This window comes from Microbulbifer maximicatervae (SeqCode) (assembly GCF_052467815.1).
Window position 1 is genome coordinate 2,898,603 of the sequence record NZ_CP174326.1, and the last position, 57,671, is coordinate 2,956,273.

Annotated in this window: 51 protein-coding genes and 1 pseudogene (2 of these 52 cut by a window edge); 30 read left to right on the plus strand and 22 right to left on the minus strand. The window is 47.0% G+C overall.

The window, feature by feature from the left end; translation table 11 throughout:
- Positions 1–1,402, plus strand: partial view of an aminopeptidase N gene (pepN, locus tag ACJJIW_RS12610; protein ID WP_444937364.1) — the 3' portion only. The gene continues 1,229 nt to the left of window position 1, outside the view; the window shows 1,402 of its 2,631 coding nt (coding positions 1,230–2,631); its start codon lies beyond the left edge, outside the window; the stop codon is at positions 1,400–1,402.
- A 42-nt stretch (positions 1,403–1,444) separates the two neighbouring features.
- On the opposite strand, the gene ACJJIW_RS12615 is transcribed toward pepN, so the two are convergent.
- On the minus strand, positions 1,445–1,993 hold the full coding sequence (locus tag ACJJIW_RS12615) for a histidine phosphatase family protein (RefSeq protein WP_444935351.1): 549 nt from the start codon (positions 1,991–1,993) through the stop codon (positions 1,445–1,447).
- 21 nt (positions 1,994–2,014) lie between these two features.
- On the minus strand, positions 2,015–3,574 hold the full coding sequence (locus tag ACJJIW_RS12620; protein WP_444935352.1) for a carboxylesterase/lipase family protein: 1,560 nt from the start codon (positions 3,572–3,574) through the stop codon (positions 2,015–2,017).
- Positions 3,575–3,847: 273 nt separating this feature from the next.
- Between ACJJIW_RS12620 and ACJJIW_RS22360 the strand changes: the two are divergent.
- Positions 3,848–4,111: pseudogene (locus tag ACJJIW_RS22360) on the plus strand (BapA/Bap/LapF family prefix-like domain-containing protein); the annotation flags it as partial.
- 96 nt (positions 4,112–4,207) lie between these two features.
- On the opposite strand, the gene ACJJIW_RS22365 reads toward ACJJIW_RS22360, so the two are convergent.
- Positions 4,208–6,121 (minus strand): DUF2715 domain-containing protein, encoded by a 1,914-nt coding sequence (locus ACJJIW_RS22365; protein ID WP_507021876.1) that lies wholly within the window; start codon positions 6,119–6,121, stop codon positions 4,208–4,210.
- A 1,288-nt stretch (positions 6,122–7,409) separates the two neighbouring features.
- Here ACJJIW_RS22365 and ACJJIW_RS12630 point away from each other — a divergent pair.
- Genes ACJJIW_RS12630 through ACJJIW_RS12645 form a run of 4 tightly spaced genes read left to right on the plus strand, consistent with a single transcriptional unit; the run spans position 7,410 to position 13,239 of the window.
- A complete protein-coding gene (locus ACJJIW_RS12630) occupies positions 7,410–8,840 on the plus strand; it encodes a TolC family outer membrane protein (protein WP_444935354.1) in 1,431 nt (476 codons plus the stop codon).
- Positions 8,837–11,035 (plus strand): type I secretion system permease/ATPase, encoded by a 2,199-nt coding sequence (locus tag ACJJIW_RS12635; RefSeq protein ID WP_444894551.1) that lies wholly within the window; start codon positions 8,837–8,839, stop codon positions 11,033–11,035. The genes ACJJIW_RS12630 and ACJJIW_RS12635 overlap by 4 nt, the downstream gene beginning before the upstream one ends.
- A gap of 22 nt (positions 11,036–11,057) precedes the next feature.
- Positions 11,058–12,314 carry a beta-barrel domain-containing protein gene (locus tag ACJJIW_RS12640; RefSeq protein WP_444935355.1) on the plus strand — a complete coding sequence of 419 codons (1,257 nt, stop codon included), beginning with the start codon at positions 11,058–11,060 and terminating at the stop codon, positions 12,312–12,314.
- Between the two features lie 13 nt (positions 12,315–12,327).
- Positions 12,328–13,239, plus strand: a complete 912-nt coding sequence (locus ACJJIW_RS12645; protein WP_282931825.1) for a transglutaminase-like domain-containing protein — start codon at positions 12,328–12,330, stop codon at positions 13,237–13,239.
- A 127-nt stretch (positions 13,240–13,366) separates the two neighbouring features.
- On the opposite strand, the gene ACJJIW_RS12650 is transcribed toward ACJJIW_RS12645, so the two are convergent.
- Positions 13,367–18,136: a CapA family protein gene (locus ACJJIW_RS12650; RefSeq protein WP_444935356.1), complete on the minus strand. Its 4,770-nt coding sequence runs from the start codon at positions 18,134–18,136 to the stop codon at positions 13,367–13,369.
- Between the two features lie 637 nt (positions 18,137–18,773).
- Between ACJJIW_RS12650 and ACJJIW_RS12655 the strand changes: the two genes are divergently transcribed.
- Positions 18,774–20,039 (plus strand): MFS transporter, encoded by a 1,266-nt coding sequence (locus ACJJIW_RS12655; protein ID WP_444935357.1) that lies wholly within the window; start codon positions 18,774–18,776, stop codon positions 20,037–20,039.
- A gap of 84 nt (positions 20,040–20,123) precedes the next feature.
- On the opposite strand, the gene ACJJIW_RS12660 is transcribed toward ACJJIW_RS12655, so the two are convergent.
- Together ACJJIW_RS12660 and ACJJIW_RS12665 are read right to left on the minus strand one after the other, a co-directional pair.
- Entirely contained in the window at positions 20,124–22,160 is a 2,037-nt protein-coding gene (locus ACJJIW_RS12660; RefSeq protein WP_444935358.1) for an oxidoreductase, read from the minus strand.
- Positions 22,161–22,385: 225 nt separating this feature from the next.
- Positions 22,386–23,279 carry a LysR family transcriptional regulator gene (locus ACJJIW_RS12665; RefSeq protein WP_444915918.1) on the minus strand — a complete coding sequence of 298 codons (894 nt, stop codon included), beginning with the start codon at positions 23,277–23,279 and terminating at the stop codon, positions 22,386–22,388.
- 108 nt (positions 23,280–23,387) lie between these two features.
- On the opposite strand from ACJJIW_RS12665, the gene ACJJIW_RS12670 reads away from it, so the two are divergent.
- From ACJJIW_RS12670 to ACJJIW_RS12695, 6 genes are read left to right on the plus strand one after another with little or no spacing between them, the layout of a single operon-like run.
- Positions 23,388–24,062, plus strand: coding sequence for a histidine phosphatase family protein (locus tag ACJJIW_RS12670; RefSeq protein WP_444935359.1), 675 nt, complete (start codon positions 23,388–23,390; stop codon positions 24,060–24,062).
- Positions 24,063–24,076: 14 nt separating this feature from the next.
- Positions 24,077–25,309 carry an acyl-CoA dehydrogenase family protein gene (locus tag ACJJIW_RS12675; RefSeq protein ID WP_444935360.1) on the plus strand — a complete coding sequence of 411 codons (1,233 nt, stop codon included), beginning with the start codon at positions 24,077–24,079 and terminating at the stop codon, positions 25,307–25,309.
- Positions 25,302–26,354 carry a phosphotransferase gene (locus ACJJIW_RS12680; RefSeq protein WP_444935361.1) on the plus strand — a complete coding sequence of 351 codons (1,053 nt, stop codon included), beginning with the start codon at positions 25,302–25,304 and terminating at the stop codon, positions 26,352–26,354. The genes ACJJIW_RS12675 and ACJJIW_RS12680 overlap by 8 nt, the downstream gene beginning before the upstream one ends.
- Positions 26,355–26,378: 24 nt before the next feature.
- Positions 26,379–27,155, plus strand: a complete 777-nt coding sequence (locus ACJJIW_RS12685; RefSeq protein ID WP_444935362.1) for an SDR family oxidoreductase — start codon at positions 26,379–26,381, stop codon at positions 27,153–27,155.
- A 2-nt stretch (positions 27,156–27,157) separates the two neighbouring features.
- Positions 27,158–27,934 (plus strand): SDR family NAD(P)-dependent oxidoreductase, encoded by a 777-nt coding sequence (locus tag ACJJIW_RS12690; RefSeq protein WP_444935363.1) that lies wholly within the window; start codon positions 27,158–27,160, stop codon positions 27,932–27,934.
- A 49-nt stretch (positions 27,935–27,983) separates the two neighbouring features.
- Positions 27,984–28,442, plus strand: coding sequence for a MaoC family dehydratase (locus tag ACJJIW_RS12695; protein ID WP_444935364.1), 459 nt, complete (start codon positions 27,984–27,986; stop codon positions 28,440–28,442).
- Between the two features lie 87 nt (positions 28,443–28,529).
- Here the strand turns inward: ACJJIW_RS12695 and ACJJIW_RS12700 are convergent, their stop codons facing one another.
- From ACJJIW_RS12700 to dinB, 4 genes are all read right to left on the minus strand, one after another.
- Positions 28,530–29,054 carry a hypothetical protein gene (locus ACJJIW_RS12700; protein ID WP_444935365.1) on the minus strand — a complete coding sequence of 175 codons (525 nt, stop codon included), beginning with the start codon at positions 29,052–29,054 and terminating at the stop codon, positions 28,530–28,532.
- A 78-nt stretch (positions 29,055–29,132) separates the two neighbouring features.
- Positions 29,133–29,597 carry a hypothetical protein gene (locus tag ACJJIW_RS12705; protein ID WP_444898121.1) on the minus strand — a complete coding sequence of 155 codons (465 nt, stop codon included), beginning with the start codon at positions 29,595–29,597 and terminating at the stop codon, positions 29,133–29,135.
- A 13-nt stretch (positions 29,598–29,610) separates the two neighbouring features.
- Positions 29,611–30,138: an RNA polymerase sigma factor gene (locus ACJJIW_RS12710; RefSeq protein WP_444912463.1), complete on the minus strand. Its 528-nt coding sequence runs from the start codon at positions 30,136–30,138 to the stop codon at positions 29,611–29,613.
- Positions 30,139–30,411: 273 nt separating this feature from the next.
- Positions 30,412–31,488, minus strand: a complete 1,077-nt coding sequence (dinB, locus tag ACJJIW_RS12715) for a DNA polymerase IV (RefSeq protein ID WP_444912464.1) — start codon at positions 31,486–31,488, stop codon at positions 30,412–30,414.
- 82 nt (positions 31,489–31,570) lie between these two features.
- Here dinB and ACJJIW_RS12720 point away from each other — a divergent pair, with 82 nt between their 5' ends.
- Complete coding sequence (locus tag ACJJIW_RS12720; protein ID WP_413664916.1) at positions 31,571–32,113, plus strand: carboxymuconolactone decarboxylase family protein; 543 nt, start codon at positions 31,571–31,573, stop codon at positions 32,111–32,113.
- Positions 32,114–32,138: 25 nt separating this feature from the next.
- Here ACJJIW_RS12720 and ACJJIW_RS12725 read toward each other — a convergent pair whose 3' ends face one another.
- The 4 genes from ACJJIW_RS12725 to mutS form a co-directional block, all read right to left on the minus strand.
- Complete coding sequence (locus ACJJIW_RS12725; protein ID WP_282931841.1) at positions 32,139–32,297, minus strand: DUF1328 domain-containing protein; 159 nt, start codon at positions 32,295–32,297, stop codon at positions 32,139–32,141.
- A gap of 45 nt (positions 32,298–32,342) precedes the next feature.
- The gene (locus ACJJIW_RS12730; protein WP_282931842.1) at positions 32,343–33,038 is read right to left on the minus strand and encodes a polysaccharide deacetylase family protein; all 696 of its coding nucleotides are present in this window, start codon (positions 33,036–33,038) and stop codon (positions 32,343–32,345) included.
- Between the two features lie 62 nt (positions 33,039–33,100).
- The gene (gene fdxA / locus ACJJIW_RS12735) at positions 33,101–33,424 is read right to left on the minus strand and encodes a ferredoxin FdxA (RefSeq protein WP_108732342.1); all 324 of its coding nucleotides are present in this window, start codon (positions 33,422–33,424) and stop codon (positions 33,101–33,103) included.
- A gap of 139 nt (positions 33,425–33,563) precedes the next feature.
- Positions 33,564–36,215 (minus strand): DNA mismatch repair protein MutS, encoded by a 2,652-nt coding sequence (gene mutS / locus ACJJIW_RS12740; protein ID WP_444935366.1) that lies wholly within the window; start codon positions 36,213–36,215, stop codon positions 33,564–33,566.
- 813 nt (positions 36,216–37,028) lie between these two features.
- On the opposite strand from mutS, the gene ACJJIW_RS12745 reads away from it, so the two are divergent.
- From ACJJIW_RS12745 to ltrA (ACJJIW_RS12780), 8 genes are all read left to right on the plus strand, one after another.
- On the plus strand, positions 37,029–37,400 hold the full coding sequence (locus ACJJIW_RS12745; protein WP_444935367.1) for a hypothetical protein: 372 nt from the start codon (positions 37,029–37,031) through the stop codon (positions 37,398–37,400).
- 105 nt (positions 37,401–37,505) lie between these two features.
- Positions 37,506–37,850, plus strand: coding sequence for a hypothetical protein (locus ACJJIW_RS12750; RefSeq protein WP_444935368.1), 345 nt, complete (start codon positions 37,506–37,508; stop codon positions 37,848–37,850).
- Positions 37,851–37,981: 131 nt separating this feature from the next.
- Positions 37,982–38,470: a GNAT family N-acetyltransferase gene (locus ACJJIW_RS12755; protein ID WP_444935369.1), complete on the plus strand. Its 489-nt coding sequence runs from the start codon at positions 37,982–37,984 to the stop codon at positions 38,468–38,470.
- A gap of 136 nt (positions 38,471–38,606) precedes the next feature.
- Positions 38,607–38,996 (plus strand): DUF6678 family protein, encoded by a 390-nt coding sequence (locus ACJJIW_RS12760; protein ID WP_413662489.1) that lies wholly within the window; start codon positions 38,607–38,609, stop codon positions 38,994–38,996.
- A gap of 78 nt (positions 38,997–39,074) precedes the next feature.
- On the plus strand, positions 39,075–39,395 hold the full coding sequence (locus ACJJIW_RS12765; RefSeq protein ID WP_444935370.1) for a hypothetical protein: 321 nt from the start codon (positions 39,075–39,077) through the stop codon (positions 39,393–39,395).
- An 82-nt stretch (positions 39,396–39,477) separates the two neighbouring features.
- Positions 39,478–39,888, plus strand: a complete 411-nt coding sequence (locus ACJJIW_RS12770) for a DUF6896 domain-containing protein (protein ID WP_444935371.1) — start codon at positions 39,478–39,480, stop codon at positions 39,886–39,888.
- A 591-nt stretch (positions 39,889–40,479) separates the two neighbouring features.
- On the plus strand, positions 40,480–41,772 hold the full coding sequence (ltrA, locus tag ACJJIW_RS12775) for a group II intron reverse transcriptase/maturase (RefSeq protein ID WP_444935372.1): 1,293 nt from the start codon (positions 40,480–40,482) through the stop codon (positions 41,770–41,772).
- A 548-nt stretch (positions 41,773–42,320) separates the two neighbouring features.
- Positions 42,321–43,613, plus strand: a complete 1,293-nt coding sequence (ltrA, locus tag ACJJIW_RS12780; RefSeq protein WP_444935373.1) for a group II intron reverse transcriptase/maturase — start codon at positions 42,321–42,323, stop codon at positions 43,611–43,613.
- 432 nt (positions 43,614–44,045) lie between these two features.
- Here the strand turns inward: ltrA (ACJJIW_RS12780) and ACJJIW_RS12785 are convergent, their stop codons facing one another.
- The 3 genes from ACJJIW_RS12785 to ACJJIW_RS12795 are packed head-to-tail and all read right to left on the minus strand — an operon-like array spanning position 44,046 to position 45,243.
- Entirely contained in the window at positions 44,046–44,624 is a 579-nt protein-coding gene (locus ACJJIW_RS12785; protein WP_444935374.1) for a group II intron maturase-specific domain-containing protein, read from the minus strand.
- Complete coding sequence (locus ACJJIW_RS12790; protein WP_444937365.1) at positions 44,605–45,030, minus strand: reverse transcriptase domain-containing protein; 426 nt, start codon at positions 45,028–45,030, stop codon at positions 44,605–44,607. The genes ACJJIW_RS12785 and ACJJIW_RS12790 overlap by 20 nt, the downstream gene beginning before the upstream one ends.
- Before the next feature lie 3 nt (positions 45,031–45,033).
- Positions 45,034–45,243 (minus strand): hypothetical protein, encoded by a 210-nt coding sequence (locus ACJJIW_RS12795; protein WP_444935375.1) that lies wholly within the window; start codon positions 45,241–45,243, stop codon positions 45,034–45,036.
- 688 nt (positions 45,244–45,931) lie between these two features.
- Between ACJJIW_RS12795 and ACJJIW_RS12800 the strand changes: the two genes are divergently transcribed.
- Positions 45,932–46,351, plus strand: a complete 420-nt coding sequence (locus ACJJIW_RS12800; protein WP_282931852.1) for a hypothetical protein — start codon at positions 45,932–45,934, stop codon at positions 46,349–46,351.
- A gap of 28 nt (positions 46,352–46,379) precedes the next feature.
- Here the strand turns inward: ACJJIW_RS12800 and ACJJIW_RS12805 are convergent, their stop codons facing one another.
- Positions 46,380–47,321: an IS110 family RNA-guided transposase gene (locus ACJJIW_RS12805; RefSeq protein ID WP_282931853.1), complete on the minus strand. Its 942-nt coding sequence runs from the start codon at positions 47,319–47,321 to the stop codon at positions 46,380–46,382.
- Positions 47,322–47,637: 316 nt separating this feature from the next.
- On the opposite strand from ACJJIW_RS12805, the gene ACJJIW_RS12810 reads away from it, so the two are divergent.
- The 5 genes from ACJJIW_RS12810 to ACJJIW_RS12830 all read left to right on the plus strand — a co-directional run bounded on the left by ACJJIW_RS12810 (position 47,638) and on the right by ACJJIW_RS12830 (position 51,085).
- Positions 47,638–48,141: a hypothetical protein gene (locus ACJJIW_RS12810; RefSeq protein ID WP_444935376.1), complete on the plus strand. Its 504-nt coding sequence runs from the start codon at positions 47,638–47,640 to the stop codon at positions 48,139–48,141.
- A 102-nt stretch (positions 48,142–48,243) separates the two neighbouring features.
- Positions 48,244–48,456 carry a hypothetical protein gene (locus ACJJIW_RS12815; RefSeq protein ID WP_282931855.1) on the plus strand — a complete coding sequence of 71 codons (213 nt, stop codon included), beginning with the start codon at positions 48,244–48,246 and terminating at the stop codon, positions 48,454–48,456.
- Between the two features lie 96 nt (positions 48,457–48,552).
- Positions 48,553–48,738 (plus strand): hypothetical protein, encoded by a 186-nt coding sequence (locus tag ACJJIW_RS12820; protein WP_444935377.1) that lies wholly within the window; start codon positions 48,553–48,555, stop codon positions 48,736–48,738.
- 428 nt (positions 48,739–49,166) lie between these two features.
- The gene (locus ACJJIW_RS12825; RefSeq protein WP_444935378.1) at positions 49,167–49,889 is read left to right on the plus strand and encodes a protease inhibitor BamI-like protein; all 723 of its coding nucleotides are present in this window, start codon (positions 49,167–49,169) and stop codon (positions 49,887–49,889) included.
- Positions 49,890–49,912: 23 nt separating this feature from the next.
- Positions 49,913–51,085: a M12 family metallo-peptidase gene (locus ACJJIW_RS12830; protein WP_444935379.1), complete on the plus strand. Its 1,173-nt coding sequence runs from the start codon at positions 49,913–49,915 to the stop codon at positions 51,083–51,085.
- 510 nt (positions 51,086–51,595) lie between these two features.
- On the opposite strand, the gene ACJJIW_RS12835 is transcribed toward ACJJIW_RS12830, so the two are convergent.
- Both ACJJIW_RS12835 and ACJJIW_RS12840 read right to left on the minus strand, forming a co-directional pair.
- A complete protein-coding gene (locus ACJJIW_RS12835; RefSeq protein ID WP_444935380.1) occupies positions 51,596–52,531 on the minus strand; it encodes a TauD/TfdA family dioxygenase in 936 nt (311 codons plus the stop codon).
- A complete protein-coding gene (locus ACJJIW_RS12840; RefSeq protein ID WP_444935381.1) occupies positions 52,524–53,294 on the minus strand; it encodes a class I SAM-dependent methyltransferase in 771 nt (256 codons plus the stop codon). The genes ACJJIW_RS12835 and ACJJIW_RS12840 overlap by 8 nt, the downstream gene beginning before the upstream one ends.
- A 671-nt stretch (positions 53,295–53,965) precedes the next feature.
- Between ACJJIW_RS12840 and pcaB the strand changes: the two genes are divergently transcribed.
- The gene (pcaB, locus tag ACJJIW_RS12845; protein WP_444935382.1) at positions 53,966–55,315 is read left to right on the plus strand and encodes a 3-carboxy-cis,cis-muconate cycloisomerase; all 1,350 of its coding nucleotides are present in this window, start codon (positions 53,966–53,968) and stop codon (positions 55,313–55,315) included.
- Between the two features lie 320 nt (positions 55,316–55,635).
- Positions 55,636–56,376 carry a carbon-nitrogen hydrolase family protein gene (locus ACJJIW_RS12850; protein WP_444935383.1) on the plus strand — a complete coding sequence of 247 codons (741 nt, stop codon included), beginning with the start codon at positions 55,636–55,638 and terminating at the stop codon, positions 56,374–56,376.
- A 39-nt stretch (positions 56,377–56,415) separates the two neighbouring features.
- Here ACJJIW_RS12850 and ACJJIW_RS12855 read toward each other — a convergent pair whose 3' ends face one another.
- A complete protein-coding gene (locus tag ACJJIW_RS12855) occupies positions 56,416–57,468 on the minus strand; it encodes an NAD(P)H-dependent flavin oxidoreductase (RefSeq protein ID WP_444935384.1) in 1,053 nt (350 codons plus the stop codon).
- Between the two features lie 130 nt (positions 57,469–57,598).
- On the minus strand, positions 57,599–57,671 hold the final stretch of the coding sequence (locus ACJJIW_RS12860) for a TIGR04219 family outer membrane beta-barrel protein (protein ID WP_444905933.1). Its footprint extends 665 nt past the window's final position; the window shows 73 of its 738 coding nt (coding positions 666–738); its start codon lies off the right edge, out of view — the gene reads right to left on this strand; its stop codon occupies positions 57,599–57,601.

Sequence of the window (57,671 nt, forward strand, 5' to 3'; positions counted from 1 at the left end):
CTTGTACTTTCAGAGGCATGATGGCTGCGCGGTAACCTGTGAAGATTTCGTCAAGGCGATGGAAGATGCAAACAAGGTTGAACTGAAGCAATTCCGTTACTGGTACAGCCAAGCAGGCACGCCGATACTTGATGTGACAGATAGCTTTAATGAAACTGATGGTGCTTATAGGCTAACTATTCGCCAGACTTGCCCTTCATCGCCAGGTCAGGAAGAGAAGTTACCTTTCCACTTACCAATAAGAATTGGATTGCTGGGGGCTGATGGTGCAGAGCTTGTACTCAACGAGCAGGGTGATACTGAAACTGTTTTACAGTTAAAAGAAGATGAGCAGTTTTTTGAGTTTTCCGGGCTTGCGGAGAAGCCTTTACCCTCATTGTTGCGGGGCTTCTCTGCTCCAGTAAAAATAAGGTATAACTATAGTAATGAGCAGCTTCAATTTTTAATGAGGAAGGATAAGGACACGTTTAACCGCTGGGATGCAAGTCAGCGCCTAGCATTAAATGCTTTGTGTGAGCTTCAGGTGGCTTTTCGTAAAGGTGAGGAACTACAGGTACAACCAAGTTTAATCAGTGCTTATAAAGAGGTTTTGCAGGATGTTGATCTCGATCTAGCGCTGGTTGCAGAGATCTTGCAGTTGCCTAGTGAGCAGTTTATCGCTGAAGAGTCATCATCTATTGATGCGGAAGCAATAATTGTTGCGAGGGAATTTGTAAGGAAGGTAATTGCAGGTGAATTATTTGATGAATTTCGCACGCGCTATCTAGAATTGAATACGACTAAGCCCTATAGCCCGAATGCGTTAGATATTGCGCAAAGACGACTTAAAAATACCTGTTTATCCTATATGTGCATAACAGAAACTGAGGAGGCGTTAAATATAGCCCAGGTTCAGTTTGAGAGCGCTAGTAATATGACAGATAGTGCGGCGGCTCTCGCTGTTATTATTAATCATGCACCGGAAGACCGAGCCAGGGGGTTGATTGAGCAATTTTATGAGCGCTGGAAAACCGATACTCAAGTCGTAGAACTATGGCTGAGTCAGCAGAGTTGTAGTCCGAAGCGCGGCACATTGGAAAATATTCGTGCACTTATGGATCACCCTGCTTTTGAAATGAAAAACCCCAATAAAGTAAGGTCTGTAATAGGTGGTTTTGCTAATCGTAATTTTAAGCAATTCCATAAGAGCGATGGTAGCGGATTTGAGTTTGTTGCCGATCAGGTTCTGGCCTTGGACAAGCTAAATCCACAAATTTCAGCAAGGCTGGTTATACCGATCACACGTTGGAAAAAATACTCTGGTAGCCTGGGTGAGAAGATGAAAGTAGCCCTGCAAAGGGTTGCTGATTCGGGAGACCTATCTAAGGATTTGTTTGAGGTAGTCAGCAAAAGCTTGATTTAAAATAAATACCCGCTTGGGGTATGCTGGACATACCCCATTTTCTTATAGAATTTTGTTATCTTTTTCTTCGCCTAGCTGGACTAAATGTAGCTTGTTTCCATCATTTTTTAGCTCAGTGATTGAAGTGTAATCGGGCCTAAACTGTTGTACTTTTTGGTGGTTTCGGATATGTGCAACAACGGAATTGATGACCATAAAATGGCAGAAGATATAGGTGTCCTCTGAAAGACTTTCCAAATACCTGATTATCCCATCGCGCCAATATTTTTGTTCTCTGTCGCATGGGTCCCACTCTCCAGTAAGTAATGTTCGTAACCAGGTTAGGCGTTGAGATTTGGGTATTTCTTCTGGTGTAGGTATTTCCGTCACTGCATTTTCAATTACAACCTCTATATCCCAAACTTCGGCCAAGGGCTTTGCTGTTTGCTGTGCACGGAGTTTGGGGCTGCTTATTAATTGAACTTTCTCGAGAGAGGAAAGTTTTAGGGCTAGCTCTTCTGCCTGCTTGTAACCTTCGTCTGTGAGTATTGGATCGGGGATGTGCTCCCCTTTCGCTGCTTCTCCATGCCTGATTAAAAAAATTCTTGCCATCTATGCCAACCTAAAGATAACCTAAAGATAACCATTCAAACTATCGTCGGGTATATGTTGCCATAAACTGAGAAGTTCTGGTGAGTTAAACGCCCTGGCTGAGGGATGATTGCCAAATCGCTTACTGTGTTTTCCTGAAAACTCTGGCCAATCATTGCCGGGTTTTCCTGTTTCAGCAAAATTCAGCCAAGCTTGTTGCATTGAGGCACTTAATAAATGGGGGTTTTCTTCAGCACCATATAGTGTTTTCAAGGACTGATCGCTATGGGTTCCAAATACATAGCCAAGCTCAACGGCGTGACAGGCCCCTAGTAAAGGCTGTGCAGCGAGAGGTTGTGCAAAGTGATAGTGATAGTTTTCCCCCTGATGACTTTGTAGGTGTCTCAGCCCAGGCAAGGTGAATACCATATCAGTGAGCAAAAGGTTCCAGGCTCGACTCCACTCTGGCCAGGGATTGTCTGTCATTTTTTTTGCTAGTTGATAGTAATGTCTGAGTAGGGGCTTTAACTCGGACTCTGGGATAAGCCATTCGAGATGAGTGCATATTTGCCGGTAGTCCATGTTAAAGCTTTCAGGGTTTATCGCGCTGAAGAGATTCCATTCCTCCAAATTGTTCCCTAACAAAAGGGATGTTTGGTGTGTCGGGGAGAGTTTTTTTCCAGGGGAAAAAAGGTCTCTGTCTGCGACAGGTTTAAATGGCAGTTGCCCCCATTTTGCTGTCATAGACGTGTCAGAGAGTATTGCTTTTTGGGTTTGCAGCAGAAGTTTGGTTGGACAATTTTTTAGTGAGATGCCACCAGAGATTTTCTCAAATTTATGAATGAAAGTCTTACCAACATGGTTAGCGCTTTGCTGGGAGTGAGAGGCTCTTGGGTGCCCACTTTGGACAATAGCACGCCGTATAAGACCTTTACATTGTGGAGTTTCAAGTAAGGAGGCAATACTCATTGCCCCGGCTGATTCGCCAAAAAGAGTGATATTTTTTGGATCTCCGCCAAATGCTGAGATATTTTTCCGAACCCATTGTAGGGCGGCTATTTGATCTAAAAGCCCTTCATTGCCGGTTGATGGTATATCACTAATATCCTTTAGACGCAGAAATCCCAGTGCGCCTAATCGGTAGTTTATAGTGACAACAATTGTCCGACCGCTAGCTGCCAAGTATTTACCATTGTAAATTTCTTGGCATCCTGATCCCATGTAAAAAGAGCCGCCATGAACCCAAAACATCACTGGCAGCTTTTTTCCTTGCGACATTGCGGGAGAGAATACATTCAAATAGAGGCATTCCTCTCTTTCAGGAAGATTCCCATTTTGATCTCGAACTTCCATTAAGGTGGATGAGTTTTGCGCAGCTGGTGATCCAAAACTATGTGCTTGGAAAGGGTTTTTCCAGCGGTCCAACTCTTGCGGCGGTAACCAACGTAAATTTCCCACAGGAGGGAGGGCGTAGGGGATACCCAAGAATTTATATACGCCAGTTTCCTCATCTGTAGTTCCGATGATTGGCCCGGCAGGCGTATCAACAACAGGTGTAGGTTTTTTGTTTAAGTGCCTGCCAATTTCCGGGTCTGTAGTCATTTGTAACTTCCTAATCTTGCTGAAGTTAGCACGAAAACCGTTTTTCTCCTGCCGCTGCCTAACTCCTCCTTGAAAAGGCTTTGAATTACGTCCATACAAAAGTAGTGCGCGTAAAAACGTACTGGCGTAATTGTTTTTATGGAGGGAAATTAGCAAGGCGATGTATTAGTGAATCTAGTCACGGATGGGCTCAAAGTGGGGTATTTTCCGTCTTTAAGCTCAGGCCATGAACTGTGTATTTAGGAAGTTGCACCGTTTGAAGTTGGTGAGAGCATGATTGCGAAAATCTTTGACAAATCCACGGGCTCTATCGATGAGCGATCACTGGAGGGGCTATCATTGTCCTCTCCTGGTCTAGTCGAAATGCCCGCAGATCCAGAGGATATTGCGTCTTTTGAAAAAGACGGAGTAGACCTTGTAATTGTTTTAAAGTCTGGTCAGGTCATTATCATTTCAGGGTTCTACCTGTTGGATGAAGATGGCGACCATAGTGAGCTGGTGCTAACCGGGGCAGAAGAGCCCCTTATGTTAGCTTCTAATGGAGATTTAATTTCTGCCTTTGCGGCGGCTGGTGGTGCATCGTATCCTGCACCAGCTCCAGCTAACCCTGGTTTCTCTTGGTGGATTCCTGCATTAATTGCCCTTGGAGTTGTTGTTATTGCTATTGCGGCTAATGATGACGATGACAATGATGGCGATCGCTTCTTTATCCCCGATTCTGATGCAGATGCCGACTCTGACAGCGACTCGGACAGCGACTCGGACAGCGACTCGGACAGCGACTCGGACAGCGACTCGGACAGCGACTCGGATTCTGACTCTGACAGTGACTCGGATTCTGACTCTGACAGTGACTCGGATTCTGACTCTGACAGTGACTCGGATTCTGACTCTGACAGCGATTCGGATTCTGACTCTGACAGTGATTCGGATTCTGACTCCGACAGTGACTCGGATTCCGACTCTGACAGTGATTCGGATTCTGACTCCGACTCTGACAGCGATTCGGATTCTGACTCTGACAGTGACTCGGATTCTGACTCCGACTCTGACAGTGATTCGGATTCTGACTCCGACTCTGACAGTGATTCGGATTCTGACTCTGACAGTGACTCGGATTCCGACTCTGACAGTGACTCGGATTCTGACTCTGACAGTGATTCGGATTCTGACTCCGACAGTGACTCGGATTCCGACTCTGACAGTGATTCGGATTCTGACTCCGACTCTGACAGCGATTCGGATTCTGACTCTGACAGTGACTCGGATTCTGACTCCGACTCTGACAGTGATTCGGATTCTGACTCCGACTCTGACAGCGATTCGGATTCTGACTCTGACAGTGACTCGGATTCTGACTCCGACTCTGACAGTGATTCGGATTCTGACTCCGACTCTGACAGTGACTCGGATTCCGACTCCGACTCTGACAGTGATTCGGACTCTGACTCCGACTCTGACAGTGATTCGGATTCTGACTCCGACTCCGACTCTGACAGTGACTCGGATTCCGACTCCGACTCTGACAGCGACTCGGATTCCGACTCTGACAGTGATTCGGATTCTGACTCCGACTCCGACTCCGACTCCGACTCTGACAGTGACTCGGATTCTGACTCCGACTCTGACAGCGATTCGGATTCTGACTCTGACAGTGACTCGGATTCTGACTCCGACTCTGACAGCGACTCGGATTCCGACTCTGACAGTGATTCGGATTCTGACTCCGACTCCGACTCCGACTCCGACTCCGACTCTGACAGTGACTCGGATTCTGACTCCGACTCTGACAGTGATTCGGATTCTGACTCCGACTCTGACAGTGATTCGGATTCTGACTCCGACTCTGACAGTGATTCGGATTCTGACTCCGACTCTGACAGTGATTCGGATTCTGACTCCGACTCTGACAGTGACTCGGATTCTGACTCCGACTCTGACAGCGATTCGGATTCTGACTCCGACTCCGACTCCGACTCTGACAGTGACTCGGATTCTGACTCCGACTCTGACAGCGATTCTGACTCTGACAGTGACTCGGATTCTGACTCCGACTCTGACAGTGATTCGGATTCTGACTCTGACAGTGACTCGGATTCTGACTCCGACTCTGACAGCGACTCGGATTCCGACTCTGACAGTGATTCGGATTCTGACTCCGACTCCGACTCTGACAGTGACTCGGATTCTGACTCCGACTCTGACAGTGATTCGGATTCTGACTCCGACTCTGACAGTGATTCGGATTCTGACTCCGACTCTGACAGTGACTCGGATTCTGACTCCGACTCTGACAGTGACTCGGATTCTGACTCCGACTCTGACAGCGATTCGGATTCTGACTCTGACAGTGACTCGGATTCTGACTCCGACTCTGACAGTGATTCGGATTCTGACTCCGACTCTGACAGCGATTCGGATTCTGACTCTGACAGTGACTCGGATTCTGACTCCGACTCCGACAGTGATTCGGATTCTGACTCCGACTCTGACAGTGATTCGGATTCTGACTCTGACAGTGACTCGGATTCTGACTCTGACAGTGATTCAGATTCTGACTCTGACAGTGACTCGGATTCTGACTCCGACTCTGACAGCGATTCGGATTCTGACTCTGACAGCGACTCCGATGCAGATGTTGATATTGACATAAATATCGATATTGACATCGATATTGATATCGACATCGGTACCATCATCATCAATATTGGAACTGGTTCCAATGACGCTGATGCTCTGGATTACGGGCTCTCTTCTACGCCAGAGACTGGAGTAGAAATGGTGGATGATGATTCTGGTACGGAGATGGATTCGCTATCTATCCCAGATTCTGACTCTGACAGTGATTCGGATTCTGACAGTGATTCGGATTCTGACAGTGACTCGGATTCTGACAGTGATTCCGATTCTGACAGTGACTCGGATTCCGACTCCGACTCTGATAGTGATTCGGACTCTGACAGCGATTCGGATTCTGACAGTGACTCGGATTCTGACTCCGACTCTGACAGTGATTCGGACTCTGACAGTGACTCGGATTCCGACTCCGACAGTGATTCGGACTCCGATGCAGATGTTGATATTGATATAAATATCGATATTGATATCGACATCGATATCAACATTGACACCATCATCATCAACATTGGAGCGGATTCTAATGAATCTGATGCTCTGGATTATGGGCCGACCTCTGCGCCTGAGACTGGAGCAGATATGTTGGGCGATGATTCGGACGCTGATGCTGATTCGGACGCTGATGCTGATGCTGATGCTGATTCGGACGCTGACGCTGACGCTGATTCGGACTCTGATGCCGATGCTGACTCCAGCATTGACATAGATATCAATATCGACATTGACATCTCAATTGATATCGATATTGACACTATCATCATCAATATTGGAACAGATGGTGGCGTCGGATACGAAGGTATCCTGGATATTGGTGCCGCTGCAGAGACGGATATCGATATGCTGGATAGCGGTTCCGACTTGAGTCTTGATGACCTATTAGAATCTGCGAGCAGTGATGCTCAAATATTCGATCCTGTTGGAGATGAGGTCGGCATAGATGCCAGCCAAATTCCTAGTGAGGCAATAGGTGATATTGAGGCGCTGGCGGCAACTGATAATGCAGTAGCGTTTGATGATCCTGTCGGAGATATGTGGCAACAAAATGGCTTGAGTGACACTTAGATCTGAAAGCTAAACATTAACTTAATTACCGGGCCGTAAGGCCCGGTTTTTTTTGGCTAGACTTTTGTAGCCACTCTTCAAACCGAGTCGTTAAAAGAGTGTTTTACCTCCCAGTAATTACTGATAAGTGAATATAGTGGAAGTGTTTAAACAACTATGGAAAATACCATTTGCAGTTTTTTTGGTATTTTGGGCGCTCGTTGTGGACGCCGATATTTTTAGTTCATCTCCCTCTGCTGAAGTAATTAGCCCAAGTAATATGGACATAGAGGCTAATAGCTCATTAAAGAAAATGTCTTTTCGGGAGTATGAGGAAGGAATTAAGCGAATGGAACTCAACATGCTTGAGGTGGTACATCAAGCGGTTGGGTGGCACCCATTGATCGCAGAAGCCATTGGTAATCTCTACCAACAGAGGCAGGGTGTTCGAGCTGCACGGTCTGGCTACTTTCCCCAACTGAGTGCTGGTATTGTAGCGGGGCAGGATTCCGAATATAAAAATGAGGGGGATGGGCATGCGTTCCAAGTGAATATCTCTCAAATGGTTTACGATTTTGGCAAAGTGTCTAGTAATGTTGATTTTGCCAAGGCTGGAGTACAACGATCTCAAGCAGAAGTTCTTCAGTCCATTGATGAGGTTGCAAGGAGGACTGCACGAGCAGCCATTGAAGTGCAGCGTTATCAGTCATTGCTAATAACATCTGATGCGCAAGTGCAAGGCGTATCTGCTATTGCCCAGCTTGTACAAATTCGAAAAGAACGCGGGGTTAGTTCCCGTTCCGATGTTTTACAGGCCCAGTCTAGAGTCGATGCTGCACAAGCATCAAAACAACAAGTAGAGGCTTTGCTGCGTCGATGGCGTAGCACATTGCAAAATCTAACCGGCTTCGAATCTCCATTTCGGGTTGCTATGTATGTTCCTGAGGATGTGGCTCAAGCTTGTGATGTTGTGTCGTTTGATTTGTCGTCAGTGCCTGATGTACTTATTGCTGAGGCATCTCGGGCTGAGGCTGAGGCACAGTTAAAGTCAGCAAAGGCCAATACATGGCCCACACTTACACTCGATGGCAATGTAAATCAGTATTTAGATCAAAACTATGTCGATGCCAATGCGCTTGATGATAATGAAAAAGCTATTTTCTTTAATGTTTCGATGCCTTTATACCAGGGAGGAAAGATATCTGCAGGAAGAGAGGGAGCCAGTTATGCCCTTTCATCGGCCGATGCTGCCAGAGACTCGGCACAGTTATCAGTAACCCAAAAGTATCGTGAAGCACAGGAAGAAGCAGAGGGTTTAATGCGCAGCTTGAGTGCCCTCAGTGCCAGGGAAAGCGCAATAGCTGAAACGAGGGACTTATACAAACAGCAATATGCCACTCTCGGAACACGCACCCTAATTGACTTGTTAAATTCCGAACAAGAGCTTCACCTTGCTCGCCAGGAAAAAAATAATACAATCTTTGATTTGCATCTTCTTAAAATAGATTGTCTTCACAGCCGTGGCGGTTTGCGGGAAGCTTTCAAGCTTGATGGAACTGAAATTCAGGGTGTGGAGGTGTTGCCTTGAGTGAGAGTCAGATAGAAAATTCTGATGGTGGCAAAAGTTCATCTGTTAATTCAGAAAACACTTCTGCTGACTTCGCTCCCTGGTGTGAAGCAATCATTTCCATTGCAAGGCATTATCGAATTGATTGTTCTTCTGAGAGAGTGCGAATAGCTGGAAACTGGGGAGGCTGTACTTCTACTGAAAGTGTTGTTCGGCAGATGGCTCGGCAGGCTGGGCTTAGCGTAAAATTTTGCCCCTTCAGTGAATCTGTAATCAATTCCTGGCGCATGCCGCTGGTCGCTCAGATGGTGGACGGTCAGTTAGTTGTTATAGACTCCGTCGCTAAAGAAAATCAGTTAAGTGTTATCTACTGTGGAGATCAAGGATTAAAGAGCACGGTCCCTCTGGATGAGTTAAGAAATAGTATTCTAAGCTTGGCAGTATTTCGCCCCAGACGGACGGCAACTGACTCTCGTGTAGATGACTATGTCAAGGCTGGAGATCAGCACTGGTTTCGTAGAATTGTCCTTCGGGATTTAAAGCCTTATTTCCATGTAATGATCGCTACAACAATTGCTAATTCTTTAGCTTTGGCTGGAATTGTTTTCTCGAAACAAGTTTATGACAGGGTGATACCTGCCGAGTCTTTTCCAACTCTTTATGTGCTTTTTAGCGGTGTTGTTGTTGCGATAATTTTTGATTTCATTATGCGAACTATGCGGGTTAGGGTAACAGACTTACTGGGAAAGCGGGCTGATATTCGCATGTCGGACTTGGTCTTTGGCCATGCTATTCGAGTTAAAGATCAAGCAAGACCAAAGTCAACCGGTACATTTATATCGCAAATTCGTGATCTTGAACGAATAAGAGAGCTATTTACGTCTTCCACAGTTTTAGCTCTCGCAGATTTACCCTTCTTTATTCTTTTTCTATTTGTTATGTGGTGGGTTGCTGGGAGTTTGGCACTGATACCACTGGTTGCGGTATTTATGTTGATTATTCCGGGACTACTTCTTCAGCCTAAACTCGCGAAGCTATCAAAGGAATCAATTAAAGAAGGGGCGTTGCGTAATGCGATGTTGATTGAGACAGTTCAAGGGCTGGAAGATATAAAAGCCATGCAGGCAGAACAGCGCTTTCAGGGACAGTGGAACCATTTCAATGCTATTACCGCAGAGTCGAGTCTAAAACTTCGTTATATTGTTGGAGTATTGCTGAGCTGGACTCACAATGTGCAGTCGTCAGTTTTTGCTGTAGTTGTATTGTTCGGGGCGCCAATGGTAATGGCCGGTGATATGACAACAGGAGCACTGGTTGCAGCTTCTATTCTTGGGTCACGGATGATGTCGCCAATGGCAAATATCACTCAGGTATTAAGCCGTTGGCAGCAAGCTCGGTTTGCAATGAAGGGAATTGATCAAATTATGCAGCTACCGGTAGATAACCCGGAAGATGAAAAGAAAGTACAGAAGTCTGCTATTCAGGGAAACTACCATTTTAAGCAGGCGGTCTATTACTATGGTGATGAATCATCTGAGCCTGCTTTAGTTATTCCCGAGTTGAAGATTCAACAAGGGGAAAGAGTTGCCATTTTAGGCCGAAATGGCTCAGGCAAGTCAACTTTATTACATGCCTTGTCAGGGTATATTGAGCCAACCCGTGGTCAATTGCGGTTGGATGATGTAAGTCTGACACATATTGATCCTGCAGACGTTAGGCGAGATGTTTCCCTTCTCAGCCAAAAGACAGGCTTATTTCACGGTACTATCTATGAGAACCTGGTCTTAGGTGCTCCTTATGCCAGTGATGAAGAAATTATTTTTGCATTAGAGATGAGCGGTGCTAAGTCCTTTGTCAGTAAGCTTTCGAAAGGTTTAGGCTGTATGATTCAAGAGGGTGGTTATGGACTGTCTGGAGGGCAAAAACAATCCCTGTTGCTTGCTAGGATTCTACTGCGCCAACCGAATGTACTTTTACTAGATGAACCTACCTCTGCATTGGATGAAGCTACTGAGAAGCAATTTATCCAAGCATTATCAGAGTGGAGTGCCGAGAGGACAGTCGTAATTGCAACTCATAGAACCAGCATTCTCAGCTTTGCAGAGCGAATAATTGTATTGGATAGTGGGCGAGTTGCACTTGATGAGCCAAAAGAAAAAGCACTGTCTATTTTGTCCAGACCAAAAGGTGCAAAAAAGGGTGAAAAAGTTTCCTAGATAATAGATTGGAGTAGGTACGATGTCATTTCCTGACGATTCTGATTTGATATCAAATCAGCGGCGAGAGCCAAAACGTGTTGCTCTCCTTGATATTGATTCTCAGAATGATGAAAAACAGTATGGGGATGATGTTGATGATGCGTCATTAGTACGCTCTGGAAGAATAGTTTGGATGTTTTTTCTTTTACTTGCCGCATTAGGTACCTGGTCATATCTTGCCAAGGTTGATGAAGTCTCCTCTGGTAGTGGTAAGGTAGTTCCCACCTCGCGTTCTCAGGTTATTCAGTCTCTGGAAGGCGGAATACTTGCAGAGCTAAAAGTTTCTGAGGGCGATATCGTAGAGCAAGGCGAAGTATTGGCCCAGCTAGATCCTACAAAGTTACGTTCAAATGTAGAAGAAATATCGGCTCGTTATAGGGCTGCATTGGCTAGTGTTGCACGCCTGAGTGCAGAGGTGAATAAGACACATTTAAAATTTCCAGAAGAGCTTGCCCAGCATGGTGAGTTAATTGCAAAAGAGAAAAAATTATTCGACACGCGGCAAAGTGGATTGGCTGAATCTTTGAAGGGGTCAAAAGAAACCTTAAAACTGGTCAACAAAGAGTTGTCAATAACGAGTTCATTAGTTGATTCTGGTGCCGCCAGCAGCGTTGATCTTTTACGTTTGCAGAGACAAAAATCAGAACTGGAAACAAAGATCCATGAAATTCAGTCTATGTATATGGTGAAAGCTCGCGAGGAGTTAGCTAACTTTAGTGCTGAAGTTGAGGCGCTCTCTTCCGTAATGGAGGGCCGATCCGATTCACTAACTAGGCTTACCCATAAATCTCCAGTAAGGGGAATCGTTAAAGCAATTGAAGTGACCACAATTGGTGGTGTTATACCTCCGAACGGTAAGATTATGGAGATAGTACCACTTGATGACCAGCTTCTAATTGAAGCTAAAATTTCTCCAAGGGATGTCGCATTTATTCGACCGGGTCAGGCAGCAAAAGTAAAAATAACTGCTTATGATTATGCCATCTATGGAGGTTTGGATGGTGAAGTGACAACTATATCTCCTGATACAATTCAGGATGAACTTGTACCGGGGGAGTATTACTACAAGGTCTTTATTCTTACCAAATCTGACTCTCTGGTTAATAAAATCGGCACTAAATTTTCAATCGTTCCAGGTATGATTGCAACAGTGGATATTAAAACTGGATCAAAAACTATTTTTGACTATTTGATGAAACCAATTAATAAGGCAAATGAAGCTCTTCGGGAGAGATAGTGGTATATTTCTAATGCTTAAAACAAGAATATTTGCTTCTGTGCTTTCTTTTTTTATTGGATTGTTCGGCTGTTCTTCCTTAGTGCAGGCTAATTCACGTCCGGTTACCCTCTCTGCTCAAATAACAATACAGAATACTTCAGGACAGGATGCTATAGGATATATTCAAAGATTGTCTATCCCTGTGGAGCATGGTTTGCAGCAGTCCTTAAAGGAGGTCAGGTATGATTACTCTGAGGGGCTTACTTATAGAAAGCATAAGAAGGGTGACTCCAAATACTTGGAATTTACGCTGGATATCCCTGCTGGTGCAACAGTTACCAGAAGAATTGATTTTGATTTAATACTATCGTCTTATAATTATGCTCAGATACCTCGGGGACGTGAGCCCTTTCCCGATAAAAGGTATCTACAGTCGTCGAAGTATATTGAATCTGACTCTTTGCCAATTAAGAAGTTATCTTTAGAGATACAGAATACTTTTATGGATGAAGAGGGCCGTTTGCGAGCAGCTTTCTTGATGCCGCAAGCAATGATTGAATATAAAATTCAACCAACAAAGGGAGCTTTGGCTGGGCTTGAATCGCGCGAGGGGGATTGTACTGAGTATGCTTCACTTTTTGTTGCGCTTGCACGATCAATGGGGTATCCGGCACGGACAACTTCTGAATTTCTATTTACAAAAAGAAAAATTTTTAAACAGCCTAACCATCATGCAGCTGAAGTTTATACTAACGGTCGCTGGATCCCAGTTGATCCTAATTTGGCGCAGGAAGGCCGTTTTGGCTATGGTTTTGGTAAGGGAAAAATCAGTAAAATTACCCTAACTAGAGATTTTACCTGGGTCTGGTCAAATTTATGGCCAAAGAGCTTTAAAGGCAATATAGACAAAACCAAGGTATCTATAGAATGGAGCATAAGGTAGTTTCTTGCGAGGGTGCCTCTTTATAGTCCTGAATGTTTTTTAAGCATGATGTCGAGACATTTCAAAATTATTTAGAGTCTCCTTAAAGCTTTAAAGGGGGCTGGCAGCCTTGGTATAAGTTCTGTTCTCACTCTATTTCAATTGCTTCCCCCATTTTCTGTAGCTTATCCAGCAAGGAGGGAATATTGCCAAAATCAGAATCTCTTCTGGACCCTTTTAAGAGAACAAGGTCAGAATTTTGTAAAAACTCAGCCAGGTAAGTAACCAGAGGTGGAGCTTCAGAGAAGTGAGGGCCGAGTATTTCAGCTGGCAGAACTGCCCGGAGATAATTCATTTCATCCCCATGGGTGACTACCCAGTTAACTTTACTGTCCAGAAGTGGACCAGCCAAGCTTTCATGTAGTTCCTTTGCTTTTTCACCCAGGTGGACGATGCGACCTAAAACGGCTATTTTACGTCCACCTTTATGGGGGGCCGCCTCAGCAAATACTGAGAATGCGTTGAGCATTGAGCTGACGGTTGCATTCCAGCTATCATCTATCAAGCTGATAGATTTATCGTGTATTTTGATATCAGCGCGTTGCAGGCGCCCCTCGTCTAGGCTAATTTCCTGAAGTCGCATCGCTGCTTCATCAAGGTCCCTGTCCAATGCATAAATTGCACAGATTGAAACGATAGCATTGTGTAACATCCCTATACTTGGGGCTGGTACCCGGAGCTCAAGTTCTCGTTTTGGAAACTTCAATTGTACCCAGCTACCACTTTCTTCATTTCGTACTCGAAGAACTTGTACCTCTGCATTTGAACTTTCGCCAAAGATAATGACTCTTTTCGCATGTTTTTTAGCTTTTTCCAGAATGTACTCAAAGCACTTGAGGTGTTCCCCAATAATTGCAATAGATGCCCCTGTTAAACCATCAAAAATACGCGATTTCCATTTTGCAGTATCTTCGACACTTTTTACCAAGTGACTAGTTTGAGATATACCAATTTCTGTAATTAAAGAGATAGTAGGTTTTACTTGTCTAGTTATCGGTCCTCGTTTTACCCAAAGTGCACTTTGTGCAACTTCAATAACTGCAACTTCATGATCTTGATTAAGGCTGGCCATCATGGAGGGAGCCCCTACGCGAGAATTATAGTTTCCAATGCTGGAAAGAATTTTTTCTCTTGGGCCTAACATTTGGGTAATCATTTTCAAAGTTGTGGATTTACCTGCGGTTCCGGTGATAGCTATTACTTCACCGTGAAATCGATCTCTTGCCGCAAGTCCAAGCTCAATGATTACCTTGAGAGGATCATCCACTAAGAGTAAAGGGAAACCATCCGGAAGGCCTGAAACTGGTTTTGCTACAATTGCTCCGGCAATTTTGTGGGCGAATGAGGGTAATTTTTTGTGATAGTCCCATAACTTTGTAGGCTGTTTAGAGCTGCGCTCGTGATATGTTCTATCTAATTTGGTATGAGCAACGAATAGTATTGGATCAAGTGATTCTTCGATAAAGCTGCTTCCTGAAATTACACTGCGTACGAACCATCCTTTTGGAGGTGGAGTAATCCACTTTCCCCCAGATAAGGCCTCAAGCTGCTCTGCATCCCAAGTTTGTCCAGGGTGATGCTGAAATACAATTGGAGGAAATTTGGTGTTGTATACGGGAATTTTTGGCCTTGTTGGCAGTGTTTTATTTGCTACGTTGAATTGCGTAATCATCCCCCCAACTAAAACTGGCTTAATCTGTGACTCATTTGAAATCAGCCCAACTAGAAGCTGTAGATGAATAGGCTCAATTTCACTTTTTGCCGGTGCGCGTAATCCATAGAGGTCACGATAGATAATTCCTGGTTGCCATTTTGTGGTGGGTACTTGCCAATCACATGGGTCATGATCCATGGATTTTCCCCAATAAGGCATCGTTGTTTTCTTTATTGGCATAGCGCGGAAATCGAGCCGATAGTCTTTCTCAACTTTTTGATCTGTAGTCCAAAATGATTCGACCCATAAAATTTGTCTTGATTTGATCTCTCTTGGATAGAATCTGACACCTAGTAGTTGTAGAGGGCCACATTGAATAGGTGGAATGCGGGCGTCGATAGGTACAGCTTCAACGTGCCAATTAGATTTTAGCGGGCGAGGTTCATTGATTGTCGTACGGTTATATTGAGTCTTGTATAAATGAGGTAGCTTGCGACTTTTTCGTGGGGGAGGTGATAGTAAAACAGACCCACTGAAATCCTCGTTAATAGCTAGCTTGGTATCTAAATCTGCACACATTTTGGCGAATCGTTCTGTAAGTTCTTTAGCCTTTTCACCGCTCAGTTGTTTACTAAATCCAAAGCCTACTCCTACCGGAGCGAAAGTTATTTTCTCGACACCCCTTTCACTAAGGTGCAATCGAAATATTCCACTGTCTGCAAGGTTTCGGCGAACGGCATCAAATAAGAGGTCTCCGGCATCGTGAATTATTGGCCTGTTTTGATAGACTTCAATACCCTGAAGGTTGTGCGCACTTGTGCCTAGGATGCCGTCAGCTCCAGCATCAACAATGGCATGGCCTATGGCTATTTCATCTTCGCTGGGGGCTGGTTCCCTGTTTTTCCCCCAGTGCACGGCTACCAGCACTACATTTGCTTTTTTTCTCGCTGCTGTAATTCTTGGTAATAATGTGTCATACCACAGACTTGGCATTGTGAGTGGTAGGTGGGCACAGCCGGCTATAGTAGGGCCGGCGGCAAAATGGGGTTGGGTTGCATCGATAGAGAAAATTGCCACGTTTAGTGAACCTGCGGGCCTATAAACTGGTGTGAGGGCCTCTTCTATATTGGCGCCAGACCCACAATGGCCTATACCAGTTGAATCAATCCAATGCCTTTGCTCGAGTAGAGCTTCAGGTCCGTAATCACCGCTGTGATTATTTGCAGTCGTTACTACATCTATACCCGCTTCTATCAGTACTGAAAGCATCTCTGGGCGGGCCCGGTAATAGTAAGGTGAAGCTTCCCCTTTTTCAGCACCTTGTTCACCTTCAGTACCTACGACACATTCCAGGTTTATAACACTGATATCTGCATTCTTTAGTGCTGAGATGGTTCCAAGTACCTTTTCAACACCGAATTGTGCTGTCCGATAATGCTGTCTCCGGGATAGATTGACATCGCCGCCCCAAGCTAACACCGGGAGTATATCTTGGGGTTGTAATGGCGGCTGATTTTCACTTTCAAGAGAATATTTCTCGTTTTTTTTAGTCATTTTTTGGGGTTTTAGTAGGAGTTTACGGTAAGCCACAAAGCCCGATAAGTAGTGTTCAACGTCATCGATACGCACTCTGAATGCGTGATGCCTAATAAAATAGCTGCCTACAATTTTGGCTGGATTTTGAAAGAACATCGCAAATTCTGGCCAAAAGTAGCCATTCAGGAGATACATGGCACGCTTATGTAGTGCACGATAGAAGTGTTCTAGATCGACTTGTTCGAGTAGATACTGGTATTCTGGGGACTCCTGTAGCCGACAGACCATTTTTTCAGCAGCCATCATTAGCTCAAGTAGAGTTGGAAATGTAGTAATCCTGTGTTCTACAAAGTCTAAGTGGCTGGAAAAGTTTCGAATACCGAATTGATAGTACTTTTCCTCAGGGCGGTATAGAGTCAGCTCATTTACGCAATAACTCAGCCAATGATCATGGGCTCTCCAATGGTTTGCCTGAATAAAGTATTCAAACGCTTTTTCTACTATGGTTAACCATCGAGAATCTTTACTAAACCCGTAAAGGCGCATTAGGCCAAATGCGGCTTCGCCGTCGTAATAGATGATGCGGTGCTTGTCTTTCACATCCAAGCAGGGATATTCAAGTACATGAAAGAACTGACCGGTTTCGGAGTCCTGCATGAACTCAATACCCGTTGCCAGTTGCTCCATTAGTTCCGCATATTTCTGGGTATCCTCTACTTCGGAGAATTTTACAAGTGCCAATAGGGAAACAGCATTGCCGCCAAGTTTGATTTCCGAGTTTTCCTCCACAAGAAAAGCAGCTTCATCACCAGAGGGGAGGACAGCTGTTTTTATTAGCTCTGTGGTTAGATGGGTTAATGAGCGCAATATGGCTTTTTCTAGTTCTTCTTCCCGCGTCACCTCCCATGCCTCAATCATGGCGTAGGTACTACTTGCATGACGGAGGTTGTTGTAGGCCTGGATCTTTTTATCAAAGCAGGCATGCCAGCCGTAGTGGAACCTTCCATTAGGTTTTACTTGTGTGCTCAGATAGCGGCTACCGCTTTCAATTAAATCGGTGACATTTTCAACGTCTAATTCATTGGTAATCCGGCGGCCAGCATTTAGACCTGGTCCATACAGATATACCGGTTCTTGATTCAGCTCGCAAAAAATACCCAGCGTTGACAGAATAACGGCCGTGTTATTTTCTGAAAAATCGATCTCTGTTTGAGGTCCAAAACGTTTTTTTGCATAAGCAAGAAAATTATTCTCATTGATAATGACGTGTTTGACCTGATTGCCGCCATAGAGCATGGCGTTGGCATTAAGTTCTTGCTCAAGAAATGCGATTTGACAATTTTCATCCAGGGCTAAGCCAAAACGGAAATAGGATCGCTTGGTTTCTGCAAGCACTTCTTCCAGGCCTGCGATGGTCATTATGCTTTTTCTAGTTACCCAGTCGACCCTCAACCAACAGGGCTTCATCTTGTTGGATTTGGTGGCTTTTTGAATGGATGTTGCAAGTTTCTGCCACACATCCTTAAAGCTATTTGCAGTCGCGTGCCGGACAATTGCACGTTGTTTAGCATCGCTAACTGAGAAGAAGATGGTGTATGGGGGGCGTAGCCTAGTCAAAGCCTGCTCAACTTGAGCACGCACTTGAACGAGCATGTTGGATAGGGACATGTCGCGACTTATCTCTCTATTAAAAAAGCGTGGCAGTATTTTTTCTGCTGGTCGGCTCGGGTGCTTTTCCTGAACGAGTATAGACGGAGGGGAAGATTCTGCTTTTAGTGGTTTGTACTGGGGTGATGGTGTGGCAAATATTTTTTGTTTTATCTGTCAATTTGGGTTTTCAAAACAAATCTCGTCGGATAGTATTGGGTAACCGTATTCAGAATGATTGTTGTGCAACTCACTCAGATTATTCTCTATTAACCTGTAATTAACAGTGTGGGTTAATACCAAGGTTTAGCCGTTGGGCAGGAGCATTTTCTGCCAAGAAGGAAACCCGGGATCTTATCATCTCGGGTTTTTTTGTCGGTAAATATAGGTTGTTTGTCTCAAATTCATCTTGCTTACTGAAACTCTTCTTTGTCTGCCTCTTAATTGTCTGAGATAGGCTGCTTGCCCTCCCCCCGAAAGATGGGCACCTTGGCCGAATAGTGAAAGAACCTTCCGGGTTTGTATTTGTACCAATGTCTTGCGGGCACTCGCCGAGTGGCCTTAGCGCCATTCTTTTATCTGGAACCAGTCAACTTAAACCATACAGGACAGGTGCCTCTATCGAATTGTTGGCAGTGAGTCTATTGGAGTAGTAACCATGAATGGGAAGTGGTGGAGAAGCTTGAGGAGCTTCCCTCCGTTAGTTTGGATTATTTTAATTGGCAGTTTTTTTAGCCGTGGAACTTATTTTATGGTCTGGCCTTTCCTGGCCATCCTTCTATTTGAAAAGTTTCACCTAGGCGCGGCTGAAATTGGTTTGATCCTGAGTGCATCTGCCGTTGGTGCTGCTGTGTTGGGCTTCTTTACCGGTGCGCTATCGGATCGCTATGGGCGTCGCAATATGCTATTGCTTGGCTGTATTGTGAGTATTTTTTCCTTTGCCTTGTTGGCTGTGACGCAAACCTTGGTAGGATTTATCTGTGCGATGACCCTGTGTGCTATTGGTCGCGCGGTGTGGGAACCGCCGGCGAGTGCGCTGATAGGCGATTTAATTGACGATCAAGCCAGCCGTGAATTGGCGCTGCAATTCCGCTACTTCCTGATTAATGTGGGGGCCGCGCTGGGGCCCATTGTGGGTGTCTGGGCCGGTTTGAGTGCGCAGCAATCCACTTTTGGACTCACTTCTCTCAGCTACCTACTCTTAGCCCTGGCCTTTGTTTGGGGTTTTGCCAGAACCGAGAGCGGACGTTTAGCGAGTAAGCAAAGGGATGCGGGCGTATCTCTGGGAAATACGCTCTCGGTATTGCGCCGTGATCAGGTATTTCTGGTGGTGATTATTGCGAATATTTTAACGCTGTTTATCTACGCGCATATGGATTCAAGCTTGGTGCAATACCTCACCCGCGCTGAAGTGCCTGGATTGGTAAAGCTGATATCCAGCATGATCTTTGTTAATGCGTCGACGATAGTATTACTGCAGTTTCCCATTATGAAGTTAATGGGGCCGCTGGCCATTAACACCCGTATTGTGATTGGGTTGGGTATTTTGTCGATCTCCCAGATTTGGTATGCCCTAAATCCGGTAGATTGGTTTTGGGGTTGGCTCGGAGCGACTTTTATTTTGAGTCTGGCTGAGGCAATTTTGTTTCCAACCATGAGCATTCAAATTGACCGGCTGGCACCATCCCATTTACGCGGTACCTATTTTGGTGCCTCTTCCTTTTATGCCATTGGCTGGTCGATGGCGCCATTAATTGGTGGAGTGATTATTCAATGGTGGAGTGGCCCGGCCTTATACGGCTTGTTAGTGGCGTTATGTGGAGTTGTGTTCGTGCTCTATCGCCTTACTGAGTATCTGTCTCGCCCTGAGTGGCCTGAGCCTGAGGGAACGGTAGTCGCGGATCGAGTCGCCAATGTGTCCTAGCACGGGATACAGAATTTAAGGGCAAAAAAATACCCCCGCCAACTCTGGTCGACGGGGGTATTTTATTTTGTGATCGCCGGGAGATTAGATCTTGGCAGCGAGACGTGAGCCCTGGTCGATAGCGCGCTTGGCATCGAGTTCTGCGGCTTCATCAGCGCCACCAATCAGGTGGGTGGTTACGCCGCGCTCTTGCAGAGCTTCGTATAGCTTGCGTGCAGGCTCCTGACCGGCGCAGACAATAATATTGTCGACTTCCAGTACCTTCTCCTCTTCACCAACGCGGATATGCAGGCCTTTATCGTCAATTTTGTCGTAAAGGGCACCGGCAATCATCTCTACCTTACGATGCTGTAGGCTGCCGCGATGAATCCAGCCGGTGGTTTTACCCAGGCCCGCGCCCACTTTGGTGGTTTTGCGTTGCAATAGGTATACCTGGCGCGGAGAGCTCACTGCTTCGCGAGGCTTCAGGCCGGAGCGATTCTCCAGGGCAATATCGACACCCCATTCGTTGAAGAACTCTTCCTTATCGCTGGCGACCACTTCATCTTCAGTGGAGTGGGGGCCATCGTGGGTCAGGTACTCCGCAACATCAAAGCCGATACCGCCGGCACCGATAATGGCAACCTTCTCGCCAACCGGCTTCTTGTGCTTCAGTACATCCAGGTAACCCAGGACTTTATCGCTCTCAATGCCGGGGATCGGTGGAGTGCGCGGCTCGATACCGGTAGCAATAATCACTTCATCAAAAGATTGCAGATCTTCCGCTGTGGCGATGGTATTAAGTTTTACTTCAACACCGGTGACTTCCAGGCGGCGCTTAAAGTAGCGCAGGGTTTCCTGGAATTCTGCCTTGCCGGGGATCTGCTTGGCGATATTGAACTGGCCACCAATCTTATCGCTGCCTTCGAACAGGGTTACTTCGTGTCCTCGCTCTGCGGCAACGGTAGATGCGGCCATGCCCGCAGGGCCGGCGCCGATTACAGCTACCTTTTTCACGTTGTCGGTAGGCAGGTAGTTCAATTCGGTTTCGTGACAAGCGCGGGGGTTTACTAGGCAGGAGGTCAGTTTCAGCTGGAAAGTGTGGTCCAGACACGCTTGGTTACAGCCAATGCAAGTGTTGATCTCGTCGGCGCGGCCTTCGGCGGCTTTGTTGACGAACTCAGAGTCTGCCAGGAAGGGGCGTGCCATGGAAATCATGTCAGCCTGGCCGGAGGACAGAACTTCTTCGGCGACTTCCGGCACATTGATACGGTTGCTGGCGACTACCGGGATAGACAGGTGCTTTTTCACCTTGGCGGTGATATCGGTAAATGCCGCGCGGGGAACACTGGTGGCAATAGTGGGAACGCGCGCTTCATGCCAGCCGATGCCGGTATTGATAATTGTGGCGCCAGCTTTTTCGATAGCTTGGCCCAGAGCCACTACTTCATCGAAGTCACTGCCATCTTCCACCAGGTCCAACATGGATAGGCGGTAAATAATAATAAAGTTCTCACCGACGGCTTCCCGTACGCGGCGCACAACTTCGATCGGCAGGCGGATACGGTTTTCGAAGGAGCCGCCCCATTCATCGGTACGCTTGTTGGTGCGTTTCACGATGAACTGGTTAATAAAGTAACCCTCGGAGCCCATGATCTCTACACCATCGTAGCCGGCTTCGCGAGCCAGGGTGGCGCAGCGTACATAGTCATCGATCTGGCCTTCGATTTCCTCGCTGGTCAATTCGCGCGGGGTGAAGGGGTTAATCGGCGCCTGGATGGGGGAGGGTGCAATCAGGTTTTCGTTGTAGGCGTAGCGGCCGGTGTGCAGGATCTGCATACAGATCTTGCCGCCCTCAGCGTGAACAGCATCGGTGACTTCGCGGTGCTGCTGGGCTTCTTCCGAAGTGGTCATCTTCGAAGCGCCCTGGAATACGCCACTCTCTTCGTTCGGGGCAATACCACCGGTTACAATCAGGCCAACGCCACCGCGGGCACGTTCGGCAAAAAAGGCCGCCAAACGGGTGAAGCCATTGGGGTGTTCTTCCAGGTTGGTGTGCATGGAGCCCATCAGCACCCGGTTTTTCAGGGTGGTGAAGCCCAGGTCCAGGGGGGCAAGCATATTAGGGTAGGCTTGGGACATGGCAAATTTCTCTTCTTGTAACCTTTAGGGTTCATTTATGTATATGCAAAAAAGTGCATATCGTTGCCCAGCAGGATAACAAGACGGCCCACTGTGAAACAGTGACTTAACCGGTCGAATTCAGTGATCAATTACGGGCCTTATCTAACCTTGATGCGTCCCATTCTCATCTATAAATAAAGTGTTTTTTAAGGGTTCCCTGTCTCGCCGTATACAGAGGCTCGTTTACTCCTCTACCAAGCTTACCAACTTGTTTCGCAGCCATTGATTGGCTGGGTCGTCGTGTTGATTTTTATGCCACAGCAGGTGCCAGTCCATTTGCGGTATTTGAAACGGAAGCTCAAACAATCGGGCTGAGTACTGTCGCGCCAGGCTGGCGGGGACTGTCAGTGCCAGGTCGGTTCTCAATACCACTAACGGTGCGACCCGGTAGTGCTGGACCCTCAATTTCACATTGCGACGGCGCCCTAACTTGTTCAGGGCAATATCTTCCAGGCCAGGACCACTGCGACGGCTGGAGACATGGATATGTTCCAGCTTGAGGTACTGTTCCAGGGTAAGGCTGGCGGAATCCGCCAAGGGGTGATCCTGGCGCAACATACACAGGTAGCGATCGTTCATCAGTCGCTGTTGTTTTATGTGTGGGGAAGTGGGTACGGGAACATCCAGGGCAAAGTCCAGGGTGTTGGCGGCCAATTCCTTGACCAGCTGCTCCCTTGGGACCTGGAAAGACTCGACAGTAATACCTGGGGCCTCCTGCTCCAGCACTTCCAGCAACCTGGGTAAAAGGAAAGTCTCCGCCATATCGTTCATGGAGAGCCGCAAGGTTTTTCTGGCTTCCTGTGGCACAAAATGACGCTGCTCACTAAGGCTCGCCCCCAGTAGAGAAAGAGCTTCCTGGACCTTCGGCATAATACTTTCAGTCAGTGGCGTCGGTGCCATACCGGTGGGACTACGAGTGAATAGTGGGTCGTCTAACGTACGGCGAAGTCGCGCCAGGGCATTACTGACAGCCGGCTGGGTGATATGCAGTTGCTCAGCGGCACGAGTCAGGTTTCGGGTTGTGTATATCGCCTCCAGCACGGGAAAGAGGTTCATGTCGATTCGCTGTAATTGCATTGCTGCCACCATCATCACTCTCATGAATGATTCAATATTCGCATAATAAACTTTGATGATTCAAATGCTGGAGATAGGGTTGAGGAGATCAAAAGGGGAGGGAAATAGGTGGCTGAATTTATTCTGGTACGTCACGGACAGGCTTCATTTGGGGCTGATGACTATGACAATCTCTCCGATACCGGCTGGCAACAGTCGCGCTGGTTGGGTGAATACTGGCGGGATAAGGGTATTCGTTTCGACCGGCTGCTGTGCGGCAACCTAACTCGGCATCGGCAAACTTTGGACGGTATTTGCGAGGGGTTGGAACTCCCCAGTGAAAATACTCGCAGTGTACTCCCCCAGCTTAATGAATTTGATTTTCTAGCGGTTGCCAAGCACTACAGCGAGCTATACCCGGATCGGGCACCGGGAGTAGGTGCCAGTCGCGCCGATTTTTATCGATTCCTGAAGCAGGGGATGCTGGCTTGGGCCGCCGGTGACATCAGTCCACCGGAAACCTGGTCGCATTTTGAAGCCAGAATTGCAGATGCGCTTAAAAACATTTGCGATAGCCCCAAAGGCAGCCGAACCCTGGTTGTTAGTTCGGGCGGTGCCATTGCCATGATGTTGACGCAAATATTGGGCGGCTCAATTTCTACCGTCGCCAATCTCAATATGCAAATCCAAAACACAGCCGTTAGCCGTTTATTTTTTAGTGCAGAAAATATCAGTCTGCACAGTTTCAATCATGTGCCGCACCTGGATCGGGATGGGCGTCACGAACATATCACTTACAGTTGATTGGGCAGGTAGCGATGGAATTTGAATACTCAGACAAGGTAAAAGGACTGCTGGAACGCCTGCAAAATTTTATGCAGGAGTATATCTATCCCGCCGAAGCGATATTTATGCAGCAGTTGCAGGAGGATCGCTGGGGAGAGCCGGCGATTTTGGCAGAATTAAAGATTAAAGCCCGGGAAGCGGAACTCTGGAATCTGTTTTTACCGGATTCCCGTTACGGTGCCGGGCTCAATAACCTGGAGTATGCCCCCCTGGCTGAGGAAATGGGGAAAGTGCTTTTTGCATCGGAGGTATTTAACTGTAATGCCCCGGATACCGGCAATATGGAAGTTTTGGCTCAGTACGGTTCTGAGGCCCAGCGGGAACAATGGCTATCCCCGCTTCTGGATGGAAAAATTCGTTCTGCCTTTGCTATGACCGAACCCCGGGTTGCCTCTTCCGATGCCACTAATATCGAAACGTCGATTACCCGCGATGGCGATAGCTACGTTATTAACGGCCACAAGTTTTATATCAGTGGCCTGATGAATAAACGCTGTAAAGTGATGATCGTGATGGGTAAGACTGACCCGGAAAATCCCAATCGTCACCAGCAGCAATCGCAAATCCTGGTACCCACTGATACGCCTGGAGTCAAAATAGTTCGCCCGATGACGGTATTCGGTTATGACGATGCACCGGAAGGGCATGCGGAAGTGATTTTCGAAAATGTCCGGGTGCCTGCCAGCCATTTAATTCTTGGAGAGGGGCGTGGTTTTGAAATTGCCCAGGGACGCTTGGGGCCGGGCAGGATACACCACTGTATGCGGTTGATTGGCCAGGCTCAAAGAGCGCTGGAGATGATGTCGGCACGCGCGGAGCAGCGCATTGTTTTTGGCCGCCCGATGAGCAAGCAGGGATCGGTGCGGGAAGATATTGCCAAATCTGCCTGCGAAATTGAGCAGGCACGCCTGCTGACTCTGAAGGCCGCTGCGCAAATGGATCGGTTGGGCAATAAGGCGGCCAAAGATTTAATCGCGATGATAAAAATTGTCGCGCCACAGATGGCTTGTAAGGTAATAGATCGCGCCATACAGATTCACGGCGCCGCGGGATTGGGGCAGGATTACAGTCTCGCCCATCACTATGCCTATGCTCGGACCATCCGTCTGGCGGATGGTCCCGATCAAGTCCATATGATGCAGTTGGGCAGAAACCTGGCTGCTCACTATGCCGCCGCGGAAAATCATGGAGGACTCAGTGACTGAGACGGTAAACAATTTGCGCAGCTCTGTGGAAGAGCTGCCTGTTGAGCGACTGCAAGAATATTTGTCCGGCAAAGTCGACGGTTTCAATGGGCCTGTAACGGTCACCAAATTTCCCGGTGGCCAGTCTAACCCCACGTTCAAGTTGCAAACCCCGGCGCGATCTTATGTTTTGCGACGCCAGCCTCCAGGCAAGTTATTGAAATCTGCCCATGCCGTAGATCGGGAGTACCGGGTAATGTCGGCACTCGCCGATACTAATGTGCCGGTGCCCAGGGTATTGCACCTCTGTGAGGACCGGGACCTGATCGGTTCTATGTTTTATTTAATGGAATATTGTGAGGGCCGGATATTCTGGAATGCGGCACTGCCGGAAGTTGACGCCGAGCAGCGTAGTGCTATGTACGATGAAATGAATCGTGTACTGGCGGCCATGCACAGCTTGGATATTAATGCCGTCGGTCTTTCGGATTACGGCCGACCAGGTAATTACTTCCAGCGGCAGCTGGACCGCTGGAGCACTCAATATCGAGCCTCTGAGCTGGAGCCCATTGCCGCAATGGATGAGTTGATGGCCTGGTTGGGTGACGTTTTACCGGATGATGATGGGCGTATCGCATTGGTGCACGGTGATTACCGGCTCGATAATATGATTTTCCATCCTCAGGAGCCCAAGGTCATAGCGCTTTTGGATTGGGAACTTTCCACACTGGGACATCCCTATGCGGACCTCGCTTACCAGTGTATGCAAATGCGAATGCCCGCTGGCAAAGACAAAATGTCCGGCCTATTAGGCTTGGATATAAAGGCCTTGGGCATCCCCTCCGAAAAAGAGTATGTGGCCAAATACTGCCAGCGAATGGGTATTGATGGGATTGATAATTGGCCGTTTTATTTGGCATTTAGCTTCTTCCGCCTGGCAGCGATTGTTCAGGGGGTGGTAAAGCGTGCAAAAGACGGCAATGCCTCCAATAAAAATGCGGCGAAACTGGGAGCTCTGGTAGAACCCCTCGCACAAGCTGCATTGGATATCGCTGCTAACGGTTAACTTGTGAAATTATAAGGATAAGAAATGGCAAAGAATATTTTTGATCTCACGGGAAAAATTGCCCTGGTGACGGGTGCCAGTCGAGGTATTGGTGAGGCCATCGCAAAACTTTTGGCTGAGCAGGGTGCCCATGTTTTGGTTTCCAGCAGAAAAATTGAGGGGTGTCAGGCTGTAGCCGATGCAATTGTGGATGCCGGTGGCTGTGCCGATGCGATCCCCTGCCATATTGGCAACATGGATAATATCCAGCAGGTTATTGGCGATATTCGCGAGCGATTTGGTCGCTTGGATATTTTGGTCAACAATGCGGCAACCAACCCTTATTTTGGTCATATTCTGGATACTGATCTAGCGGCCTTCGAAAAGACGGTAGAGGTCAATATACGCGGTTATTTCTTTATGTCGGTAGAAGCCGGCAAATTGATGCGAGAGCAGGGTGGTGGCGTTATGGTAAATACCGCCTCAGTGAATGCATTGCAGCCGGGTGTTGGGCAGGGTATTTACTCAATTACCAAGGCGGCGGTGGTCAATATGACCAAAGCGTTTGCCAAGGAGTGTGCACAATTTAATATCCGGGTGAATGCTTTACTACCAGGGCTTACAAAAACCAAATTCGCCGGGGCATTGTTTTCCCACGAGGATATTTATAAAACTGCAGTTGGCCATATTCCCATGCACCGCCATGCGGAGCCGGAAGAGATGGCGGGTACAGTTTTGTACTTGGTCTCCGACGCTTCCAGTTATACGACTGGCGAATGTGTCGTTGTGGATGGTGGTTTGACCTCTTGTGGGGGGATTTAACCATGCATGATCCAATTCTCGATTTTAGCGATAAAGTCGCATTGATTACCGGTGCTGCCAGTGGATTTGGAAAATTATTGGCCGAGGAACTTGGTTCTCGGGGTGCTCGTTTGGTATTGGGAGATATCAATGAAGAGGCCTTGATGCAGTTGGCGGACAAGCTGGGAAGCCAAAATATCCCTGTGCGCGCCCAGCGCTGTGATGTTTCCCAAGAGTCTGATTGCGCTGCTCTGGCGCAACTGGCCCAATCAGAATTTGGACAGCTGGATATCGCTGTTAACAATGCCGGAATCGCGCCTCCGATGATGTCTCTCAAGCAGACAGATGAGGCCATGATGGACCTTCAGTACAACGTTAACCTAAAGGGTGTTTTCCTGGGGCTTAAACACCAGTTGCCCCTGTTGAAAGACACTGGAGGGGTTGTGCTCAATGTTTCCTCTATGGCGGGTCTGGGTGGTGCCCCCAAGATAGCCACTTACGCAGCGGCAAAACATGGTGTGATCGGCCTGACCAAAACGGCAGCGATGGAAAACGCCAAGTACGGTATCCGTGTAAACGCAATTTGCCCCTTCTATTGTCTGACCCCAATGGTTACCGATATTGCAACTGAAGATGCCAGCCCTGAACAAGTACAGGCGTTTCTCGCTGAGGGTTGCCCGATGAAACGCCTGGGCAAGCCGGAAGAAGTCGTTGCGGCCATGTTGATGCTGGTTTCCCCAAAAATGACTTACATTACCGGGCAGGCACTGGCAGTAGATGGCGGTCTCTCGGCCTATTGAGGTTGGGAGTCGCTGCGAAAGCGAATAGAGAATCGAAAAGGAGCCTTCGATGCCTGTAGAAATTTCACCTGATAGCCTCGGCTATTACATTGGTTTTGAAACAGAGCCCACAGACTGGTTTGAAGTTGACCAGCAGAGAGTTGATAGCTTTGCTGAGTGCACCTTGGATCGACAGTTTATTCATGTAGACCCAGAGGCCGCCGCCAAAACGCCTTTTGGGGGAACGGTTGCCCATGGTTTTCTCTCATTGTCACTGCTGCCTTATTTTGTAGGGGCTCTACAGATAACGGTTACAGGTGCTTATATGGGGGTGAATTATGGTTTGGATAAAGTCCGCTTTATCAACCCGGTAAGGACCGGTAGCCGGGTGCGCGTCTCCGGGAAAATACTGGATATTACGGAGAAAAAAGAGTCCCAGTATCAAATTAAGCTGATGGTAACTATGGAAATAGAGGGTGAGGCGAAGCCAGCTTTAGTTGCAGAGTGGATTTTTCTACAGATTACCTAGTGGGGTCAGTATCAGGCTGGACCACCATTTTCTAAGTCGCAATGAAAGTAGTGGTTTCGATCTGTTTGAGAGTTGTTTAAGGCGAGTTTACAAAAATGTTTCTTCTTGTTTAAGGGTGTTGAGACCCATGCGAACAATATTCAAGTGAGAGGCGGGAATACCTTTTTTGTAGTACTCGCCAGTAAAGTCAAACTGTTGGACTTCGATAAATGGTGATAATAGGGTGCATCCCCAGTAGGGGTTTATACCCCACCAGCCATATTTTCCGGCGGTTCTGGGGTTTCTTTGATAGAAGTTGTAAGCCCTTTTGATATTGTCATATTTGAGTTTGAATTTTCTTTTGTCATTGATGCTGTGGGCATCAAATATCACCAGACATTGTATAGATATACCTTGGCGACCAAGTGCATTGGCGATTTTTATTGCAGCATTTCCCCCTCTGCTGTAGCCAAACAATATCGCTGCTTTTTTGCGTGAAACCCCATTTTTAAGGTAACGGTAAATAGTTAGCTTTCGTGTGTGGGAGAATATCCGCCCATGAAGTTGGTTGATTACTGACTTTAGTACTGGATTTTCCCCGGCAGAAGGACCACCGGCACCGTAGATGCCCACCACAGTGTAGTGGCTAAGTTGAGACTGTATAGGGAGTGAGAATTCGAATTGGCCGCCTGAACTTGATATCAGTTGTTTCTAGCTCCTTGAAGCCGTGCTCGATAAAATCCGGCAGTGACGCTTAGCACTTTTACGTAATTCATCGGGTAGGGATTCTTCACTTGCATCCTGCTGTTCTGCCCGCCAATAGTGGCACAAGGCAACATACTCGCCACTATTTACCTGATTGCGTAGTGCGAGCCAGGGATCTGGCGCTGGGGTAACTGCCATCACAGTTTCTTTCCAATCCCTTAGCGCCGGCTCGTACAAATGCTGCTCGGTGGAATTTGCCTTGTGAGTGAAGGCACCTAGGTGTTGGGCTGGATGAAGAAGCAATAGCAAGGCGGTTACCAAGCTACAACTTACTGTTGCACGAGAGAGTAGATGATTGACGTTTACTTTCGGCTTATAGGTTTGGGCTGTTTTATATAGATCGTCATCCAGCTGCTGCGGGGAAGTCAACGTCTCGGCTTCTTTAAAATATTGATTTTCCCAATTGCTCATAGCATTAACTCGATTACTCTTCGATAACTTCTACTTGCCAAGGTCTTCTCTCCGAACCGTATATCGCTTCGTCCAGTGCGGTTCGGGCGCGATGATATAGGGTGCGGCATTTATTGAGAGATAGCTGCTCGATATCAGCCACGGTTGCCAGTGGCAGCTTGCATTCCATATGCAGTAATAAAACATTGCGCAATTGAGAAGGTAAATTTTGAATCGCTGCGAGAATTCTATTCTGCTGTGGAGACTCTTGCGCGGATTTCTTCGAACTGGAAAATTCCTCAAGCTTGAGCAATTTATTGACTTGGATGTAAAGCCAACTTTTAAGCAGGCGCCCGTGCAATTCTGGCGGATTTTCCAAAAGACCACGCCAGAGTTTTTGCAAGAGTAAAGTGGATGAAGACGGCGCCATTTGCATACAGTAGCGATACAGAGAATCTTTATGACGGCCGTAGAGTTGACGGAACACAGCAGGTTTGCGCGACTCCTTGTAGTATTGGAATAGCGCCTCGTCAGATAGCTGGCGTAACTCTTTGAGAGACAATGTCTTGAGCCTCCGTACGCAAATTATCCCGCCTCGAACCACTGGCCGAGTATTGGTTTATGCGGCGTCAATAAAGAAGATTGTAGTATGGTTCTGCGTCGCAATTATTCTCTGGCCAGTACTTATAATTTCAGCCGATGTCACGGTACGACAGATACGAATCTTCGGGCTTGCGAAGTATAGTTGCCCCTGGTTTGAGAGGTGGTTGCTCGGGTAAGGGCCAACGCCAGATTTATCAATAAGTGATGATGCGCCTAATTAAGCCATCAAACGTCAAAAAGAGGCTTGCTCCGGCAGAGGTAGTGGCAATTGAACAGGGCCTTGCCCCGCCCGGAGGTCTGTGAGTCGCAGGCCTACCCCAAGAAGGCGGATGGGAGAAGGGCGTTTTTCTCGACACTCCTGCAGTAGCTGGCGGAATTCAGAAATACGCCCGGCACGGCTGCTGCGCTCGTGGGTGCTGGTAGTAAAATCCGCGTACTTTACTTTTACGGTGGCACCATTTACTTCGTAACGATCGCCGAGTTTTTCCAGCCGCTCCAGCAGACGCATATACAGCTCTGTCAGCTGTTCCAGCCATTCGTCAAAACTGGATAAGTCTTCGCGAAAGGTGCGCTCGACACTAACACTCTTGCGGGAGCCATCGCCGCTTACCGGGCGATCGTCAACACCACGGCAAAGGTCGTAAAGGCGGCGGCCAAATTTGCCAAACTTCTTACTCAGTTCAACTTGTGAAAAATTGCGTAAATCCGCGCAAGTGCGAATGCCTTGTCGATGCATTTTCTCTGCGGTCACCCTTCCCACGCCGTGTATTTTGTTGATAGGCAGGCGCAAAACAAATTGATCGACCTCGCTCGGCGTAATGACTGTCAATCCGTCAGGCTTCTGCCAATCACTGGCAATTTTGGCGAGGAATTTATTCGGGGCCACCCCGGCAGAAATAGTGATACCCAGGGTGTCGCGCACTCGTTGCCGGATCTCCTCAGCGATTAGGGTAGCGCTGCCGTGGCAGCGGCCACTGTCGGTGACATCCAGGAAGGCTTCGTCCAGGGATAGGGGCTCAATATCATCGCAGTAGTCGAGAAATATCTCCCGTATCTGCCCGCTGACCTCCCGGTACTTAGCCATGTTGCCGGGTACTACAATCAAGTCAGGGCACAGTTTCTTGGCCTGGGCGGTAGGCATTGCGGAGCGAACCCCATAGCTGCGGGCTTCATAGTTGCAGGTAGAGATCACTCCGCGACGGTCGCTACTGCCTCCAACGGCCAAGGGGCGTCCACGGAGATTGGGATCGTCACGCATTTCGACCGAAGCGTAGAAGCAGTCACAATCACAGTGGATAATCTTTCTCATGCTGTGATTATATACAGTGTTATGTCGTGCCAGAAAGTAATTTATGCCACTTGGACACCCGGCGATGACAGGTAGGTGAATAATGAGCAGTATTCCGTTGGTCGAGCACCCAGCTTCCGATGATGTAGCCAGGGTTTTTGCTGAGATTGATGACGAGCTGGGGGGAATCCCCAGTCTGTTCCGTGTCTACGCCCAACACCCGGGATTACTTGAGGCAAACTGGTACAAGTTTAAGACGGTGATGATTCACGGCTGTTTGTCGGCGCAGCTGAAAGAAGCTATTGGCCTGGCAGTCTCAGCCGATAACCACTGCGACTATGGCATTTACCATCACAGTATGTCCCTGCAAATGCTTGGGGTGGAAACCGATGAAGTGATGCGGATTCGCACTGACCCCAAGCATGTGCACTTTTCTGAAAAAGAGCACGCCCTGTTTGATTTGGCGCGCAATGCCAACAGCGCCCCTGATGACCATCGCGAGCACCTGATCGCCGCTGCGCGAAAGCTCGGTGCCGGTGATGATGAGATTCTTGAGGCGTTGGGCGTAATGGAGATGGTACTGGGGGCCAATCACATTGCTGAAGTGCTCAGCCTGGCGCCGACCCGAGTGCCTCACAAGAAGTAATAACAGGCGCCCTTGGGCGGCTGTTCTACTTGGGTCTGCCGAAAATCAGTGCCAGCACAAACATCACAAGGAAAATAAAGAAGAGAATCTTGGCTATTTCAGTTGCGGTCGAAGCGATGCCACTAAAGCCAAAGAAGGCGGCGATCAGCGCAATAACCAGGAAGGTGACAGCCCAGCGCAACATAAGAGGCTCCCAATAGAGTGGGGGGAGCCTTGGGCTCCCGTTCCGCTAATTGATAGAGTCCCGCTCCACAGGTTCCAAATGGTCGCCTGCTTTCATCAGGGTTAGTTGCTCCAGTGTGGCAAACTGGAAGCCCTTTTGCCTGAGTTGCGCAGTAATGAGGGGCAGGGCCTCCATTACCTGATGGTGCTGACCATACATGGGGTGAAGCAGAACCACACTTCCGTCTTTTGCCTTTTGGGATATATAGTCAGCTGCGACTTGAGCTCCGCCTGCTTGCAGTTGCTCAGTAGGATCGATATCCCAGTGAGCAATCTTGAACTGGTGATCACTTAAAAGCGTGCCCAGCTCGTCAGACATCTTTCCGTGAGGAGGGAGAAACATGGGCTTGCTGGTATAGCCATTACTTTGTAGTAGCCGACAGGTTTTTTTAATCTCTTCCTTGGCACTGCTCAAAGGCATCTGGGAAAGGTTTGTGTGTGAGTAACCATGGTTGCCTAACTGATGCCCAGCCTGAATGATTGCCTGGGTCTGTTCCGGGTACCTTTCCATTTCCTGCCCTGTAGGGAAAAAAGTGGCGGTCACTTCCAAAGACTCGAGCCGCTTTAACAGCGGTTCGGTTTTGTCGGGGGAGGGCCCCTCATCAAAAATAAGCGCTACCCATTTATCCTTGCCGGTAATTGCCTGGGCACAGATTGAAAATACAAAAAGCCAAATGCAAATAGCATTAATTATTATTTTCATTTTTTGGGGTTTCCACAGATAGAAAAAAAGCCGTCAATGACGGCTTTTTTCTTTGAACTTGTTTAGCGCTCTAGCTGGTCCAGCTTGCCCTTCTTGCCGTCCCATTCCTCGGCATCCGGTAATGGGTCTTTCTTCTCAGTAATATTGGGCCATACCTCGGCGAGTTCTGCGTTCAACTCGATAAACTCTTGCTGATCGTCCGGAACCTCATCCTCAGAGAAAATCGCGTTGGCGGGGCACTCCGGCTCACACAGGGCGCAGTCGATACACTCGTCTGGGTGAATTACCAGGAAGTTGGGGCCTTCGTAAAAACAGTCTACCGGGCAAACCTCTACACAGTCGGTGTATTTACACTTAATGCAGTTTTCCCCAATTACGAATGTCATGTTTGTCCCTCGATAGTGCCACTGAATTCTTCGTGCAGCGGATTTTATCAATTACTGGCGCGAATTGTAGTGGCTTTTCAGTCGATTTAGTTCACTGTTTATAACAGGATGAATTGGGCGACCAGGGTCGCCCGGTCTTTTACTTCAGTAACTTGCGTATAGAATAGAGCGCTTCCAGTGCCTGGCGTGGCGTCAAATCGTCTGGATCAAGCTCCTCAAGGGCATCCACGGCCGGGTGGCTCGGGCTGCCAAACAGATCTACCTGCTGAGGGGAACCAGGGCCTGCGGCCATTGGCACAGCGGCTTCTTCCGGCTCCTGCTTGGGGGCCGGCGCAGGCGCAGCGATAGGAGCTGGCACATCTACTGACTGAGCGCCGGCTTCCAATGCTGCCAAGCGCGCGCGGGCCTCGGTCAATACATCACTGGGGATACCGGCCAGTTTGGCCACCTGCAACCCGTAACTCTTAGAGGCGGGCCCTTCCTGGATGCGGTGCAGGAAGACAATTCCCTCGCCGTGCTCGGTGGCATCCAAGTGGATGTTAGCGGCTTCAGAGCACTGGTTGGGCAGGTCAGTCAGTTCAAAGTAATGGGTGGCGAACAGCGTAAAGGCGCGCACTTCCCCTGCCAGGTAGTGGGCACAGGCCCAGGCCAGGGACAGGCCGTCGTAAGTGCTGGTACCACGGCCAATCTCATCCATCAGTACCAAACTGTGCTCGGTGGCATTGCGCAGGATATTGGCGGTCTCGGTCATTTCCACCATAAAGGTAGAGCGGCCACCGGCCAGGTCATCGGCACTGCCGATGCGAGTGAAGATACGATCCAGCAAGCCGATCTGGGCACTGTCGGCGGGCACGTAACTGCCGCAGTGGGCCAACAGGGCAATCAATGCCGTCTGGCGCATATAGGTAGATTTACCGCCCATGTTCGGGCCGGTAATTACCAGCATGCGGCGGTCGTCGTGCAACTCAATATCGTTGGCCACAAAGGGCTCGTCCAATACCTGCTCCACCACCGGATGGCGCCCGCCGGTAATATGCAGGCCCGGCTCAGTGCCCAGTTCTGGGCGGCACAGTCGCAAATCGTCAGCACGCTCGGCCAAGCATGCCAGCACGTCCAGTTCGGAGATACCCGCTGCGGCGGCCTGGAGCTCTGCCAGGGACTCATTCAACTGATTGATCAGCTCTTCGTACAGCGCCTTTTCACGAGCTAGTGCGCGGCTCTTGGCGGAGAGCGCCTTGTCTTCAAACTCCTTCAGTTCGGGAGTAATGAAGCGCTCGGCATTTTTCAGGGTCTGGCGGCGAATGTATTCAGCTGGCGCCTTATCGCTTTGCCCGCGACTGATTTCAATAAAGTAGCCGTGCACCCGGTTGTAACCCACCTTAAGGGTGGGAATACCGGTGCGCTCTTTTTCCCGCTGCTCCAGTTGCACCAGGTAATCGCCGGCGTTTTCACTGATAGCGCGCAGCTCGTCCAGTTCTTCGTCGTAGCCGGTAGCAATAACGCCACCGTCGCGAATTACTACCGGAGGGTTTTCAATAATGGCATCTTGCAGCAGCTCTACGGTTTCAGGCCACTCGCCGATCTGGCTGCACAATTCATTCAATAAAGTTGCGTCAGATTCTGCCAACTGTTGCTGAATTTCTGGGAATTGAGCCAGGGACTGGCCCAGGCGAGCCAAATCGCGAGGGCGTGCAGAGCGCAGTGCCAAACGGCCCAGGATTCGCTCCATATCGCCTACAGGTTTGAGGGCATCACGCAGAGGCTCAAAGCCATAATCGGCAATTAACGCTGCGATGGCATCCTGGCGGTTGCGCAAGGTGGTCAGCTGGCGCAGGGGGTTGTTGAACCAGCGGCGCAATAAGCGGCTACCCATAGCGGTTTTACAGCTGTCGAAGACCGACAATAAGGTATTGTCATCGCCACCGTTCAGGTTCAGATCAATCTCCAGATTGCGGCGGCTGGCACCATCCAAGGCGACTGTCTCATCACCACTTTCCGTCAGCAGGCCGCGGATATGGGGCAGCTCGGTACGCTGGGTGTCCCGTGCGTATTGCAGCAGGCAGCCGGCAGCGATCACAGCACCGTGCATATGGCTACAACCAAAGGCCTCCAAGTTCATGGTGCCGAATTGCTGGTTGAGCAGACGCAAAGCGCTCTCAAGCTCGAACTCCCAAGGTGCGCGGCGGCGCACGCCCGCGCGGCGCTCGATTTCAACCGGCAGGCTAAGGTCTTCCGGCGCAAGCAGTTCAGCGGGATTGTGGCGCTGCACCTGCTCGGCGAGAGCTTCCAGAGTATCTGTTTCCTGAACCACAAAACGACCGGTTGCCAGGTCCAGCAGTGCCAGGCCAAATACATCGCCCAAGTGTGAAATAGCAGCCAGGAGGTTATCGCGGCGATCGTTGAGAAGTGCCTCGTCGGTGACCGTGCCCGGAGTAACAATACGTACTACCTGGCGCTCAACCGGCCCCTTGCTAGTGGCGGGATCACCGATTTGTTCACAGATGGCAACGGACACACCAGCTTTAATCAGCCGCGCCAAGTAGCCCTCAGCTGCATGGTAGGGAATACCGGCCATGGGGATAGGTTCCCCCCCGGACTTGCCACGGGCAGTAAGGGTGACATCCAACAGCTCAGCCGCCTTCTTGGCATCATCAAAGAACAGCTCGTAAAAGTCCCCCATGCGGTAGAACACCAGCTCTTGGGGGTGCTGGGCCTTGATGCGCATGTATTGCTGCATCATGGGGGTGTGTTCGGGTTTCGCGGCCTTGGTCTTGTTTGCGGTTTTTGGCATTTTTTCTAAGAAAATCAGTAAGTTACAAAAGTGTTTGCAAACCCCAAGAGCCCCGCAGGAGTGGCGGCCGGCTCAGATTGGGGTAGGGGGCAGGTTTCCTCGGGGGCTTAATAAGCAGAAGCATTCGATCAAATAATGAACGTCAAGCCCAAACCTGATGTTCTTGAAGCATGCAATCGGGATAGATCTGAACAGAAAGGTCCAGGCCAAAGTTCGAAGGGCTTCTTTATAGGGGGCGCAGAATAGCAGAGTGGGGGGCAAACCACTATGGATGGCTTATCAACTGCAAGTGGAATGGCTAGCAGCGACCCTGTGATTTTATGAGAGCCTTGTAGGGACGCGGGACGTTTTCGTCTTTGAGGTAAGGACCGTCACTTTTCTTTGCTCTAGTGAGTCTGCTGCTGATCTCAACAAAAAAGATTCCTGACTCAGTAAGGTCGAGTACTAAGCAAGCCAATTCTTTACGCGGCAGCGCACCCCTCCAGCTGGGACATGTGTACATAGTAGGCTGATGAAATACAGCACTGATAACTAAGTCCTGCTTCGTATATCAGAATTCAAAAGACGCTGCTCCTATTTCTGGGGAAAATTCTATAACTTGTTGATTTTTAAAGGATGTGAAAAATGATATAAAGCAGGGAGAGCGCGGAATTATAAAGACGCTGCTTTATATCTACCTGCTGAATTGCATGCCGCTCAATGTAGAGTTTTGATTTTGTTGGGTTTTTAAGCTGGCTTTGATTGAGGGCGATGGAATTATATAGAAGGGTGATATATAGACGCTGCTTTTGAATTAACTGTTAAGGCTCACAAGTGAACAACATTAAGTCGATAATTAGCTTGGTTAGTCTTGGTGTTATTGCCATATTGATTTGGCTGTTCTTTTCAGCAGCTCAATCATTTAGGAAAGATCACTACAAAGGAATTTTGGAATTCGGCTTTGAAGTGAGAGCATTTAGGGTCTGTGAAGGTGGTCAATCGCTCTGGGTTTCTAGAGGTGTTGTTGATAAATTCAAGAAAAAATATGAGCCGAATGGCCTTCTTTATTACCCTCCGCTCTACGTTGAGATGAAAGCGGCCCTGTCTAAGAAGGGAAGATATGGGTATGGCGGGATATACGAATATGAAATCGTACCGGTAGAAATTATAGAACTCACAGATATAGTGCCTCCGGAGTGCGAATGACTACTGTAGGCCTTAACAAGTTGCGGCACAATCACCGCTGCGCGGTTGGACAACCAAACCTTTGGTTTGTCTGCCTGTGCGCAAAGCGTTAAGTTTACGCGACATATGAGAACAATAATTTTACTTGCTGCGCTTGTTTATTCTTTAGCTGCAAACGGAGAAAGTGACTTGAAATGGCCTTTTGATCAAGCTGAAAATGTAGCTGCGATTACAACAAAACAGGTTGTGCAATCATCACTCCCCATATTAATGGTCGTACATTACGAGGACGACGATTCCTGGGCGTTCACTTGCGGCACAACCAATAAATCAGAGGATCTTATGATCGTAGGGATGGGTGAAATCGTAAACCTTGATTCTACGCTATATTCTATTGCTGATTTACCGCCGGGTTGGAGTGCTGTACGTGAATCAGTGGGTTCAGAATGGGTACGTACAAAAGATGAATAAACTTAACAATTTTGTCCAGTTGACGTTTTGGTTTACGCTCCGTTTTGGGGTGGCTTCGCCACTCTACCCCAAAACTCCACTACAACCAAAACGCAACTGACAAAGGCGTTAAGTGTCCCGAGAAATAAACTATGAGCATTGAAATCAGGCATAGCAAGAAAGAAGATATTCCGGAAATTCGAGATATTTATGCTCAATCATCATGCTATGCGGGAACACTGCAGTTGCCTTATCCATCACTTGATAAGTGGGAAAAATTTCTTGGAAATGTACCCGAAAATTTCTACAGCTTAGTTGCGGTCGTAGATGGAAAAGTGGTTGGTCAAATAGGAATGGAGGTGTTTGCCAACCCGCGAAGGAAACATGTCTCGAATATGGGTATGGCGGTATGTGAGGAGCATCAGAAAATCGGTGTTGGTTCTAGTCTTCTTGAGGCTATGTTAAACCTAGCCATAAACTGGCTGGCAATTCGCCGCATTGAGTTAGAAGTTTATACCGACAATGAGCATGCAATAGGTCTGTATGAGAAGTTCGGTTTTAAAGTAGAGGGGACTGCTAAGGCCTACGCCTTCAGAGGCGGGGAGTACGCGGATGTCCATCTCATGGCCAAGGTTACCTAGCGTAATTCCACTTAACAAACAGCGGCAGAGCGACAGCCAGCACTACGCGCCTTTTGTGTTACTCGCTGTCGCTCAAACATTAACACAAAAGGCGCTCCGCTTCGGCTGCCCTTGCTGGCAACGTTATACCTAGGCAATGAACGAAGAAACACTAAAATTTATTGAAGAGCGGCACCTTGTTTCGTATATGAACAAAACAAAGTGGCGAGAACTCGCTAATGCCATTACAAGTAACAGTGATTTCGAACCTCAAGTAAGGCTTAAATATCTACGAGACTTAGAGGCAATGCCTGGGTTTTCGCTGCTTGATTGGGAATGGGTTCGCTACGGTCAATCTAGCTGTATCGAGTGGATGGATATTGACCCATTCAAAAGAGAGCGAAGGGGCAATCTTTTGAGTGATAGAATTACTGACTTCAGTGGCTTTATAGCAACTGTTCTAAAAAAGTACAATATCCCATACTCCTTAGAAAATGGGTGTTACAGGGTATGGGGATATGCAGACCAGCAACCAGTTTTCGTATAACAAACGCAAGCACTCGGACCCGTTTTCCGCTGCGCTCAAAACGGCCCGGTGTTGCGGGCGTTATGCAACTGAGGCCTTATGAAAGACGAATACATATTTTTGGCCCTCGCTATAGGGGTTACAGCACCTTGGCTGCTGAGGCTTTTTCTTAAGCATTGGGCTTTCAACGCGGTGTTGTTCTTAAGCGCCTTTGTTTTGGCTATGAACTACGGGCTGTGGGGTTACAGAGAATCGATGTTCGGAGAAATGGTTTCATCGGGCATGCTCACTGAAGATGATATCTGGCGGGTTTACCTATCGTGGTTTTTAAAAGGTTTTCTTACTGCTTCGGGCACTATCTTTGGTATGTCCATATTTGGTAATTATCGAAAAGAGAAAGGTGAAAATTCAAATGCATAACAAAGCTAGGCAAGTTCGCGCTTCGCGCTGGACCTCGTCGCTTAGGCTCCTCGGCCCTTGCTAGCGGCGTTATGTGTAAATCATGAATACTGAACTTCTAAAAATCATCTCCGACTTCAAAGAAAAAGTTGAAGAGGCCAATGAGCTACTTAAGAGGTATCTTGAGATTGATGAACCTCATAATTGGGGGCCGCCTATTGAGCAGGTTGGCATGCTTGGAGGGAAGCATAAGTACTTTTTCCACGGTATTGGCTGTACAGTTCATATCAGTAAAAAAGACATTGTTGACTTCGACTATGGAGCCAATGGTCGTATTGATGGTTTCGATGAGTGGAGACTATGTGGCTTCGTTCGTACTCGTAGCAAGCAATATCCCAATGTAAAAGAAAGTAATATTAAACAATGGTTTCAAGAGGCTATTGAAGCCAAAGAAATAAAGAAAGCGGATCCGAGAGAATATGGCAATTTGTACTATCTCGTGCAAAACACATAACAAAGCAAGGCAAAATCGCCCTGCGGGCTGGACGCGCTAACGCGCGCCTTTGCTTGCGGCGTGTGTGCCAGGCATGGCATTTAACTAGAGAGGTGAAAGTCCTCTTACCAGGTATTCGTGGAGCCGAAGGTTAGCGAAAGGGCAAGGTTAATATCGCGAGGTATTGGCTGGAGGAAGCCCAACGCAAATTCACGGGGTGATGAACAAGAACTGGATATGAGGTGTGACGCAGGTGGAGCCAGTGGGCACGTGACCATAAAGCTCTCCATCCACAACTGGCCTGCGTTTTATAAATCCAGCATCTACGTGAAGAAAGTTAAATGTCTTACCCTGGGAGGTCTATGGGTTGTTAATGGAATAACTGAAAACTGAGAGATTGGTTTTGACCGACCCATAGAAGTCAGCAGAGGGCATAGTAGGTAGATTTCGTGCTACTGAAGGCCTGAACAATTCTGGACAGTATTATTAATGCAGAGCTTGATGACTGCATCTGACAAGTAACTTAGTTGCCAGGAAAAAAAAATATTTTTTTCTGGATGAACATCAAACTGGAAACTTAATCATACATTGTCCAATTTCCCATCTCTTTTAATGCAGCGAATTCTAGATAGGAATAATCTGTTTCGAGCATTACAACAAGTTTCTCGTAACCAGGGTGCGCCAGGTCTCGATGGTATGACGGTAAAACAGTTGCCGGAACATCTTAAGCAGACTTGGATTGCTACCCGACAAAAGGTGTTAAGTAGTAGCTATCGTCCTCAACCGGTGAAACGCGTCTTTATACCAAAAGGCAATGGAGGTCTGCGTCCATTGGGTATACCCACTGTGCAAGATAGGTTGATCCAGCAAGCTATCGCACAGATACTCAGTGAGCAATGGGAACCAAAGTTTCATGCTCTTAGTTTTGGTTTTAGACCAAATCGATCAGCGCACCAGGCGATTAGACAGGTCCAAAACTTTGTCCGGCAAGGAAAGCGCTGGACGATCGATATGGACTTGAAATCCTTCTTTGATGAAGTGAATCATGACAAGCTCATGCTAACACTGAAGCAAAGCGGAATACCGGCTGATGTGCTGGGATTGATAAACCGATACCTAAAAGCGCCAACGGTAGTCGATGGCAAGGTAATAGCTACAACAAAAGGCGTCCCGCAAGGTGGGCCGTTATCTCCGCTTCTAGCGAATATTGTGCTTAATGAACTGGACTGGGAGCTGCACAAGCGGCAACTCAGTTTTGTACGATATGCCGATGATTTTCAAATTCTGGTGGGAAGTCGTCGGTCTGCAGAGCGGATAAAAGTAAGCCTTACGCATTTCATCAAATGTAAGCTGAAGCTCACAGTAAATACTGAGAAGAGTGCAGAGGATCGCTTCTGGAAGCGGAGCTTTCTAGGATTTAGACTGCTGAAGAAGGATGCCCGGATAAAGGTATCAGAATCATCGGTTAATAAATTGAAGGCAAAGATCAGAATGATCACCCGCCGAACACGAGGCCGCAAGTTTACTCAGATCATAGAAGAGTTAAAGAAGTCCCTGCTTGGTTGGAAAGCGTACTTTGACATCAGTGAAGTACTGAGCCCTCTGAAAGATCTGGACAAGTGGATAAGGCGGAAGTTGCGATGTTATTTATGGAAGCAATGGGGACGTAGTGGTTACCGCAGATTAAGAAGGCTGGGTGTTGATCGCTTTTTAGCGTGGAACACGGCCAAATCAGCGCATGGACCATGGAGGCTAAGCAAAAGTCCTGCCCTTTACAGAGCATTGCCAAATAGATACTTTAGGAACTTGGGGCTGCCGGAATTGGCAGATAGGAAAGGGAATAGAATTGAACCGCCATGGTACGTGACCCGTATGCCTGGTGGTGTGGGAGGAGAGGCATCGTGAGGTGCCTCCCTATCCCGATGTGTGCCAGGCATGGCATTTAACTAGAGAGGTGAAAGTCCTCTTACCAGGTATTCGTGGAGCCGAAGGTTAGCGAAAGGGCAAGGTTAATATCGCGAGGTATTGGCTGGAGGAAGCCCAACGCAAATTCACGGGGTGATGAACAAGAACTGGATATGAGGTGTGACGTAGGCGGAGCCAGTGGGCACGTGACCATAAAGCTCTCCATCCACAATTGGCCTACGTTTTATAAATCCAGCATCTACGTGAAGAAAGCTAAATGTCTTACCCTGGGAGGTCTATGGGTTGTTAATGGAGTAACTGAAAACTGAGAGATTGGTTTTGACCGATCCATAGAAGTCAGCAGAAGGCATAGTAGGTAGATTTCGTGCTACTGAAGGCCTGAACAATTCTGGACAGTATTATTAATGCAGAGCTTGATGACTGCATCTGACAAGTAACTTAGTTACCAGAGAAAAAAAAATTTTTTTTCTGGGTGAACATCAAACTGGAAACTTAATCATACATTGTCCAATTTCCCATCTCTTTTAATGCAGCGAATTCTAGATAGGAATAATCTGTTTCGAGCATTACAACAAGTTTCTCGTAACCAGGGTGCACCAGGTCTCGATGGTATGACGGTAAAACAGTTGCCGGAACATCTTAAGCAGACCTGGATTGCTACCCGACAAAAGGTGCTAAGTGGTAGCTATCGCCCTCAACCGGTGAAACGCGTCTTTATACCAAAAGGCAATGGAGGCCTGCGTCCATTGGGTATACCAACGGTGCAAGATAGATTGATCCAGCAAGCTATCGCACAGATGCTCAGTGAGCAATGGGAGCTGAAGTTTCATGCTCTTAGTTTTGGTTTTAGACCAAATCGATCGGCACACCAGGCGATTAGACAGGTCCAAAACTTTGTCCGGCAAGGAAAGCGCTGGACGATCGATATGGACTTGAAATCCTTCTTTGATGAAGTGAATCATGACAAGCTCATGCTAACACTGAAGCAAAGCGGAATACCGGCTGATGTGCTGGGGTTGATAAACCGATACCTAAAAGCGCCAACGGTAGTCGATGGCAAGGTAATAGCTACAACAAAAGGCGTCCCGCAAGGTGGGCCGTTATCTCCGCTTCTAGCGAATATTGTGCTTAATGAACTGGACTGGGAGCTGCACAAGCGGCAACTCAGTTTTGTACGATATGCCGATGATTTTCAAATTCTGGTGGGAAGTCGTCGGTCTGCAGAGCGGATAAAAGTAAGCCTTACGCACTTCATCAAATGTAAGCTGAAGCTCACAGTAAATACTGAGAAGAGTGCAGAGGATCACTTCTGGAAGCGGAGCTTTCTAGGATTTAGATTGCTGAAGAAGGATGCCCGGATAAAGGTATCAGAATCATCGATTAATAAATTGAAGGCAAAGATCAGAATGGTCACCCGCCGAACACGAGGCCGCAAGTTTACTCAGATCATAGAAGAGTTAAAGAAGTCCCTGCTTGGTTGGAAAGCGTACTTTGACATCAGTGAAGTACTGAGCCCTCTGAAAGATCTGGACAAGTGGATAAGGCGGAAGTTGCGATGTTATTTATGGAAGCAATGGGGACGTAGTGGTTACCGCAGATTAAGAAGGCTGGGTGTTGATCGCTTTTTAGCGTGGAACACGGCCAAATCAGCGCATGGACCATGGAGGCTAAGCAAAAGTCCTGCCCTTTACAGAGCATTGCCAAATAGATACTTTAGGAACTTGGGGCTGCCGGAATTGGCAGATAGGAAGGGGAATAGAATTGAACCGCCATGGTACGTGACCCGTATGCCTGGTGGTGTGGGAGGAGGGGCATCGTGAGGTGCCTCCCTATCCCGATTATGTTCTCACAAGAATTTAAGTATGGATGAAATCGTTTGGCTTAAGAGGATTGAGCCTTTTAAATACACGAGCAAACCATTCCACTATAAAAAGTCGAATTGGTGCAATATTCAAAAACGTCAATTCCGCTCATATATTGTTCGCATATCAATGAGAGAGCGTCGTAGCTACCCAGGACCAGTTCGTAGTTACTGGCGCCAATTACGATTTGAGGCCATAAAATATTTCGAGTCTAAGTGGGGTGAAGTGCCTCAGGCTATTCGGGGTAGGCATGTTCCACCAAACTCCGTACTATTTAAATCAGAAGGTTGGTCGCAATGGGCAAGATCTTAGACATAAATCGGGTAGCCGGTAGTTTCTAGCTACCGGCCCCCACACCACCCATCGTGCGGGTCCGCAATGGGCGGTTCCCTATCCGTAATGAATCTCTACCCAACGATCTCGCAATGAAATCAACCCCATCTCTTCGAAGAACTCATTATTGAGCGCAATATGAATACCCTCAGTTTTTGCGCTTCGCCAGTAACTTTTACCGGACGAGCCGCAGGTAACTGACAGCGATTCACTCACACCCATACGCAGTAAATTTCGAACTTTCGTTCTCACTCTGCGCCAATTCTTCCAATAGCTCATTCTTAATCGCCGTCGTATCCAGCAGTCTAGATCTATACATTTTTGATAGCCTTGCGCTATCCCAAAATAGTTGATCCAACCACGGAGGTATACGGTAAGTTCTTTCAGCTTCTTTTCCATAGAGATACCACGAGATCGCCCTGTAATCTGGCGGACGCAGTATTTAAGTTGGAGCAGGGACTTATCATGCCAGACAAGCTTTGCCCCCCGAAAAGAGAAGCCTAGGAACTTACAACGGCTGACAGGAACCACTTGGCTTTTAGTATCGTTAACTTTGAGCTTAAGCTTGCGCTCAACAAAGCGTTTAATACTCGCCATAACCCGTTCACCCGCGCGTTTAGAGGAAACCACAATCACAAAATCGTCCGCATAGCGGACGAAATTGTGTCGGCGTTTTTTCCAGCTCTTTGTCGAGCAGGTCGAGTACAATATTGGACAGCAGCGGCGATAAAGGGCCACCTTGTGGCACCCCCTCATGACAGGCTTTCCAGCATCCATCTTCTACACTTCCTGCACGCAAGTAGCTTGCGATCAGTTTGAGTAAGCGCTTATCGCTGATTCTTTGGCCAAGTAAATTCATGAGGAAATCATGATTTACCCGGTCGAAGAATTTAGATAAATCGACATCCACTGCTATTCGTTTCCCTCCCTCGATATACTTTCGCAGCTTTTTCACCGCATGATGCTGCGATCGCTTTGGGCGGAACCCATAGCTGAACTCCGAAAAGGTTTTATCGAATCTGGGACCGATGATTTGGGCGATAGCCTACTGAATAACACGATCAAAGATCGTAGGTATCCCGAGACCACGCTGGCCACCATCTGGCTTGCGAATGTAGACGCGCCTGACGGGAAGCGGCTGGTAATGACCCTGTCGAATGGTCTCGATGAGGTCGTCGCCAACTGCCTTAAAGTGCTGCACAAAATTATCAACAGTAATCCCGTCAATGCCTGCGGTACCTTTGTTGCTTCGCACGTGTTTCCATGCAGCATTAAGATTTTCTTTGCTGAGGATGGCTTCAAGCAGATTTTCATTTGAGTTGAGTGTCATGGAAGTGCGCTACATCAACTTTAACCGACTGGAAACATATCTGTAGGCTAGCCCTGTCTTTCAACTCGTGGATTTAGGTTCAGGCCTTCACCGTATCCAAGGTATTAATCTTGGCATTTGGCTACTATGCCGTCGGCTGACTTCTGTTTAATCACCTTGATCATTACTGACCAAGGCGCCGCTGTGTTCCACCAATTTTGTTTACCCCCGCGATGGTGGGGCCTACTTATGAGTCAGCGGCCACGCTGACAGCTTCACAGCGGCAAGCTAAACAGATCTCCCCAGATAAGAACGTGAACTTTCACTACACAACTGCATCATTTACTCTACCCGTTAGATCACACGGCTTCGGTGTCCTTGGCCACCTCGCCTCCAGGCCAAGCCTTATATGCTGTTTCTGTCCGTCAGCTCGTAGTTTTGCTAGCGGCTTCCTCCCCACAAGACCTCACGATGTTGCAGTTGCCATTCGCTAGTAGTTAGCATTTAATGGAATCCATTAAACGGTGATCTTCCTACAGGGGACTTTCACCCCATTAGTTCACGCCCATGCTGGGCGTACCAAGGCGCTCAAATACGTTCCGGCCCGTTGGGCCTCCACCGGACACAAAAGGCCGTGGCTCGTTTCACTCTGCCACAACCTTTTGTGCCGTTTAGCTTGGCGTTATGTGAGCAGGAAATAGAGCATATGGACATCGCGATACAAATGATTGATCAAGCTTGGCAATTACTTGTGCGTATTCCATTTTGGTTGTTGTTGTCCACACCATTGATAATCGCTCTCTACTTTTATGCAAAGAAAATCAGAAGCGTGCAGTGGAATATGGCAATAAAACTGTTGCTTTTTGTTCCACTTTCGGCCGTCTTACTTGCTCCAATGCCGGTTGGCATGTTCATAGCACTCGTGCCTAATGGTTTTTTGCTCTTTAGTGGCCTTGAGTACTACAGTAGGGTTTTTGCCTGGTGTGTTTCATCCATACTCGTATCAATGATAGTTTGTTACTTCGTAGGCAAGAAATACCTGAGACCCACATAACAAGTGACTATGGTTGCTCGTCAAGTTTTTAAGCCATACTTTCATCCCAGTAGGTGTTGTTTTTCACCATCGTATTCAGGATCGTAATCTGCTTTCTCATGTAGGCAATCAGAGCGACCTTTTTAGGTTTGCCAGCGTCGACTAATCGCTTGTACATCGGCTTTAGTTTGGGATGATGCTGTATGGCCGACATGATGGAAACAAACAAAACCGTTCGTACACGATGCCTTCCACCCCGAATATATCTCTTTCCCTGGAAGCTGCCGCTATCACGGTTCATCGGGGCGATACCGACAAGTGCAGCGATTTCTTTACGGTTCAATTTTCCTAGCTCGGGAAGTTCACTCATCAATGTATAAGCCAATACATTTCCAACCCCTTTAGCGCTCAACAATAGGTCCCGCCTTTGCCGCCACTCAGACACACTGTTAACCAGTTTATCCAGTTGCTTGTCGATACCTTGTAACTCTTTCTTGATGGTGTTTAGAATGGCCTGTATAGGTTTGTGCACTGATTTAGGCATCCTCTGAAGCCGATTCTTTTGCATTGTGCTCATCTCTAAACACTGACTTCTTACCGCCAGTAAGTCACTGATCTCCCTAAGTTTTTCTGGCTTTAGCTCCGATAGTCTTGGCTTTATGGCCTCACCAAAATGTGCAATATCCATTGCATCTAGCTTGTCAGTTTTGGCGAGGCGCTCTGCGGATTTGGCGAAGCTTCTTATCTGTGAAGGGTTGCAAACAACAACAGGTAATCCTGCTTTGTCAGCGGCGCAAACAAACTCTAATTCGAGTCTTCCTGTAGACTCTATTAATACTCTTTGAGGTTTAAGAGGTTGTAATTGTTTAATGGCATCCTTAATTCCATTTTTATCATTGGCAACACTAAAGAACTGGCCAGTAGGTCTCACATAAATATCGAGTTGTTTACTGCTGGTATCGATACCGACATTGATCTCTTGAGGTTCCATAAGATAAGCTATCTCCGCCTTGCTATTCGGGCTCGAGGCCCACATGACTATTCGAGTTATGCCTAGTGAGTGTCTGTCACGTTCCTACTTGTTAACGGTCTTTATAAACCGGCGCAGCAACGAACTGTGACAAACAAGGCCTTCGGTGGCCGCCGAAGGTGGGTCTCAATTTACCCGTTAGCGAAAAGGATTTTCAACATCAGAATCAGGCAAGAACAACCATACAAGCCGCAGAAATCGCTCCCTTTGGTCGCTGGGACAGCCAAAACGCTACGCTTATTTGTCTGCCCTTGTGCGGGGCGTAAAAGGTACGTCAATGATTAGAGCGATTCTCGTAATAGTTTCCCTAATCATAATATCGGGTTGTGTTGGTTTGGCTATTGGTACTTACGGGAAAAAAGAGTGGGCCAGAACAGAATTCAGTCTAGGGAATGAGAGAAATCAATTCTCTTTCGAAAAGAGAGATTCGCCTTACTCAGACCTTGAAATTATTGAACGTTGGGGAGATCCTGATTCTGTAGATCTGTTTGAGTATTGTAAGGTGCTTATTTATAAAGACGGAACATCATGGGCTGGTGCAGGAGCATTTGTTGGCGTAGTGCCAGTTCCGCTCGCGGTACCAACTGGAACGTATAAGAATCGCTTTTATCTTCGTAACAATGCAGCTGTTGGCTTAATTCAAGAGTACGGAGAAATAGATCGTGCTGTTGGCTATACATGTGGTAGCAATGAGTGCGTGGCTAGCGCTGGAGAAAAGGTAAATGAGTCTGAGCTTGATGCTAAAGTGGCAGTAACACAATGGTGTGCCAAGTCCCTTTAACAAACGTAGGTAGTATGTTTTCGGGCCTGCGCGGGATGCCCAGCGCTGTGCACATATTGTGCGCGTTGCTGTGTGCGTTATTTGTCACTTTAGGAGCTATCCATGATTTCTGAAGATTTCTCCGAAAGGATTGAGAGCTTTGATGAATGCTTAAGCCTGAAGCTCTCAGAAGTCGACAATATACAAGGTGGAGATTCACTCCTTTACCGAAAAATTCTTTATGTTTCATTTTTAGACTCACTGGCAGCGTGCGTTTATCCAAATTCAGGAAACAAGGTTAGGTTTACTGGACTTATCGATCGATTTTCTCATTAGCCTGATCGGGATAGGCTTTGTATCGTACACATCGCAAGGTTTTGTTCACTAAACTTCGAGCTTTAGCCAGGAAGGCTCAGGCATGAGTCACTCATAATGTTAAAAGAGTGGCAAAATGACTTAGACTACACAGGAATAGTTAGAGGCGAGAAAAACCCAACTTATAGCGATTTTAAGAAAATATGGCCAAAAAGAGCTAGCGAAAGTGGGCTGCCTTATCAGCTTTCCGATTTTAAATTAGTAAATCTGCTGTATCGGTTGAGAAATGTATTGGTTTATTAGTTCCAGTCTCCCGGCCGGGAATTAGGTCCCATATTGCCAGATTAGCATTTTTTCCAGTTGTTCAAAACTATTGATGGAAATCATAAGCTAATTCCTTTGCATTTTGAGTTAGTATATTCATCAGAGTTTTTAAGTGATCTATGTGGAAAAATCTTAAGGAATGTTGTTGCATATCTTAGGGAAAGCAATATAAATCCTTTCCCGAATCATTATTCAGGTGACTACTGGCTGTAGTATCTAAACAAATAACAAGCAGTGGCGGTCGGACCCAGTTTTCGCTCCTGTCTCGCTGAAACCTTCTCTCATTGAGTAGACGCTTGTCTACTCAATGGCGTAAGAAAAAAATAAATCAAGGCTAATAATTTTTTGGTGTTAAGCATTTGCAGTATTTTGCTAGAATAGGTAGGTACCCTTGTTAAGGATAAAAGATGAAATATGGAATGCTGATAGCCCTGGTCGGGGTTGTTACTATATCGGGCTACTTTATACTTGAATCAAATCAAGAGAGTAGAAATTCAGATTTTGATAGAGAGGTACGCAAACCTCGCGACTTCAGTGAACAGAAGAATACCTTGTCTAAAGGGGATAATCGTAAGATAACAAATGAAGAAGCGGGTCAATTAATAGTAATGGAAGAGGCTGGGATTGGAAAATCCGTTGATGAGGGCGAAGTGATGCCCCCAACTTTTGTCGATCGGCAGGAAGACGAGCACTCTCATGATAATGGCCATGATAGTGGTATAAAGTATTTGCTGACCATTAATAATGATATTAATGGTGAGTATACGCCTACAAACCCAGATTTCAGTCGTCACGGAACCCCCATTTCTATCAATGAAGAAAGCATTCGAAGCCTTAGAAAAAATGAACTACTAAATTTTCCTCTCGATAAAAACCGTACTCTTTTGGTCGAAAGTGTCGATAAGAAAAACAGTGGAGCCGTCAATGTCCGATTTTCAGTTGTGAATGAAGACAATATTTATCGAGGCTTTATTACTGTTGGCAATAAAGCTACCTTTGGCCGTATCATTACTCCGGAGGGAGGGTATGAGTTAGAGGTTGTTGATGGTAAGGGGTGGATTGTTAATACAAGTTATATTGATGACAAAATGCCAGAAGATGGTATCGATTACGTGGCACCAAGAAATTAAGAAATTATAATGGAGTAAAGTATATGAATAATAAAGTATGGTTAATTTGTCTTCTTGTTTTAGGTTTCTTTTGGGAGGAGTGTAGTGCTGACGAGGTCACAGTATTAGTTTTATATACAGAGGCAGCACAAAGCTCGGTTGCAGGAGGGGCTATTGAAGATAAGATAGATAGCTATATAGAAGCAAGTAATGATACTTATCGTGCTAGCGGTATTGACATTACTCTTTCCTTGGCAAGTGCACAGCTTATTACCAATGTTGACGATACGAGTACGAATAATACGCAAAACTATAGTTATGAAGATGCGCTAGATGACCTGACAGGTGGTTTGAGCCCCTTTCATAATGTCCCAAATTTGCGTAATACTTATGGTGCTGATTTTGTTGTTTTGTTGCGCGATACGGACAATGATTGGGGGGGGTACGGATGGGTTGATAATGATGGCGGCAGGAGTGATCTCGCATACAGTATCGTTCGCATCAAGAATCCAATGGAAACATTTACTCATGAAATTGGTCACAATATGGGGCTGGCTCATTCTCGCCGCCAGGTGGCAGACGGTGGTGTTCCTGGAATAGAAACATACGCCGCAGGCCATGGTCTGGATAGAAATTATCCGTCGGAGTTTGGTTTTGTGACGGTGATGGCATACGGGTCTGCTTTTAATGGCGCACCAAGGTTGGCACTTATGTCAAATCCTTCTATAAACTGTGATTCTGGTACTAGTGTTAGCCCATGCGGAATTATTGAGACAGATCCCGATGATGGGGCTAATAGCTCGAAAGTCCTCAATGCTAGAAAATCTATATATAGGAACTATCGTCTTGCCCCTACCGTAGCATCAGTATCATTTAATGATTCTAATCTATTATCTTGTTTGACCTTTTCACAATTTACTCTTATCCCGGTCTTTACATATCTGAATTGTGCAAACTTTAACATTGAATCTCTGGCTGGTTTAGAGGGTCTTACAGGCTTGACCTATGTAAACATACAAGATAACAATATCTACAGCTTGCAGCCATTGCTTGAATTGCCCAATCTTCAAACTGCTGTAGTTTCCGGAAATGATAATGCAATTTGTTCACAGCTAACTCTTCTTGAAGAAAAACTTGGAGCAAGTAATGTGATACGATCTGATGGATGTTTTCCATTGGCGGCAGTGCTCGTTTCTATAAACACTTTGTTGCTTTAAATCTTGCAGGAGATTGTAAGGGTGGCGTGTATGGTGCTGCAGTTTCATTGTGGCACTATAATAAATACATATACATATATTTTATGTGCAGATTTTTCTGCTTCTATGTCATAAATTAGAAGGTCTTATTTTTACGTAATAAATACAATCTCTTAATGTTGCTGGCAGGTCAATTTATAACTCAATAAATGGCTCATTTGGTGGTCATATATACCGTCCAGTTATTGATTAAGTTTTCGGGGGATTCGCTAAAATTTGACTCTGTATGTTTTTTACTTTATTAGATTTTGTGCGTTTATAGTGACCCACTAATCCCGAGTGCCAGTTTAGGTCTAATTGGGAAGTGGATAGGTATTTCTGATAAGAGAGGTTCTTTTATACGCTATAAATGGAGAAGCATTTAAGTGCTTCTCCATTTTAATAAAATATTATTGGTTTGCTCAAAAAATTTTCACGCAATAATATTCTGGTATTCAAGATTGTTTAGTTTGTTGATTTATAACATAGGGCTTATTCAATCCATACTCTAGTATAGACCCGTTTCTGTTCTGGAGTATCAATAAACCCATCCCGATCATGTAGGACTTTGGTGTTGTCAACAAACACCATGTCTCCAGTGCCCATATAGAAGCTTAATGTATTTTCGGCGCTGTTCAGTTCGTTGTCTAATATATCTAGAGCTTCGACTACTTCTTGTGATAAAGGCTTGTTCACGCGCTGATGGCCTTTCTCAATCCAGTACCGCATATAACGAATACTGAGCTTTTCGTTTGAATATTCGAAAATAGGGAAACAGTTCTCAAGTATGTTTTTTATGTTTTTGTCACTGCCTGGAGTAACTAAATCTCTAATATAATTGTTGTACAGGATCTCCAGTTTTTGTGGGGCAGCTTTTCTCAAGTTTTCATGAACTTGAGCCGCAGATACGATTTTTGATTTTCCACCCTCAACCGCTGGAGTAAGACAGCATAATCCAAGTATTTTGGGTTGCACGGTACGTTGTGAGCTATCAGTATGAACGCCAGTGGGTGCATTTGTTTGAGATACAGGAATAGCTTCGCTAGTGTAGTCTTTTCCTGTGTCGAGAATCCCATAAAGCCGACCATAAGTATCTATAGTATTGCCCATTGCCAGGCTAAGCTTTAGGAATAGTAGGTTAAGCGTTGGCTTACTTAATGATTCCTCGCCCTGTATCCATGCCACACCACTACCATGCTCTATTTCATATTTTATCTGGTTGGCAAGCTGGTCGAACTCAGGTGTGGCAACTGATTCTTGGGTCAGGTTATCAATCGGGCTGTTTTGTTGTTTGGCCCAGCTCTCCAAAGCCTCGACTTCAGATTTCCAGTTTGAAGGCCACAGAAACTTCCAGTTGGAAGTTGCGGTCATATCATTAGCAGTCCAGGCTTGAGCTTGAACTACTTCACTTGGGGCTAAGTTAGTCATTTACTTGCACCTTAAATAATACGTGTAGTGGATAGCCGGCTAGTGGTGAGAAAAAATCTGGATCTAGGTCGAGGTGCTCTTGAGTCACTGAAAGTTCTTGAACAGTTGGTAGGGATCTAAAGCCAGCTTGTGTGAGAGCTTCAAAATAGTGTGAAAAATTTTTATGCACGCATCGCACTGAAACTGGTTTTCCATCTCTGCGCCATATTTTTCCTTCAAATGTTTGATCTATACCATCTAGATAAGTCATGTTGCCGTGTTGAAAGTAGAACGGAGGAACTTCTTCCCTCATGAACGGAAGGCAAGGGTGAGGCACCGTAAAAATAAAGGTACCCCCTTTGTTTAGTAGATTCTTGACCTTGCTTATCACTTTTGTCATTTCTTCTATGGTTAGATAGTTGAAAAGAAATACAGCGATAGCATGGTCAAATTTATCTCTAGGGAATTCTGTAAATGTAACGGCATTTCCAACTGCATATTCTGCTTTCGTCAAATTTCCAGCAGAAGCTGTTTCCTTTGCCTGGGAAATCATCTCTGAAGAAGAGTCAACACCAAAGATTGAACCTGCTCCCTTATCGAGCAGCATTCTGGATACATAGCCTTCACCGCAGCCCATATCCAGTATGTTTTTCCCGGAGATATCTCCGATTGCCTCCAAAACTTTGGGGCGAGCGGTGAAGTCACTGAGTAGAATTTTCTCCGAGCGGTTCCAGCTGAGAGCTTGTTTGTTATAGATGGTTTCAGTTGATAGTGGTAAGTTCATCCCGAACTGCTCCTTCAATTTTAGGGATAAAGTATGCTATGCAGTGGTGTGTGTATTAGTGTTTACTACATGGCTGGTGAAATTTTAGGTGTTTTCGGCTTTAATTATTTAAGTTTAATTGCTGTTTTGATAAGGCTAGTGTTTTAAATATATAAAGTTAGTCGTTATCAGGAAATCCATTTGGTATTTTTTTTGTGTTCTGTAGCTTGTTTTGCGTGGGCATACTGGCAGTTTTCTATTGTTTGATTTTGTTGCTTGGTTGAGTATGCAAAGCTGGAGGAGGAGCCTCAAAGTCTTTTTGTTGAGATAAAATATTCATAGCTCATATTTTATTTATATTTTTCATGCCGCTCAGGTTAGCAGTACTGTTATTTTTAGAATTGATATATGTCAAATAAAACTTATTTTTTGGGGTTGAATTTAATGGATTAAATTCGCCTTAAGATGCTGTTTGGGTAGGGGGTAATGTAATCAGGAGTATGTTTTGGCTTGTTGTATTCAATTCTCTTAGGTTGGATTGCTGTGCTTGATTAACGGCGCCTCTAGTTCCCCATATTCTTGGCGTCTCGATACTTAGATTAATTTTTTAGGATATCTTTTCCTTGGCTAGTCTGATGTTATTGTGCTTTTGATTTTCTGGCGTCTAGGCATCTCGTTAAGCGTGATTTGATATGAGAGCAACCGCGATTGATTCGGTCGTTTTTTGCGATATTTTTAGTACATCAGCAATGCGTAAAGTTTTCTCGGATGAACAGCGTGTTCAGTGCTATCTCGATGTAGAGGCGGCACTGGCCAAAGTACAGGCCCGGTTAAAAATAATCCCTGCAGAGGCTGCAGAGGACATTACTCAACACTGTGATGCCAAACAGATAGATTTTGTAAAGCTTAAGGAGCAAACGGAGCTGATTGGTTACCCGGTGCTGGGTGTTGTAGAGCAGCTAGTGGCACTGTGTAGTCGAGATTTAGGTCAGTGGTGTCATTGGGGGGCTACTACTCAAGATATTACGGATACGGCAACCGTCTTACAGATTAGGGCGGCGCTTGAAATTGTTGAGACGGAGGTCAATAGGATTGCAGATGCTTTAGCGAGCCTGGCCAAGCGTTTCAGAGATACGCCTATGGTTGGGCGTAGCAATCTTCAACAAGCGGTACCTATAACGTTCGGCTACAAGGCGGCTGTTTGGTTGGCTGGTATTCATCGCCATCAAGCGCGCTTAAAAGAGATAAAGTCTCGGGCGTTTGTAGGGGAATTTGGTGGTGCGGCGGGTAATCTTTCTTCCCTGGGGCATCAGGGGCTAGAAGTTCAAAGAGGAATTATGCAGGAACTCGATCTCGGAGTCCCTTGTATCGCCTGGCATACGATGAGAGATCGGATTACCGAAGTGGCTTGTCTATTGGGGCTGATTACTGGCACCTTGGGAAAAATTGCCCTCGATATAAAACTAATGGCGCAAACAGAAGTCGGGGAGGTGGCGGAGCCCCTTATATCTGGCCGGGGAGCGTCTAGTACAATGCCCCAAAAGCACAATCCTCTATCATCAGTTCTTATCAGCGGTACTGTCCCAGTGGTTAGACAGCAGGTTGCCTCTTTGCTGGAAGCGATGGTTGAAGACCACGAGCGGGCTACGGGCCCGTGGGAGATAGAGTGGATTGTTCTGCCGGAAATATTCTGCCTCACTGCATCGGTATTATCCCAGGCACGTTTTGCGCTAGAAGGACTTCAGGTATTTCCGGAAAAAATGATGCGAAACTTGGAAATGACTGGAGGTTTAGTGCTCTCTGAGGCTGTAATGATGGGACTGGGACCGAAACTGGGGCGTGAGAATGCCCACGATTTGGTTTACCAGATTTGCTGCCAGGCAATGGAGACGGGGCGTCCTTTTTCTGACTTGTTAAAGGAAGATAGACAGGTGTCGAGGGCTCTCTCTGATGCGCAGTTAGATCAACTTCTTGACCCTCATAACTATCTTGGATCATGCGGGGAGATGGTTGATGCAACGCTTGCTGGAAAAGAGTGCTGACTCAGTAACCTGCTGTTGCCCAATTGTCACTGCTAGCTTCTGTGGTTTGATTCCTGTGTCCGCTGCTCTTAATGCAAACTCTCTAAGATTAGAGTCTAAATCTTTATCTTGGCTGGTTTTTATTTTTTTCAGTCAACTATTTTTTTAAATAGATACCTGAAGAAAATTTAGGTTATTTATTTAAAGATAGGTATTCTATAGCTGGAAGAAACTTAAAAGTTAACACAATCAAGAATCGATGCTTATTACTTGTGGTGTAACATATACAGTGATTTAGTCGATTCATGTTGTATTTAAGTGGTGATCTGAAGGGTGGGGTGATGGGCAGGTTTAAATTGGCATTGGCACAGTTGCCGTCAGAGAAAGGAAATATTGAACGCAATATTGAGTCACATATCCATGCTGTAAAAGTCGCAGTAAGGAAAAAGGCCTCTATTGTGGTGTTTCCCGAGCTTTCATTAACTGGTTATGAGCCGGATCTGGCTGAACAATTAGCGGTTAAGATCGACGATCCACAGTTAAGCCCTCTAGCGGAGGTGGCAGCTGACAGTGGTGTTTGGCTAGTTGTGGGTGCGCCTATTCGTCAGAAGAATGGTATTGCGATCGGTTCGCTCGTATTTTCTCCTCAGGGTGAGATTTCTGTTTATTTGAAAATACATTTGCACCCAGGAGAAGAAAAATGGTTCGTTCCCGGATCTGAATATCTATCACTGAACATCGAGGGTGAGACCGTAGCTCTGGCTATTTGTGCAGATGTGTGTAACCCAGGTCATGTTGCCACCTATGAAAAGCAGGGGGCTTCAGTTTATGTGGCAGGGGTATTGATTACTCCGACGGGATACCCGGAGGATAGTCAACAGTTGGCAAATTATGCTTTAGAGCACAATTTATTGGTGGCTATTGCGAACTTTAATCAGCCGACAGGTGGTTATTCCACAGCCGGCTGTAGTGCAGCTTGGAGCCCCGAAGGTGAGATTGTCAGCGCGAGTGATACAGCCAGCCAACTAGTTTGTGTTGAGCGCGATGATGAAGGGTGGTGTTCGGAGATTGTATCTCTTTAATTGTGCAGCTCTATAAATGGTAGTGGCCAATAGCTCCCTTCATTGACTCGCTTCCAGCTCTGCTACTAAAGCTGTCACCAATCCGGCTGCGGGCAGGGCTCGTGCGAGAGGGGCTCCTTGTCCGGCCCATTGAACGGCATATTCGTCATTGCCCGCTTTTGCAGCTGCTTGAGCCAGGGCTTTGCCCGCGGAGTAAGCGATCGGGTAATCCGGCAGAGGGGGAGCGCCCTTATCTAGTGCTTTATAGAATTGGTTACTGATACCGCGAGCGGGGCGCCCGGAAATATTGGCGGTGATCTCTGTGTGCTGTGCGCGTTCACTTTGTAAGGCGCTACGGTAGCTGTCGGAGGCCGCAGACTCCGGACAGAGGACAAATGCAGTTCCCATTTGCACTGCACTGGCCCCGAGAGAGAGTGCAGCGCGAATGCCTGCGCCATCCATAATGCCACCCGCAGCAACGATTGGTAGGCTACTGTGGCAACACAGCAATCGCACCAAGGCCAGAGTTCCAATTTCCTGGTCGCCCTCTGGGTGGAAGACCCCCCTATGCCCACCGGCTTCAATACCTTGGGCAATTAAAACATCGATACCAGCATCCTCAGCCAGTTTGGCTTCTTGAGGAGAAGTTGCCGTGGCCATCAAGATAATCCCTGCACCTTTGAGTGCGGCGATAAACTCTTCTGACGGTAGGCCAAAGTGGAAGCTGACAACCGGTGGCTTTTGCTCGAGCAAAACTTCCAGCATGGCCTTATTGCCGATAAATGTTGAGTAGGGTTCATTGATCAGCTTGGGAGCGGGTGCATCGAAGGCGGCAAAATGTGGGGCGAGATGGGAAAGCCAGGCTTGCTCCCGTTGGGGATCTTTTGTTGGGGGCTGGTGGCAAAAGAGGTTTACATTAAAGGCGTGCTCGGTCTGGTCGTGAGTACAGCGAATTTCATCTGCGGCTTTTTCTACTGAGCAGGCGCCGAGTCCAAGTGAGCCGAGTCCTCCTGCATTGGATACAGCGGCGGCGAGAGCGGGTGTGGATACCCCGGCCATGGGTGCTGCAAAAATGGGATGGGAAATTCCGAGTTTTTCGAGTAATGGATTCATGGCCCTACCTGTGAGTTGCGCTCCCCTTCTGGGCCACCTTAGTGCAGATTGTGCGAGGTAGCTATACCTCGCAGGCGTTAGTGCTGCAAAAGTTTTTGGGGAGCGCGAACAGCAATCCTAGGTGGATTGCTTACAGGTGCAGGTTGAAACCGATGTATGGGCCTTTGATTTCAATATCGCTCTGCAAGTCGTCGAGCTCTTCC

Bases quoted from the DNA above. Each gene is read 5' to 3' on its own strand.
- ACJJIW_RS12855 (WP_444935384.1), bottom strand. From the start codon at position 57,468: ATGAATCCATTACTCGAAAAACTCGGAATTTCCCATCCCATTTTTGCA.
- fdxA (WP_108732342.1), bottom strand. From the start codon at position 33,424: ATGACATTCGTAATTGGGGAAAACTGCATTAAGTGTAAATACACCGAC.
- ltrA (WP_444935373.1), top strand. From the start codon at position 42,321: ATGCAGCGAATTCTAGATAGGAATAATCTGTTTCGAGCATTACAACAA.
- dinB (WP_444912464.1), bottom strand. From the start codon at position 31,488: ATGAGAAAGATTATCCACTGTGATTGTGACTGCTTCTACGCTTCGGTC.
- ACJJIW_RS12805 (WP_282931853.1), bottom strand. From the start codon at position 47,321: ATGGAACCTCAAGAGATCAATGTCGGTATCGATACCAGCAGTAAACAA.
- ACJJIW_RS12820 (WP_444935377.1), top strand. From the start codon at position 48,553: ATGTTAAAAGAGTGGCAAAATGACTTAGACTACACAGGAATAGTTAGA.
- ACJJIW_RS12645 (WP_282931825.1), top strand. From the start codon at position 12,328: ATGCTTAAAACAAGAATATTTGCTTCTGTGCTTTCTTTTTTTATTGGA.
- ACJJIW_RS12650 (WP_444935356.1), bottom strand. From the start codon at position 18,136: ATGTCCCTATCCAACATGCTCGTTCAAGTGCGTGCTCAAGTTGAGCAG.
- ACJJIW_RS12660 (WP_444935358.1), bottom strand. From the start codon at position 22,160: ATGTCCCAAGCCTACCCTAATATGCTTGCCCCCCTGGACCTGGGCTTC.
- ACJJIW_RS12840 (WP_444935381.1), bottom strand. From the start codon at position 53,294: ATGAACTTACCACTATCAACTGAAACCATCTATAACAAACAAGCTCTC.
- ACJJIW_RS12770 (WP_444935371.1), top strand. From the start codon at position 39,478: ATGAATACTGAACTTCTAAAAATCATCTCCGACTTCAAAGAAAAAGTT.
- ACJJIW_RS12695 (WP_444935364.1), top strand. From the start codon at position 27,984: ATGCCTGTAGAAATTTCACCTGATAGCCTCGGCTATTACATTGGTTTT.
- ACJJIW_RS12620 (WP_444935352.1), bottom strand. From the start codon at position 3,574: ATGACTACAGACCCGGAAATTGGCAGGCACTTAAACAAAAAACCTACA.
- ACJJIW_RS12615 (WP_444935351.1), bottom strand. From the start codon at position 1,993: ATGGCAAGAATTTTTTTAATCAGGCATGGAGAAGCAGCGAAAGGGGAG.
- ACJJIW_RS12685 (WP_444935362.1), top strand. From the start codon at position 26,379: ATGGCAAAGAATATTTTTGATCTCACGGGAAAAATTGCCCTGGTGACG.
- ACJJIW_RS12690 (WP_444935363.1), top strand. From the start codon at position 27,158: ATGCATGATCCAATTCTCGATTTTAGCGATAAAGTCGCATTGATTACC.
- ltrA (WP_444935372.1), top strand. From the start codon at position 40,480: ATGCAGCGAATTCTAGATAGGAATAATCTGTTTCGAGCATTACAACAA.
- ACJJIW_RS12835 (WP_444935380.1), bottom strand. From the start codon at position 52,531: ATGACTAACTTAGCCCCAAGTGAAGTAGTTCAAGCTCAAGCCTGGACT.
- ACJJIW_RS12760 (WP_413662489.1), top strand. From the start codon at position 38,607: ATGAACGAAGAAACACTAAAATTTATTGAAGAGCGGCACCTTGTTTCG.
- ACJJIW_RS12720 (WP_413664916.1), top strand. From the start codon at position 31,571: ATGAGCAGTATTCCGTTGGTCGAGCACCCAGCTTCCGATGATGTAGCC.
- ACJJIW_RS12730 (WP_282931842.1), bottom strand. From the start codon at position 33,038: ATGAAAATAATAATTAATGCTATTTGCATTTGGCTTTTTGTATTTTCA.
- ACJJIW_RS12765 (WP_444935370.1), top strand. From the start codon at position 39,075: ATGAAAGACGAATACATATTTTTGGCCCTCGCTATAGGGGTTACAGCA.
- ACJJIW_RS12850 (WP_444935383.1), top strand. From the start codon at position 55,636: ATGGGCAGGTTTAAATTGGCATTGGCACAGTTGCCGTCAGAGAAAGGA.
- ACJJIW_RS12750 (WP_444935368.1), top strand. From the start codon at position 37,506: ATGAGAACAATAATTTTACTTGCTGCGCTTGTTTATTCTTTAGCTGCA.
- ACJJIW_RS12665 (WP_444915918.1), bottom strand. From the start codon at position 23,279: ATGCAATTACAGCGAATCGACATGAACCTCTTTCCCGTGCTGGAGGCG.
- ACJJIW_RS12640 (WP_444935355.1), top strand. From the start codon at position 11,058: ATGTCATTTCCTGACGATTCTGATTTGATATCAAATCAGCGGCGAGAG.
- mutS (WP_444935366.1), bottom strand. From the start codon at position 36,215: ATGCCAAAAACCGCAAACAAGACCAAGGCCGCGAAACCCGAACACACC.
- ACJJIW_RS12725 (WP_282931841.1), bottom strand. From the start codon at position 32,297: ATGTTGCGCTGGGCTGTCACCTTCCTGGTTATTGCGCTGATCGCCGCC.
- ACJJIW_RS12675 (WP_444935360.1), top strand. From the start codon at position 24,077: ATGGAATTTGAATACTCAGACAAGGTAAAAGGACTGCTGGAACGCCTG.
- ACJJIW_RS12830 (WP_444935379.1), top strand. From the start codon at position 49,913: ATGAATAATAAAGTATGGTTAATTTGTCTTCTTGTTTTAGGTTTCTTT.
- ACJJIW_RS12825 (WP_444935378.1), top strand. From the start codon at position 49,167: ATGAAATATGGAATGCTGATAGCCCTGGTCGGGGTTGTTACTATATCG.
- ACJJIW_RS12755 (WP_444935369.1), top strand. From the start codon at position 37,982: ATGAGCATTGAAATCAGGCATAGCAAGAAAGAAGATATTCCGGAAATT.
- ACJJIW_RS12815 (WP_282931855.1), top strand. From the start codon at position 48,244: ATGATTTCTGAAGATTTCTCCGAAAGGATTGAGAGCTTTGATGAATGC.
- ACJJIW_RS12655 (WP_444935357.1), top strand. From the start codon at position 18,774: ATGAATGGGAAGTGGTGGAGAAGCTTGAGGAGCTTCCCTCCGTTAGTT.
- ACJJIW_RS12705 (WP_444898121.1), bottom strand. From the start codon at position 29,597: ATGAGCAATTGGGAAAATCAATATTTTAAAGAAGCCGAGACGTTGACT.
- pcaB (WP_444935382.1), top strand. From the start codon at position 53,966: ATGAGAGCAACCGCGATTGATTCGGTCGTTTTTTGCGATATTTTTAGT.
- ACJJIW_RS12810 (WP_444935376.1), top strand. From the start codon at position 47,638: ATGATTAGAGCGATTCTCGTAATAGTTTCCCTAATCATAATATCGGGT.